Annotated in this window: 48 protein-coding genes and 1 tRNA gene (1 of these 49 cut by a window edge); 32 read left to right on the forward strand and 17 right to left on the reverse strand. The window is 52.9% G+C overall.

The window, feature by feature from the left end:
* The 3 genes from topA to N24_RS16315 form a co-directional block, all read left to right on the forward strand.
* Nucleotides 1–1,908, forward strand: partial view of a type I DNA topoisomerase gene (gene topA / locus N24_RS02255; RefSeq protein ID WP_096453959.1) — the 3' portion only. The gene continues 1,089 nt to the left of window position 1, outside the view; the window shows 1,908 of its 2,997 coding nt (coding positions 1,090–2,997); its start codon lies off the left edge, out of view; the stop codon is at nucleotides 1,906–1,908.
* Between the two features lie 700 nt (nucleotides 1,909–2,608).
* Nucleotides 2,609–6,424: a VaFE repeat-containing surface-anchored protein gene (locus tag N24_RS02260; protein WP_231910834.1), complete on the forward strand. Its 3,816-nt coding sequence runs from the start codon at nucleotides 2,609–2,611 to the stop codon at nucleotides 6,422–6,424.
* 23 nt (nucleotides 6,425–6,447) lie between these two features.
* On the forward strand, nucleotides 6,448–6,603 hold the full coding sequence (locus N24_RS16315; RefSeq protein WP_167381996.1) for a hypothetical protein: 156 nt from the start codon (nucleotides 6,448–6,450) through the stop codon (nucleotides 6,601–6,603).
* Between the two features lie 576 nt (nucleotides 6,604–7,179).
* Here N24_RS16315 and N24_RS02265 read toward each other — a convergent pair.
* Nucleotides 7,180–8,706 carry a class III adenylate cyclase gene (locus tag N24_RS02265; protein WP_167381997.1) on the reverse strand — a complete coding sequence of 509 codons (1,527 nt, stop codon included), beginning with the start codon at nucleotides 8,704–8,706 and terminating at the stop codon, nucleotides 7,180–7,182.
* A gap of 64 nt (nucleotides 8,707–8,770) precedes the next feature.
* Here N24_RS02265 and N24_RS02270 point away from each other — a divergent pair, with 64 nt between their 5' ends.
* The 12 genes from N24_RS02270 (at nucleotide 8,771) to N24_RS02335 (ending at nucleotide 19,855) form a co-directional block, all read left to right on the forward strand.
* Nucleotides 8,771–10,030 carry a DNA polymerase III subunit delta' gene (locus tag N24_RS02270; protein ID WP_096453961.1) on the forward strand — a complete coding sequence of 420 codons (1,260 nt, stop codon included), beginning with the start codon at nucleotides 8,771–8,773 and terminating at the stop codon, nucleotides 10,028–10,030.
* Between the two features lie 86 nt (nucleotides 10,031–10,116).
* Nucleotides 10,117–10,192, forward strand: a tRNA-Thr gene (locus tag N24_RS02275).
* A 253-nt stretch (nucleotides 10,193–10,445) separates the two neighbouring features.
* Complete coding sequence (locus N24_RS02285) at nucleotides 10,446–10,919, forward strand: hypothetical protein (RefSeq protein ID WP_157736386.1); 474 nt, start codon at nucleotides 10,446–10,448, stop codon at nucleotides 10,917–10,919.
* Nucleotides 10,903–11,349, forward strand: coding sequence for a hypothetical protein (locus N24_RS02290; protein WP_096453967.1), 447 nt, complete (start codon nucleotides 10,903–10,905; stop codon nucleotides 11,347–11,349). The genes N24_RS02285 and N24_RS02290 overlap by 17 nt, the downstream gene beginning before the upstream one ends.
* 60 nt (nucleotides 11,350–11,409) lie before the next feature.
* Nucleotides 11,410–11,973 (forward strand): P-loop NTPase family protein, encoded by a 564-nt coding sequence (locus N24_RS02295; protein ID WP_096453969.1) that lies wholly within the window; start codon nucleotides 11,410–11,412, stop codon nucleotides 11,971–11,973.
* A gap of 15 nt (nucleotides 11,974–11,988) precedes the next feature.
* Nucleotides 11,989–12,864, forward strand: a complete 876-nt coding sequence (locus N24_RS02300; RefSeq protein WP_096453971.1) for an RluA family pseudouridine synthase — start codon at nucleotides 11,989–11,991, stop codon at nucleotides 12,862–12,864.
* A 178-nt stretch (nucleotides 12,865–13,042) separates the two neighbouring features.
* Nucleotides 13,043–15,079: a glycoside hydrolase family 3 protein gene (locus N24_RS02305; RefSeq protein ID WP_167381998.1), complete on the forward strand. Its 2,037-nt coding sequence runs from the start codon at nucleotides 13,043–13,045 to the stop codon at nucleotides 15,077–15,079.
* A gap of 52 nt (nucleotides 15,080–15,131) precedes the next feature.
* Nucleotides 15,132–16,238, forward strand: coding sequence for an S-(hydroxymethyl)mycothiol dehydrogenase (locus tag N24_RS02315; RefSeq protein WP_096453975.1), 1,107 nt, complete (start codon nucleotides 15,132–15,134; stop codon nucleotides 16,236–16,238).
* Between the two features lie 9 nt (nucleotides 16,239–16,247).
* The gene (locus N24_RS02320; protein WP_096453977.1) at nucleotides 16,248–16,883 is read left to right on the forward strand and encodes an MBL fold metallo-hydrolase; all 636 of its coding nucleotides are present in this window, start codon (nucleotides 16,248–16,250) and stop codon (nucleotides 16,881–16,883) included.
* A 28-nt stretch (nucleotides 16,884–16,911) separates the two neighbouring features.
* On the forward strand, nucleotides 16,912–17,580 hold the full coding sequence (locus tag N24_RS02325) for an SDR family NAD(P)-dependent oxidoreductase (RefSeq protein WP_096453979.1): 669 nt from the start codon (nucleotides 16,912–16,914) through the stop codon (nucleotides 17,578–17,580).
* Between the two features lie 85 nt (nucleotides 17,581–17,665).
* Complete coding sequence (locus N24_RS02330) at nucleotides 17,666–18,898, forward strand: MFS transporter (protein WP_096459606.1); 1,233 nt, start codon at nucleotides 17,666–17,668, stop codon at nucleotides 18,896–18,898.
* A 21-nt stretch (nucleotides 18,899–18,919) separates the two neighbouring features.
* Nucleotides 18,920–19,855: a GDP-mannose 4,6-dehydratase gene (locus tag N24_RS02335; protein ID WP_096453981.1), complete on the forward strand. Its 936-nt coding sequence runs from the start codon at nucleotides 18,920–18,922 to the stop codon at nucleotides 19,853–19,855.
* Between the two features lie 473 nt (nucleotides 19,856–20,328).
* Here N24_RS02335 and N24_RS02340 read toward each other — a convergent pair whose 3' ends face one another.
* Both N24_RS02340 and N24_RS02345 read right to left on the reverse strand, forming a co-directional pair.
* Complete coding sequence (locus N24_RS02340; RefSeq protein ID WP_096453983.1) at nucleotides 20,329–20,694, reverse strand: DUF2304 domain-containing protein; 366 nt, start codon at nucleotides 20,692–20,694, stop codon at nucleotides 20,329–20,331.
* Nucleotides 20,691–21,401 (reverse strand): glycosyltransferase family 2 protein, encoded by a 711-nt coding sequence (locus tag N24_RS02345; protein ID WP_096459609.1) that lies wholly within the window; start codon nucleotides 21,399–21,401, stop codon nucleotides 20,691–20,693. Before N24_RS02345 ends, N24_RS02340 begins: the two co-directional genes overlap by 4 nt.
* 79 nt (nucleotides 21,402–21,480) lie before the next feature.
* Between N24_RS02345 and N24_RS02350 the strand changes: the two genes are divergently transcribed.
* The 7 genes from N24_RS02350 (at nucleotide 21,481) to N24_RS02380 (ending at nucleotide 28,686) form a co-directional block, all read left to right on the forward strand.
* A complete protein-coding gene (locus N24_RS02350) occupies nucleotides 21,481–22,503 on the forward strand; it encodes a ribonuclease HI (protein ID WP_096453985.1) in 1,023 nt (340 codons plus the stop codon).
* Between the two features lie 37 nt (nucleotides 22,504–22,540).
* Nucleotides 22,541–23,578 (forward strand): glycosyltransferase family 2 protein, encoded by a 1,038-nt coding sequence (locus N24_RS02355; RefSeq protein ID WP_096453987.1) that lies wholly within the window; start codon nucleotides 22,541–22,543, stop codon nucleotides 23,576–23,578.
* 158 nt (nucleotides 23,579–23,736) lie between these two features.
* Nucleotides 23,737–25,788: a bifunctional metallophosphatase/5'-nucleotidase gene (locus N24_RS02360; protein WP_096453989.1), complete on the forward strand. Its 2,052-nt coding sequence runs from the start codon at nucleotides 23,737–23,739 to the stop codon at nucleotides 25,786–25,788.
* Nucleotides 25,789–25,973: 185 nt separating this feature from the next.
* Nucleotides 25,974–26,255 carry a type II toxin-antitoxin system RelE/ParE family toxin gene (locus N24_RS02365; RefSeq protein WP_231910836.1) on the forward strand — a complete coding sequence of 94 codons (282 nt, stop codon included), beginning with the start codon at nucleotides 25,974–25,976 and terminating at the stop codon, nucleotides 26,253–26,255.
* 78 nt (nucleotides 26,256–26,333) lie between these two features.
* A complete protein-coding gene (locus tag N24_RS02370) occupies nucleotides 26,334–26,648 on the forward strand; it encodes a helix-turn-helix domain-containing protein (protein WP_408607599.1) in 315 nt (104 codons plus the stop codon).
* Nucleotides 26,649–27,496: 848 nt separating this feature from the next.
* A complete protein-coding gene (locus N24_RS02375) occupies nucleotides 27,497–27,805 on the forward strand; it encodes a hypothetical protein (protein ID WP_096453993.1) in 309 nt (102 codons plus the stop codon).
* An 8-nt stretch (nucleotides 27,806–27,813) separates the two neighbouring features.
* Nucleotides 27,814–28,686: a hypothetical protein gene (locus N24_RS02380; protein ID WP_096453995.1), complete on the forward strand. Its 873-nt coding sequence runs from the start codon at nucleotides 27,814–27,816 to the stop codon at nucleotides 28,684–28,686.
* Nucleotides 28,687–28,910: 224 nt separating this feature from the next.
* On the opposite strand, the gene N24_RS02385 is transcribed toward N24_RS02380, so the two are convergent.
* The 6 genes from N24_RS02385 to N24_RS02410 form a co-directional block, all read right to left on the reverse strand.
* Complete coding sequence (locus tag N24_RS02385; RefSeq protein ID WP_096453997.1) at nucleotides 28,911–29,135, reverse strand: hypothetical protein; 225 nt, start codon at nucleotides 29,133–29,135, stop codon at nucleotides 28,911–28,913.
* Nucleotides 29,136–29,666: 531 nt separating this feature from the next.
* Nucleotides 29,667–30,728 (reverse strand): furfural detoxificationalcohol dehydrogenase FudC, encoded by a 1,062-nt coding sequence (fudC, locus tag N24_RS02390; protein ID WP_096453999.1) that lies wholly within the window; start codon nucleotides 30,726–30,728, stop codon nucleotides 29,667–29,669.
* 69 nt (nucleotides 30,729–30,797) lie between these two features.
* Complete coding sequence (rfbA, locus tag N24_RS02395; RefSeq protein ID WP_096454001.1) at nucleotides 30,798–31,655, reverse strand: glucose-1-phosphate thymidylyltransferase RfbA; 858 nt, start codon at nucleotides 31,653–31,655, stop codon at nucleotides 30,798–30,800.
* Nucleotides 31,652–33,010, reverse strand: a complete 1,359-nt coding sequence (locus N24_RS02400) for a sugar nucleotide-binding protein (RefSeq protein ID WP_096454003.1) — start codon at nucleotides 33,008–33,010, stop codon at nucleotides 31,652–31,654. The genes rfbA and N24_RS02400 overlap by 4 nt, the downstream gene beginning before the upstream one ends.
* Nucleotides 33,011–33,013: 3 nt before the next feature.
* The gene (gene rfbB, locus N24_RS02405) at nucleotides 33,014–34,033 is read right to left on the reverse strand and encodes a dTDP-glucose 4,6-dehydratase (RefSeq protein WP_096454005.1); all 1,020 of its coding nucleotides are present in this window, start codon (nucleotides 34,031–34,033) and stop codon (nucleotides 33,014–33,016) included.
* A 37-nt stretch (nucleotides 34,034–34,070) separates the two neighbouring features.
* The gene (locus N24_RS02410; RefSeq protein ID WP_096454007.1) at nucleotides 34,071–34,652 is read right to left on the reverse strand and encodes a nitroreductase family protein; all 582 of its coding nucleotides are present in this window, start codon (nucleotides 34,650–34,652) and stop codon (nucleotides 34,071–34,073) included.
* Between the two features lie 752 nt (nucleotides 34,653–35,404).
* On the opposite strand from N24_RS02410, the gene N24_RS02415 reads away from it, so the two are divergent.
* The 4 genes from N24_RS02415 to N24_RS02430 all read left to right on the forward strand — a co-directional run bounded on the left by N24_RS02415 (nucleotide 35,405) and on the right by N24_RS02430 (nucleotide 38,230).
* Nucleotides 35,405–36,352 carry an ABC transporter substrate-binding protein gene (locus N24_RS02415; protein ID WP_096454009.1) on the forward strand — a complete coding sequence of 316 codons (948 nt, stop codon included), beginning with the start codon at nucleotides 35,405–35,407 and terminating at the stop codon, nucleotides 36,350–36,352.
* A 363-nt stretch (nucleotides 36,353–36,715) separates the two neighbouring features.
* Nucleotides 36,716–37,207, forward strand: a complete 492-nt coding sequence (locus tag N24_RS02420) for a hypothetical protein (RefSeq protein ID WP_096454011.1) — start codon at nucleotides 36,716–36,718, stop codon at nucleotides 37,205–37,207.
* 92 nt (nucleotides 37,208–37,299) lie between these two features.
* On the forward strand, nucleotides 37,300–37,794 hold the full coding sequence (locus tag N24_RS02425; RefSeq protein WP_096454013.1) for a helix-turn-helix domain-containing protein: 495 nt from the start codon (nucleotides 37,300–37,302) through the stop codon (nucleotides 37,792–37,794).
* Entirely contained in the window at nucleotides 37,772–38,230 is a 459-nt protein-coding gene (locus N24_RS02430; RefSeq protein ID WP_096454015.1) for a hypothetical protein, read from the forward strand. The genes N24_RS02425 and N24_RS02430 overlap by 23 nt, the downstream gene beginning before the upstream one ends.
* A 27-nt stretch (nucleotides 38,231–38,257) precedes the next feature.
* On the opposite strand, the gene N24_RS02435 is transcribed toward N24_RS02430, so the two are convergent.
* The 5 genes from N24_RS02435 to N24_RS02455 form a co-directional block, all read right to left on the reverse strand.
* Nucleotides 38,258–39,511, reverse strand: a complete 1,254-nt coding sequence (locus tag N24_RS02435) for a hypothetical protein (RefSeq protein WP_096459615.1) — start codon at nucleotides 39,509–39,511, stop codon at nucleotides 38,258–38,260.
* Nucleotides 39,511–40,893, reverse strand: a complete 1,383-nt coding sequence (locus N24_RS02440) for a M1 family metallopeptidase (protein WP_096454017.1) — start codon at nucleotides 40,891–40,893, stop codon at nucleotides 39,511–39,513. Before N24_RS02440 ends, N24_RS02435 begins: the two co-directional genes overlap by 1 nt.
* 5 nt (nucleotides 40,894–40,898) lie before the next feature.
* Nucleotides 40,899–42,908 (reverse strand): prolyl oligopeptidase family serine peptidase, encoded by a 2,010-nt coding sequence (locus tag N24_RS02445; RefSeq protein ID WP_096454019.1) that lies wholly within the window; start codon nucleotides 42,906–42,908, stop codon nucleotides 40,899–40,901.
* Nucleotides 42,909–43,263: 355 nt separating this feature from the next.
* Nucleotides 43,264–43,773, reverse strand: coding sequence for a hypothetical protein (locus N24_RS02450; protein WP_231910839.1), 510 nt, complete (start codon nucleotides 43,771–43,773; stop codon nucleotides 43,264–43,266).
* 154 nt (nucleotides 43,774–43,927) lie between these two features.
* Complete coding sequence (locus tag N24_RS02455) at nucleotides 43,928–44,413, reverse strand: hypothetical protein (protein ID WP_096454021.1); 486 nt, start codon at nucleotides 44,411–44,413, stop codon at nucleotides 43,928–43,930.
* Between the two features lie 541 nt (nucleotides 44,414–44,954).
* Here N24_RS02455 and N24_RS02460 point away from each other — a divergent pair.
* The 6 genes from N24_RS02460 (at nucleotide 44,955) to N24_RS02485 (ending at nucleotide 53,635) form a co-directional block, all read left to right on the forward strand.
* Entirely contained in the window at nucleotides 44,955–45,647 is a 693-nt protein-coding gene (locus tag N24_RS02460) for a FadR/GntR family transcriptional regulator (protein WP_096454023.1), read from the forward strand.
* A gap of 96 nt (nucleotides 45,648–45,743) precedes the next feature.
* Nucleotides 45,744–47,228 (forward strand): four-carbon acid sugar kinase family protein, encoded by a 1,485-nt coding sequence (locus tag N24_RS02465; protein ID WP_096454025.1) that lies wholly within the window; start codon nucleotides 45,744–45,746, stop codon nucleotides 47,226–47,228.
* A gap of 17 nt (nucleotides 47,229–47,245) precedes the next feature.
* Complete coding sequence (locus tag N24_RS02470) at nucleotides 47,246–48,142, forward strand: NAD(P)-dependent oxidoreductase (protein ID WP_096454027.1); 897 nt, start codon at nucleotides 47,246–47,248, stop codon at nucleotides 48,140–48,142.
* The gene (locus tag N24_RS02475; protein WP_096454029.1) at nucleotides 48,139–49,473 is read left to right on the forward strand and encodes a GntP family transporter; all 1,335 of its coding nucleotides are present in this window, start codon (nucleotides 48,139–48,141) and stop codon (nucleotides 49,471–49,473) included. The genes N24_RS02470 and N24_RS02475 overlap by 4 nt, the downstream gene beginning before the upstream one ends.
* 582 nt (nucleotides 49,474–50,055) lie before the next feature.
* The gene (locus N24_RS02480) at nucleotides 50,056–50,253 is read left to right on the forward strand and encodes a CsbD family protein (protein WP_096454031.1); all 198 of its coding nucleotides are present in this window, start codon (nucleotides 50,056–50,058) and stop codon (nucleotides 50,251–50,253) included.
* Between the two features lie 1,219 nt (nucleotides 50,254–51,472).
* On the forward strand, nucleotides 51,473–53,635 hold the full coding sequence (locus N24_RS02485) for a catalase (protein ID WP_096454033.1): 2,163 nt from the start codon (nucleotides 51,473–51,475) through the stop codon (nucleotides 53,633–53,635).
* 530 nt (nucleotides 53,636–54,165) lie between these two features.
* On the opposite strand, the gene N24_RS02490 is transcribed toward N24_RS02485, so the two are convergent.
* The 3 genes from N24_RS02490 to N24_RS02500 all read right to left on the reverse strand — a co-directional run bounded on the left by N24_RS02490 (nucleotide 54,166) and on the right by N24_RS02500 (nucleotide 57,554).
* Nucleotides 54,166–54,714 carry an excalibur calcium-binding domain-containing protein gene (locus N24_RS02490; RefSeq protein ID WP_167382000.1) on the reverse strand — a complete coding sequence of 183 codons (549 nt, stop codon included), beginning with the start codon at nucleotides 54,712–54,714 and terminating at the stop codon, nucleotides 54,166–54,168.
* A gap of 499 nt (nucleotides 54,715–55,213) precedes the next feature.
* Entirely contained in the window at nucleotides 55,214–56,308 is a 1,095-nt protein-coding gene (locus N24_RS02495; RefSeq protein ID WP_096454037.1) for an FUSC family protein, read from the reverse strand.
* Between the two features lie 148 nt (nucleotides 56,309–56,456).
* Complete coding sequence (locus N24_RS02500; protein ID WP_096454039.1) at nucleotides 56,457–57,554, reverse strand: alpha/beta hydrolase; 1,098 nt, start codon at nucleotides 57,552–57,554, stop codon at nucleotides 56,457–56,459.
* Nucleotides 57,555–57,671 lie beyond the last annotated feature (117 nt).

The raw sequence follows: 57,671 nt of genomic DNA on the forward strand, positions 1-57,671 counted from the left end.
TATGTTTCACCGAGCCCGCGTACCTATGACCGCAAGGTGAAGAACTCGCAGGAGGCTCACGAGGCTATTCGTCCTGCTGGTGAGACTTTTGCGACCCCGGGCCAGTTGCATGGGCAGTTGGATGCGGAAGAATTTAAACTCTATGAGTTGATTTGGCAGCGCACCGTAGCGTCGCAAATGGCTGATGCCAAGGGCACGTCGATGAAGGTCACCATTGGTGGCACGGCGAAAACTGGTGAGAAAACCGAGTTCAATGCCACTGGCCGAACCATTACCTTTCCTGGTTTCTTGCGTGCGTATGTAGAAACTACGCGCACTGCTGATGGCCGTGATGTGGCGGACAATGCTGAAAAGCGCCTGCCGTTGCTGTCCGAGGGTGATTTGCTCAAGGTTTTGGGCATTGAGGCTGATGGGCACAACACCAACCCGCCTGCGCGTTACACCGAGGCGTCTTTGGTGAAGAAGATGGAAGACCTAGGAATTGGTCGCCCGTCTACCTATGCGTCGATTATTAAAACCATTCAAGATCGCGGTTATGTATATTCGCGTGGCAATGCGTTGGTGCCATCGTGGGTTGCGTTCGCTGTGGTCGGATTGCTGGAGGCAAACTTCACCTCCTTGGTGGACTATGATTTCACCTCTTCGATGGAAGATGAGCTGGATAATATTGCAGCCGGGCGCGAAGGTCGCACGGAATGGCTCAACGGTTTTTACTTCGGCGATGCCGAAGCGGATGATTCCATGGCGGAGTCCGTCGCGCGCCAGGGTGGTCTAAAGGCGCTTGTCGACGCCAACCTCGAGCACATCGACGCCCGCTCTGTAAACTCCCTCAAGCTTTTCGACGACGCCGAAGGCCGCGCCGTCAACGTACGAGTCGGACGTTACGGCCCGTACATCGAGCGCATTGTTGGCAAAACGGAAGAAGGTGAGCCAGAGTTCCAGCGCGCCAACCTGCCTGAAGAAACCACCCCTGATGAGCTCACACTTGAGGTTGCAGAGAAACTCTTTGCCACTCCTCAAGGAGGCCGCGAACTTGGTATTAACCCGAATAACGGTCGCATGGTGGTTGCTAAGGAAGGCCGCTTTGGCCCATACGTGATCGAGCAGGTCACCGAGTCTGAACGCGCTGGTGCGGAAGCCCAAGCTGAAGAAGTTGTGGCTGCTGAACGCAAAGCCGAAGATGAGCAACGTGCTGCCGATGGCATGCGCCCTAAAAACTGGGAAACCAAAACCGCTGCCAACCAAAAAGAAAAGCGCATCAACCAGCTTGTCGAGGAAAACCTCAAACCCGCAACCGCGTCACTGTTCAGTGGCATGGAACCTGCAACAGTGACCCTGGAGGAAGCGCTCAAGCTGCTGTCCTTGCCACGCGAAGTTGGTGTTGATCCTTCCGATAATGAGGTAATCACCGCGCAAAACGGTCGCTATGGTCCCTACCTGAAGAAGGGTAGCGACTCTCGTTCGCTTTCTAGCGAAGCGCAGATCTTCACCATCACCTTGGATGAGGCCCGCCGCATCTACGCTGAGCCAAAGCGACGTGGCCGTGCCGCAGCGCAGCCACCACTCAAGCAGTTGGGTGACAACGATGTCTCCGGCAAGCCGATGACAGTTAAAGACGGCCGCTTTGGCCCCTATGTCACCGACGGCACCACCAACGCATCCCTGCGTAAGGGCGACGTTCCGGAGTCCTTGACTGATGCTCGTGCCAACGAGTTGCTTTCTGAGCGGCGCGCTAAGGAAGCAGCAGATGGTGGAGCGCCGGCCAAGAAGACGGCGAAGAAGGCCGCTAAGAAAACTGCTGCCAAGAAAACTGCGGCGAAGAAGACTGCAGCGAAGAAGACGACTAAGAAGGCTCCGCCGAAAACCACTAAAAACGTGGTGAAGGCTGGGACACGCAAAAAGTCCTAGTTTGCGGCGTTTGCGGCGTTTGTGGCTCAGCAGGTCTTAGGGGGATTGGGCCCTGCTGAGCAGGTTTGTGGTTTTGCCTGCGGTTTTTGCTTGTCGACGCCGAAGTGCATTGTGGTTTTGGCGATTTCTGACCGGGAAGATTCTCAATATTGAATGTTCTATTAAAAAGGGGGTAGTTTGTTACCCCTTAGCAATATTGAGTGACAGACTTTTTACAGCAAAAGCAGGATTTTGGCAGAAATGTGCAAACCTCTATGGGGTGTCTTTAAGTTTCTGCTGTTCTGGGTGAATATATTCAGGCGATTGTAACGAGTCTGCAATCTTTTGATTAAAATTTTCCATCTAAAAACTAAGCAATACTGAGTGTTGCATAAGTTCTACATATAGCCAATGTGTGGATAGTTATCATATTTAATAACAATGAATTTCCGCAGTTTAAGCCTCTTATTATCTGCTGCAGATTTGATGGTCATTCGCCTATAGTTAGCCCGGAGTGTGACGTGGGCTTCTTTTAAGTCGAGCTATTCCAAGTGCAAAATTTTCTGGATTTTTAATGGAAAAACACTTGGGTGAGGTTGAAAAGATAGCAGTGTCAGCTCAATGAATAGACATCCTTAAAAAGCCCGGCAACGGGAGATGCTGTTTCTGAGAAAGGGACATAATGAGCAGGCTAAATATTTTTGACAATTCTCGGAGGGGGGTGGCTCTCTGGATTCCAATTACTGTGATGCTGGCAGTGATGGGTCTGATACTGGCGCTGTTGCCGGTCACGGCAACAGCTGCGCGTGCAGATGAAGGCTCAGCTGCAGTTGAAACAGTTGTGGAAACGACTCCGGTCTCCGATGGCACAGTTTCGTTGGACGTCTCGTTGGCTGACGAACCATTCGTTTACTACGCAGATGAAGACTCAGAGGACATTACCTCCAATGATGTAGCCGATGAAGCTAACGAAACCCCAGTAGAAGACACCGAGGAAACTCCTACTGAGGGCCCTTCCGTTGATCCTTCAATTACTGAAGTAGAAGAAGGTGCTGAAGAGGCGGGCGAACCAAGCCTGCTAGATCAGGTTCTTAGCGTCTTCAACATTGGACCAATGGCGGCGCCAAATGAATTCGATGTCACCGTTGAGGGCATTGTAATTCCAGGCGGCCAAGTAGGCGACAATATCTACGTGGGTGACCGCGTAAATGTTTACGGTACCTGGGGCGCGCAACCAGGCATTGATGTTAACACCGGTGACACCTTTGTCATTGAAATTCCAGATTCCTTGCAGATTATTCCTCTGGCTTTCCCCTTAGTTGATTCTGCGGGACATACTTGGGGTACCTGTACTCCAGTTGGAAACCAGTACAACTGTGTCATTACTGATAAGCCAGCGGGTCAATTCGGCGGATCCGGTGAGTGGCAAGGCTCTGCCACTGCTATTCGTGAAGATGCCAGCTTGGGTATTCAGGCTCGTGGTGGAGATATCAACCTGAGTAAGACTGGCGAGATGAACCTGGACGGCCCAGAGACTGTTGGTCTGGGTATCCTTTGGACTGTTGGTTACTCTAATACTCAGCTATCCACCTTGACTGATGACATTGTTTTGACTGATACATACAGCCCCAACATGGCTTTTTGTGCAGATCCAGCAGTAACTAACGTGGCTTCCTTCCCTTACACTGGTGCAACTGTTACCGATCTGGGTAACAACACCATGGAAGTTCGTATCCCACGCCCAGCAAATGGATTCAACCGAGGCGACGCCGTTTCGATTCAGTTCACCCTATGTACTGCATCTGGTGGTATGGACGCAGTTGGTGAAGAGTATGTAAATACTATCGCTGATGACGTTATGCCAAATTCTTCTGGGCTTGAAGTCGATGCCATCGTTTATCAGGATATGCAAACCTCCGGTACCGCAACTGGTGTTCCTTTCGGTTCCTTCAACCTGCAAAAGATCATCGATCCAGTAGTTCCAGGCACCGATAACATCGACTTCGTTATTCAGGTCGAAGAATTTGCACCAGGAAACTTCCCAGATGGACCAGTTGAAGCTACCTACAACGTCACCGTCAACTCTGACGGCACCGTGGTATCTGGTCAGAACGCTCGACCAGCAGGCTGGACCATCCGCTTGACCGAGCTTCGTGATCAGAATCCAAGCATTCCAGATTACATCTGGGGCGATGCAACCTTCACCGGTGTTGATTCCTCTGGTATCGATGCGAACGGTAACCCATGGGGTGCCTTTGCAACCAACCTGCAAACCAACGTTGCTATTCAGCTGACCAACAAGGCAGAGAGCCCAACTCCGGAAATCGGGACCACTGCTCAGGTCACCGGTAGCCAGGACAATGTTCTGCCACTAACTGGCGGTGAGGTTGTTGATACCGTTGCATATAAGAACCTTCTGCCAAACACGGAATACGTGCTAGACGGTGAAATCGTTGACAGCACCGGAAACCTCACCGGCATTGTTGACAGCACCACGTTTACCACTCCAGCAGCGGCACCGGGGCAATCGTATGTTGACGGAACCGTTGATGTCACCTTCACCATCACTGGTGCACAGGCCGAACAATACGCTGGTCAAAACCTGGTTGTATACGAAACGCTGTACCTCGCAACTGACCTCAACACTGTGGTAGCTGAGCACAAGGACGTCAATGACGCAGGCCAGACCTTCACCGTGGACCGTACTCCAGAAATCGGTACCAAGGCTGTTGTTACTGGACACCCAGATAACATTCTTCCGCTGACCGGCGGTGAGGTTGTTGATACTGTTTCCTACACCGATCTGCGTCCAAACACTGAGTATGTTCTCAACGGTGAGATCATGCACGTTGACGCTGCAGGTGCTGTTACTGCAACCGGTATCGAGGGCACCGCTACTTTCACCACCCCTGCTGCTGCAGCAGGTGAGAGCTACGTTTCCGGTACTGCTGAAGTAGCCTTCACCATTTCTGGTGCACAGGCAGAGCAGTACGTTGGTGAGAAGCTCGTAGTGTTTGAGGATCTGTTCCTTGCCGGCACCAAGATCGCCGAGCACCGCGATGCAACTGATGAAGATCAGACTTTCTGGGTCGAGCGCACTCCAGAAATCGGCACCAAGGCTCTTGTTACCGGACACGCTGACAATATTCTTCCGCTGACCGGTGGAGAAGTTGTTGATACTGTTTCCTACACCGATCTGCGTCCAAGCACTGAGTATGTTCTCAACGGTGAGATCATGCATGTTGACGCTGCAGGTGCTGTTACTGCAACCGGTATCGAGGGCACCGCTACTTTCACCACCCCTGCTGCTGCAGCAGGTGAGAGCTACGTTTCCGGTACTGCTGAAGTAGCCTTCACCATTTCTGGTGCACAGGCAGAGCAGTACGTTGGTGAGAAGCTCGTAGTGTTTGAGGATCTGTTCCTTGCCGGCACCAAGATCGCCGAGCACCGCGATGCAGCTGATGTAGATCAGACCTTCTGGGTTGAGCGTGTACCAGAAATTGGTACCAAGGTTCTTGTCACTGGTAACCCAGACAAGGTCCTGGCACTAACCGGCGGTACCGTCGTTGATACTGTCTCCTACACTGACCTGCGTCCAAACACTGAGTACACCGTTACTGGCGAACTCATGCACGTTGACGCTGCAGGCGTTGTTACTGCAACCGGCATCACCGGAGAGACCACCTTCACTACCCCTGTTGCGGCAGCTGGTGAAAACTACGTCTCTGGCACCGTTGAAGTAACCTTCACCATCTCTGGCGCACAGGCCGAAGCATACGCAGGTGAAAAGCTTGTAGTCTTCGAAGATCTTTTCCGCCTCGGCGTGAAGGTTGCGGATCACCGCAACCCGAACGATGAGGATCAGACCTTCGAAGTACAGCCTCCAACCACCGTTGTCTTCATCAAGGAAGTTACTGGACCAAAGGGTGGCGAGATCACCGCTGATTCAGAAGCTGAATTCCAGATCCGCGCTGAGTGGGTAGACCAAATGGGAGTAACCCAGACACGTACCTTCACCATCAAGCCAGGTGTCCCATTCACCCTTGAGAACATGCCTCTGAACACCGAAATCAAGCTCACCGAAATTGGTGCACAAACCGGTGTTGGCAACATCAAGTGGGGCGACATCATCTGGTCCGGAACCGGTGTTACTGATGAGAACGGCAGCTCCGCTGGCGGAACCCTGATCATCACCGACCCAGACGCAGATAACGTGGTCAACTTGGAGAACAAGACCTCCTCAACCGGCCTGATCATTATTCCAATCCCAATTCCTGGAATTGATTTTGGTGGCTCTTCTGATCAGCCAACCCCTGATGAGGTAGTTGCGGGGCAAACCCCAACTCCTGATGCTCCAGAAGAGCAGGTAGCGGGCCTAACTCCAGAAAAGCCAGCTCCGTCCAAGCCTGCAGAGCAGGTTCAAAGTAAGGGTCTTGCAAGCACCGGTGCTAACGTAGCGTGGCTTGCAGGTGGAGCAGTTCTACTTCTCCTAATCGGCGCAGGTCTCGTTCTTCGCGGCCGTAAGAATCAGTCCTAACTAATAAGAAAGGAAGGTATGACATGATTTTTCTACCAATCCCCATCGTCGTAGAAGATCTCGATTTCATCGGATCAGCTGCTGTTGACGGACTCATTAGTTTGGCAGTGTTGCTTTACGACGCACTGAGCGGAACCGGCATCACCGATGTGTTGTCTTCAGTTTCGGCAGAAGGTTAAACACTTAAGCTTTAGCTAGTGCTGCAACCTAGGCGTTTTCTCTTGATACATATCAGGAGGGAACGCCTTTCTGTATTTTCTCGTGTAACTATGGATGGCTGAAACGGCATCTTCATTTGATCTCAGGCCTTCAATGCTGTGGTTGGGGAGTCCCCGTGAACCGTCGCATTTGACCAAATACATAGGTGGATCCGAGGGAGCTCGGTCGCCAGATGAAGTGTGCAGACCTGGATAACGTCGCATTTGACCAAAACTTTTGCTTGCACATTCCCCCTGGTTGCCAGGTGAAGTGAGGTGGAGAAACCGATAAAAGGCCCCAGAAAAGTACCGTCGCTAAAAACGGATTAAAAGTCTAGCCCCTTAATCTAACCCCTTAAACAGTCAATAGGAGACGGTGTCCGGGAAAACTGAGTATCCTCCATGTCGGGGAGCTAGACGCACTCTCCGTGAACTACGTGCATGGCATTGGGGAGAGCGATTCTAAGGGGCGGTCGAACCCATGAAAACGCTCACAACACAAAATCCCCGAGCGCATTCGAGGAGCTCGGGGATTTATGAAAGCTTAAAGGGGCAGGTTTAAGACCTATCTGCCAACGTTGGCCGAATAGGCCGCGCAATCTGCGTCATCTTGCCGCGTCCTCGCAGTTCAACGGACTTCATAAGCGTCCAGCGAGCTTGTTCTGCTTCGTTGGCTTCACGCAGTGTAGAAGCGTTGGTGACGGTGCGGCCTGGCGTGGTTTTAGCAATTTCCGTTAAGCGTGCAGCTTGGTTTACGGCGTCGCCAATCACGGTGTATTCAAACCTGGCATGTCCACCGATATGGCCAGCCACGACGTGACCGGTTGCCACACCGATTCCTGCCTTAAGTTGGAGATCTTTAAGCTCTGCGCGCAGCTCGCGGGCGGCGGCGAGGGCGTGGCCGGTGGCGTCGGAAAGCGGTAGTGGGGCGCCGAAAATTGCCAAGGCTGCGTCGCCCTGGAATTTATTAATCACACCCTTGTTGCGGTGGACCACTTCGACGACGTGCTCGAAGAACTCGTTGAGTGCTTCGACGACTTCTTCTGGGGTGTGGTTGACGGCAAAGGTAGTGGAGCCAATCACATCGACAAACAACACGGCAACCTTGCGGTCCTCGCCGCCTAGTGTGGGTCGTTCTTCCAATGCGCGTCGTGCCACTTCTGTGCCCACATAGCGGCCGAAGAGGTCACGCACGCGCTGACGTTCACGCAGGCCACGCATCATTTCATTGAAGCCGGCCTGGAGGACACCGATTTCAGAGCCATCGTAGATATCAACCTGGACATCGTTCTCGCCACGACGAACCCTGTTAATTGCCTCTTGGAGCTCTTGAATTGGATCAACAACAGAAGAAACCACGAGCCTGTTTCCTAGGTATCCAGTGACCAGGGAAGCCAACGCAAGAGCGGCGATAGCGGGCATAATCCCAGAAGCATCTGACCCGAAAATGCCTCGTGAATAGCCGAAAATCAGCAGCAAAATACCAAAAACTGGGATGCCCAACGTTAGCAGCCACGTCATGCGCAGGCGTTGGCTGACGGGAGGCTCCAGTGTGGAATCTTCAAATCGACGTGCCAGCGCAGAGGCCGCAACCGGGCGCACCAGGCGCTCAGCCTCCAGGTAGGTAAGCAGCACGACGATCGCCGCAGCCATCAACGTGGAAAAAGCTACCACCAGCGCCAAACTTGTCGACACACTCGCCGAAATTAACGTGGCAATCGCAATACCAATCAGCCACACCACCGCGCATAAAATCGCCTGGTAGATGGGGATACGCATGACCAGATTGCGCACCATATTGGGATCATGATCATCAGGGCTACGCTGCCAATCAAGCACCGGCCGGAACATCAAAAATGTCACCAACATACCGGCGACAATGGCGAACGCCAGGTACGCGAAACCCACCGCTGGCAAATACGAGATTTCCGCGTTGAAATTTGAAGCATCCGGCTGCGGAATGAGAAAGCGCACAAACAGCATAATCGCCAGCGCGCCAAACACATTCGTGCCGAGCACCGTCGCAGCATACAGTGGCCACGAGGTACCCCATAGCCATTTCAGTGCCCTCAGCAATCGACTCATGATCAATACTCTAACGTGCCAGTGGGACATCGCGAGGAAGTACTAAGGAAGTAGTGTAGAGATCGTGACTAATTCGAGTGTGTTTGACAGTCTCACGGGCTCCAAAACAGTGTCCAAGACGCTTTTCGACGCGGCCTCCAGCGCCCGCGCCCTTGTCCGCGCCCGAACCACCGAACGTGCCCGCGCCCGGGTAGAACACCAAAGCCCCGCGATGATCCACGACTCCGGCTTCGCCCAGTCATGGCTGTTTACAGGCCCTCCTGGATCGGGTCGTTCTGTAGCTGCCAAGGTTTTCGCCGCCACGCTTGTATGTTCAAACCCCGACGTAGTTGGTTGTGGTCAATGTGAAGATTGCCGCGCAGCCATGGGAGGAAGCCATCCCGATATTGAACACATCATCCCGCAGCAGCTTTCCATTGGTGTCGATGCTGCTAGAGAGGTAATTAAAGCTGCAGCAGTCAGCCCGGTTGCTGGAAACTGGCGTGTCGTAATCTTTGAAAACGCCGATCGACTCACCATGCAAGCTGCCAATGCGTTGCTGAAAACCGTGGAGGAACCGACAGAAAGCACCGTGATGATTCTGTGCGCACCCACCACAGATCCCCGTGACATCGCGATCACTCTCCGCTCCCGCTGCAGACACCTCTACATTCCCACGCCCTCCATTGCAGAGGTTGCACGAATCTTGGTTTCCGAAGGCAACGTCAGCCAAGCAGACGCAGAACTGGCGGCCGCTGCGTCCGGGGGACACATTGGTAGAGCTAGGTATTTAGCGCACAACAATGCCGCACAACGCAGGCGGGCAACCATCCTCAACTTGGCTGAATTAATCTTCCACGGCGACATCGCATTCCGTTCAGTAAACACCTTGGTGAAGATGGTGGAAACTGAAGCTAAAGACAGCCACAAAGAAAAAGAAGAAACTGAACTTGAAGCACTAAGAATTTCCCTCGGCATGGGAGCCAAAGGAAAAGGTGTTCAAAAGGCAGTACGAGGAGGCTCCGGAGACTTCAAAGCTCTTGAAGATCAACAAAAACTTCGCCGCACCAGATTCCTTCGCGACAGCCTCGATCTAGCACTTGTTGATCTCTCCGGCATTTACCGCGACGCACTTATCATTTCATCCCAAGCCCAAGTAGGCCTCACCCATCCAGACATGGAAGGTCTCTCCCAAGAGCTCGCAACGAAAGTAAGCCAAGAAGGACTCCTGGCATGCCTCGACGCGATTTCCAAATGCCGCGAATCTTTCGGCTTCAACGTGCGCCCCATCGTGGCAATGGATGCCCTGGTAGGACGCCTACGCAAAGCCTACAAAGTGTCCTAAACACCCCAAATTATTGAACTCAAGAACACATCGGGTAAAGTAGCCAATCGGTAAATAGTGAAGTTAAATTTCTACAGTATTTCCGTGCCGCTTTAGCTCAGTCGGTAGAGCGTCTCACTCGTAATGAGAAGGTCGCGAGTTCGATTCTCGCAAGCGGCTCCACTGAATAAATATCCCCCAACCTTGCAATATAAGGTTGGGGGAATGTTTTTTTGTTTTAGGTCGCATCCCCCAAGATGAGTGTTTTGACTACATTCTGACCATATTTTTGGGTTATTAACTTCATAATGAAGCTGATTCAATATCTCAGCTACCGATTTAAGGCAAAGTCTACAGCGAATTACGGTGTGTACTCATTTATGATCACTGTAGATTTTGTCCTGAACTTGTACGAAACCGGTGATAACATAGTCAAATGCAGAAAGCTGGCAAAGTTGGCAGGTCACGGGGAGCTGTCGATAAAACTATTCACCCTCCAAAGTTCGAATATAGCCCGCCTTCCAATGCTGAAAAGGTCATGGATGGGCCTTTAGTATTAACTCCTGAAGGTACTTGTCACCTCTATGTGACTGCTTGGAGTTATCGAGGGAAAATTGTTACTTTCGCGTTGACCCAAACTGCTGATTATGTAGAAGATCCCCGAAATGGAGAAGATCACGTTGCTCGCTATGATTGTTGTCATAGCGAAGTGCATAAGCATCAGTATTATAAGAGTGGAAAACACTTTCAAAACGACAGCAAAGAAGAACGCACGATCATAGCTCCGATAGATGATCAAGCTACGTCTTGGGATGTTGTTGACACTGCGTATGACGAGTGTTTTGATCAAATGACCAATGATTGGATAACGAACTACAGGAGGTGGGAAACGGATGGACGCTATCAATAAAGAACGGCTGAAGTCAGGGAAGCTGGCAATGAGATACTTGGCGGACGCAAAGGTTCGTGACGAGCTTAGAAAATCCGACTTCCCGCTAGAGTCTCCCACCGTTGTTTCTGAATGGGAGACTCCTGTACAAGAAGTCCTGGCAATGATTAAACGTGCGCGTGCAGCATGTAAAATCCCACAAGCACAGGTCCTAGTCGTGATACGACGAGATGAGAGCATCCATGCGCTTATTGCCTCTGACTCAAGTGTTGAGTTAATGGGGGATTTCATCAGCTCGGATGATGTACATGGGCAAAGTCTTATCGGCCATGTGTATCAAGCGCTTTTACCTCGTAAAAAGTGGCGAATTGATAGTGGAATGGAGTCTGAAGGTGTTAGGGGAGAGTCAGCGGTTTTAAGCTTTGGCAACATAAACTTTGAGCTGGTTTGACCTTTATAGTGTGGCCGAACAGAAATCCGTATTTCCACCACTAACAAAAGGCCTCACACTATGAAAACTGCTTCTGATCCGATCGACTGGAATCCGCAGCGCATCGCTGTTTCTGGCGTGAGTGGTGTGGGAAAAACGACGTTGTGCAAGCAAATCGCTGCACTTTCAGGATTCCCGCGAGTGGAGTTGGACAGCCTTTATCATGGGGAGAATTGGGTTCCGCGGGAAAGTTTTGTTGAAGAGGTTAAGGATTTCATCAAGGGGCCGAAGTGGGTGATGGAATTGCAGTATCGCAAGGTTCGCCCGTTGATTGTGGAGCGAGCCGATACGGTGCTGTGGTTGGATTATTCAACACCGAGGCAGATGTTTCGGCTGATTAAGCGCACGGTGCCAAGAAGTGTGTTGAAAACAAAGCTGTGGAACAACAACGTGGAACCACCGTTGTGGACGATTTTTAAGGAACCGGATCATATTTTGCGGTGGGGTTGGCGGACGAGAAACTCGTTAAAGCAGGTCACGCCAACCTTTGAGGGACGGTTTGCGCCGTTGACAGTAGTGCGTCTGAGTAACCCGAAAGAGACAAAGCGCTGGTTGAAGGCTTATGGGGAAAGTGTGAAACTCTGATATGGTGCCATATCCATGGCAGAAAGTTTTATAGAGGTCTCGGCGGGACATGCGGATCGGCGGATAGATAAGTTTTTGCGGGCACAGCTTAAGGGTGTGCCCGCTTCGGTGATTTTCCGGCAGATGCGCAAAGGCGATATTCGGGTGAATGGTCGGAAAGTTGATCCGAATTATCGGTTGCAAGAAGGGGATCGGATTCGGTTGTGGCAGATGGATCTGCCGGCGGATTTGCCGCCTCCGGTCGTCGAAAAGCGTATTTTTAAAGCTGTCGTAGACAGCGTGCTTTTTGAGGACGCCGAGTTGCTGGTGGTCAATAAGCCTGCGGGAATTCCTGTGCACGGTGGGTCGGGGCACGGCGCTGGGGTGATTGAGGCGTTGCGGGTGAAGTATCCGCAGGAACGTGATTTGGAATTGGTGCACCGTTTGGATCGGGATACGTCCGGATTGTTGTTGGTGTCTAAATCGACGTCGGTGTTGCGGGAGTTGCAGGAAATTTTGCGGGATCGCGAAGAGGAGATTTATCGGGGGTATTTGCTCAAGGTTGAGGGGGCTTGGCCTGACGGTTTGCGGCAAATTGATGTTCCGTTGAAGCGCACGGAAACAACTGTTGTGCCTCATCCGGACGGATTGCGTGCGCGGACGTATTTTGAGGTTGTGAAGCGTTTGTCTGGGGCGACGTTGGTGAAGGCGCAGTTGGCGACGGGTCGCAAACATCAGATTCGGGTGCATGCGCAGTATGCAGGACATCCGATTGTGGGTGATCGGAAATATGGTGGGCGTATGAAGCAGGCTTCGATGATGCATTTGCATGCGGCGGAACTAGCGGTGCCGCGAGGGGCTGGGAGGCTGCAAAAATTTGTCGCTCCGGTTCCAGATACGTGGGGGATTTAGCTAGGTTTGGAGAGCTGAAAGAGCTATTTGTGCACCCTAATTTCCGGCACGCGCATGGCCCTATTGCTTGATGCTGAAACTATTTAGCCCCAAAAGTTGGGAAATGGTGGCGTAGTGCATGTTTTTGGGCGGGAAAATTGACTACGATGGTAAGAAAAGAAGGAAAGGGATTACCATTATGTCTCAAGCGCAACCTGAAATTGGCACCCGCCTGAATCGAATTATTGAACAAGACGGACTGCAGTTCCGCGATCTCAACGGTGACGGACAGCTTGCACCGTATAAAGATTGGCGCCTATCTGCCGCAGAACGTGCCGCTGACCTCGTAGAACGCATGACTGTTGAGGAAAAAGCAGGCCTCATGGTCATTGGTTCACACTATCCTGGCTATTCGCCGATGCTGCCTGAACGCGAAGGCAAAGACGCTGAAAAGTGCGAGCCTTTGCTCAACCCTGAAGATGTGTGGCGTGAAGAAAACCCCATCACAGGTGTGCCGTTTACGGAGCCTGTGCTGGTGACATCATCGACTGAAAATGCCATCAACCTGCGTAATCAGCGCTACTTGGTGGTGCGTGATAACTTGCCGGCGCGCGAACTCGCGACCTGGACAAACGCAGTGCAGGAAGTGGCTGAAAGTTCGCGCCTGGGTATTCCAGCGGTATTCGCGTCCAACCCTCGCAACCACGTTGCCCTTGTTGCGCAATTTGGTGTCAATGAGTCCGCAGGTGTGTTTTCTGAGTGGCCAGGCGAGTTGGGCCTTGCTGCGTTGCGCGATCCAGAATTGATGGAAACTTTCGGCACTGAGGCTGCCAAGGAGTGGCGCGCAGGTGGCGTGCACAAGCTTTATGGCTACATGGCTGACCTGGCGTCGGAGCCTCGCTGGTCACGTTTCAATGGCACTTTTGGTGAAGATCCAGAGCTGATTTCCGATTACATCGGTGCAGTTGTACGCGGTTTGCAGGGCCCTGAGCTGTCCAAGAATTCCGTGGCGACCACCATCAAACACTTCCCGGGTGGCGGCGTGCGCCTTGACGGCCATGATCCGCACTTCCACTGGGGCCAGACCAACGAGTACCCCACCGAAGGCGCGCTGGGTAAATATCACCTGCCACCTTTCCAAGCGGCTATCGACGCCGGCTGCGCCTCGATCATGCCTTACTATGCTCGGCCAATGAACAACTCGGCTAACCAGCTTGAGCAGCAGCTTTGGCAAAACCCGACCACTCAGTTCGAAGAGGTCGCCTTCGCCTACAACCGCACCTTCATCCAGGATTTGCTTCGCGACGCCATGGGCCACCGCGGGTACGTCAACTCCGACTCCGGAGTCATCGACGCCATGATGTGGGGCGTGGAGGACCTCACCGAAGCAGAACGCTTCGCCGCCGCTGTCCGTGCAGGTACCGACATCTTCTCCGATATGGCTAACCCACGCCGCCTACTTGAGGCAGTCCGCGAAGGCCACCTTGAAGAATCTGAGCTGAATCAGCCGGTCCAGCGTTTGCTGGAAGAAATCTTCCAGCTGGGTCTTTTTGAAAACCCTTATGTTTCAGAAGATGAGGCAGAAAAGATCATCGGTGCCCCAGAGGTAGCTGCCCTGGGTAATAAGGCACAGCTTGATTCAGTTACCTTGCTGCGCAACAACCCCGATGTGTTGCCACTAGCTGCAGATAAGCCAGTCATGATCTACGCGCTTGTTACTGGCCGCACCAAGATTGATCAGGTTCAAGAGCAGCTAGAAGAAGCAATCCGCGCAGAGCTTCCAGGTGCCACCTTGGTGTCCTCCGAGACGGAAGCAGATCTTGCTATCGTGTGGGCACGCCCAGAAATCGCGCTGTTTGAAGATGACCTTGAAGGAGTTTCCCTCTCCGTTGATCCACGTGCCAATGGTGTTGATGTGGATCGCGTTCAGGAAGTAGAAGCTGCAGTTCCAACCATCTTGGCCATCAACTTCACCAACCCATGGGTGCTGTCTGAAATTGAACCGGGTGCTGCCGCAGTGGTGGGCACCTTTGAGATCAAACCAGAGTTCCTCCTCAAGGCTTTGACCGGCCAGGACGGTGGACCAAAGGGCAAGCTGCCACTCACTGTGCCAGCATCTACCGAAGCTATTGCGGAATCTCCTCGCGATGTTCCAGGTAAGTTCCTCGATGATTCCTATGCCTATGTGGACTCCACAGGGGTGACCTATAACTACGGACACGGACTTAGTTTCTAGTTTGTAGGTAGTCTCGTGGGCACAACTGAAATCTTATTGAAAAGGAGTGTCCATGAGCACTATCGTGCCTGGAATTGTCGCCCTGTCCAAGGGGGCACCGGTAGAAAAAGTAAACGTTGTTGTCCCTGATCCAGGTGCTAATGATGTCATCGTCAAAATCCAAGCTTGCGGTGTCTGCCACACTGACTTGGCTTATCGCGACGGTGACATTTCAGATGAATTCCCTTACCTTCTCGGACACGAAGCAGCAGGCATTGTCGAGGTCGTAGGCGAGTCTGTTACCCACGTTGAGGTCGGCGATTTCGTAGTTCTTAACTGGCGTGCAGTGTGCGGTGAGTGCCGCGCATGTAAGAAGGGCGAGCCAAAGTACTGCTTTAACACCCACAACGCATCCAAGAAGATGACCCTGGAAGATGGCACTGAACTCTCCCCAGCATTGGGCATTGGTGCATTCTTGGAAAAGACCCTGGTCCACGAAGGCCAGTGCACCAAAGTTAACCCAGACGAGGATCCAGCAGCAGCGGGACTTCTAGGTTGCGGCATCATGGCAGGTCTTGGCGCAGCGGTCAACACCGGTGATATTAAGCGCGGTGAATCCGTCGCAGTTTTCGGCCTGGGTGGAGTAGGAATGGCAGCAATCGCAGGTGCAAAACTTGCGGGTGCTTCCAAGATTATTGCCGTTGATATTGATGCACGGAAGCTGGAATGGGCAAAGGACTTCGGAGCCACTCACACCATTGATTCCTCTGGGCTTGGCGGCGAAGGCGATGCTTCCGAGGTTGTTGCTAAAATCCGCGAGCTCACTGACGGTTTCGGCACCGACGTCACCATCGATGCAGTGGGTATCATGCCAACCTGGCAGCAGGCGTTTTACTCCCGTGATCACGCAGGTCGCATGGTGATGGTCGGCGTGCCAAACTTGACCTCACGCGTGGATGTTCCTGCGATTGATTTCTATGGACGCGGTGGATCCGTACGCCCTGCATGGTACGGCGACTGCCTGCCAGAGCGTGATTTCCCAACCTATGTGGATCTGCACCTGCAGGGTCGTTTCCCGCTGGATAAGTTCGTGTCTGAGCGTATTGGTCTTGATGATGTTGAACAAGCATTTGCCACCATGAAGGCCGGCGATGTGCTTCGTTCTGTAGTGGAGATTTAAGGAGTATCAATGGCGCATGATGGATTGCGTGTAGAAAACATCGTCACCTCAGGTATTTTTGCCCTCGACGGTGGCGAATGGGAAGTAGATAACAACATCTGGCTGGTTGGTAACGATGAAGAAGTATTTATCATCGATGCAGCTCACACCGCCGCACCAATCATCGATGCTGTTGGTGGACGCACCGTGAAGGGAATCTTGTGCACCCACGCGCACAATGACCACATCACTGTCGCGCCAGAGCTATCCAAGGAATTTGATGCACCAATCTTCGTGCACCCAGGTGATCAAATGCTGTGGGAGGAAACTCACGGCGACCTGGCCCACGAGGACCTAGCTAATCACCAGAAATTCCAGATCGCTGGAACTGAGCTGATCGTGCTGAACACCCCTGGACACTCACCTGGATCAAGCTGTTTCTACATTCCAGAAGCAAATGAACTCTTCTCTGGCGACACCTTGTTCCAGGGTGGGCCAGGAGCGACTGGTCGTAAGTACAGCTCCTTTGACACCATCATTGAGTCTTTAAAGACATCAATTTTGGATCTCCCTGCTGAGACGACAGTGCGCACCGGACATGGCGACCACACCAGCGTGGGTGCTGAGGCTCCACACCTGGAGGAATGGATTAAACGCGGGCACTAAAGGTGGCGAGAAATGTAGTATTTCGGCCATGGATCTAAAACTCAAAGGCCAGGTAATACTCGTTCTCGGTGGGGCAGGTTTCATCGGCTCCGAAGTTGTAAAACTCTTAAAGGAAGAGGGGGCAACCGCGGTAGCGGCGTCGAGAAGCACGCCCTTATCTATTGACGCTTCGGATGAAGCGTCAATCCGCGCCGGCATCGACCAGGTGATCGCCGAACACGGTCGCCTGGACGGGCTGGTTGTGACATCCGCGCCGGCTGCGCAGACATTGAGTTCTGACGTTGCTGATGATGCCGATGCAGTGCTGGAGGCAATTAATGGCAAGGCCATCACGTTCCTTCGGGCCGCTGGCATTGCGCTGGAGAAAATGCGTGAGCAGGGATACGGGCGCATCGTTGCGATTTCCGGAATGAACTCTTACGTAACTCTGAGCACGGTGGCGTCTGGGCGAAACGCTGTGATGAATGTTGCCGTGAAGAACCTAGCCGATCGTCATGCGGGAACCGGAATCACGGTAAATGCGATTAGCCCGGGTAATGTGCTTGAGACCGACGCAGAGGCTAATCGGGAAAACGGTGACACCACCGTGGCGGAAGTAGCAGAGGCTATTGCGTTTTTGCTCTCCCCGCGAACGGCGTCGATTTCAGGTGAAATCATCTCGGTGGGACATAAGGCGAAGGGCGTTATCCTCCCTTAAAACGTGGGGCGCTCCTTGAACAGGCACCCCCGTGTGAGGGCATAACGGCCGTACTATTCAAGATTGGTCGGGCCATTTGCTTCGCATTGGGGTGTACCCGTTTAACATGTCTGACATGGTTGCGAACAAACGGGCACAGCGCAAAGTCTGGCTGGCGGTGGCACTATCCGTCTTCACTGTCGCATGGGGTGGCAATGAATTCACCCCGTTGCTGGTGTTCTACCGCGGTGAAGCATTCTTTAGCAATCTCTTTATCGATCTCCTCCTGGTGTTTTATGCCATCGGAGTAGCAGTTGGCTTGCTTGCCGCAGGCCCCCTATCTGACCGTTATGGCCGTCGCGCAGTCATGCTTCCAGCACCGTTGATTGCCATGTTGGGATCTGCGCTGATCGCCTCAGGTGAGGAAACAGCCACGCTAATTGGTATTGGTCGAGTACTTTCGGGCATCTCAGTGGGCATGGTGATGACAGCCGGTGGCTCGTGGATTAAAGAGCTTTCGTCATCACGATTTGAATCAGGTGTTAAAGCTAGTGCTGGTGCAAAACGAGCATCGATGTCTTTAACAGGAGGTTTTGCCCTTGGCCCAGCGCTAGCCGGTGTGATGGCACAATGGCTGCCACTACCTGGACAATTGGCGTATGTTTTGCACATTATTCTCACCCTTGTGGTGTTGCCTCTGCTGTTCACAGCACCAGAAACACGTCAATCCGCGCACCTGAAAACTAAGGGATCGTTCTGGGCAGATCTGCTCGTGCCATCTGCATTAGACAAGCGATTTTTGCTCGTTGTTGCCCCCATTGGGCCGTGGGTTTTCGGTGCTGCATTCACCGCCTATGCAGTGCTGCCTTCTCAACTCCGTGACATGGTGGGGGCTCCAATTGCTTACTCGGCGTTAATTGCCCTGGTTACATTGGGATCCGGATTTGGCATCCAACAATTCGGACCCCAAATTATGGGCACATCTAAAACCCGCGGACCGATCCTAGCCATGATTGTCACAGTCATTGGCATGGTTGGATCAGTCATCGTGGTGATGAACCCACACCCATGGTGGGCACTGCTTGTCTGCGTGCTCCTTGGTCTTTCCTATGGCCTATGCATGTTCATGGGACTAGCTGAAACACAAAATATTGCACCCCCAGTGGACATGGCAGGACTCACCGGAATTTTCTACTGCCTCACGTATGTCGGAATGGTATTCCCAGCCCTGATGACCTGGCTTAACCAATGGCTGAGCTACCCCGTGATGTTGGGATTCGGTGCGGTCATGGCCACAGTGTGCCTAGTGATCGTGAGTATAAGTGCACGCAGAGTCTAAGAAACAACTAAAGTTGCACCCATGCGTACAGTAGTTACCGGCGGTGCCGGCTTCATCGGATCCCATCTCGTTGACCTTCTAATCAAGGAAGGCCACGAAGTAGTTGTCATTGATAACCTCTCCCGAGGTCGCCTTGAGAATCTGACTGATGCAGAAACCACCGGAAAACTCACCTTCGTTGAAGCAGACCTATTAGATATTGATTTCAACGACTTCCTAGGCCAGCACAAACCAGAAGTTATCTTCCACCTGGCAGCACAAATTGACGTCCGCTACTCAGTTGTTGATCCACTCCACGATGCCGAAACAAATATTTTATCCACCATCCGCATCGCCGACGCAGCCCGCCAACACGGAGTCCGCAAAGTTGTGTTCACTTCCTCCGGTGGATCCATCTACGGTGAACCTTCAGAATTCCCAGTATCTGAAACCGTTCCAGTAGACCCACATTCCCCATATGCGGCATCCAAGGTGTCTGGAGAAATTTACCTCAACACCTTCCGCCACCTCTACGGACTCGACTGCTCACACATCGCACCAGCTAACGTGTATGGACCTCGCCAAGATCCACACGGCGAAGCTGGAGTAGTGGCAATTTTTGCGCAGCGCCTACTCAACGGACAGGACACCAAAGTCTTCGGAGACGGCGGAAACACCCGAGACTACGTCTATGTTGGCGATGTTGTCCGCGCCTTCTACCTTGCCTCTGGAGAAATCGGTGGGGGAGAGCGTTTCAATATTGGAACCTCAGTGGAAACCTCAGATCGCCAGCTGCACACTTTGGTAGCTGAGGCTGCGGGTTCCAAAGATGATCCAGAATATGCACCAGCTCGTCTTGGTGATGTCCCACGCAGTGCGTTGAGTTTTGCCAAGGCAAAGGAAGTGCTTGGTTGGGAGCCGGAAGTAGATATTAAGCAGGGCGTTGCTAATACGGTGGAGTACTTCCGGACGCACTAAGGCTTTCTGTGCTTGCTTGAGGCGTGATGACTCTGAGAGGGTGGGATCTGCAAGCGTGCCAATTCACCATTTTTTAGCTCGTGGGTTTGGAAACTGGTGGATTGGTACGCTTTCGGGGGCTCAAACGCGTTAGGATTCACCATTTTTTAGGTAATGAGGGTGGGAAATGGTGAATCGGCACGAGGCTATAGCTGGATGCAAAAATTTGTTCGATTCGTGTGGTATGACCACATGTTTGTGGTGGATTTTTGCACCAGGCCCCCGGATTAGTGCAAAAATTCGTTCGATTTTGAGGTCTAGCCTCACGGATGTGGTGGGAATTTGATCAGGAAACTGACAGGAATCACATCAGCCTCATTAGCCTCAAAAGTAACCCTTCCTAGAAGCCTCTCTAAGCGCCTAAACAATCCCAATCCATACAAACACTCATTCGACATACTTCGACCCGTTAAATCGCCTTACAGTCAAAGGCCTTAGTCAGCGGACTCCTCCGGCAGCACAGCATTTTGCAACGCCACCGCACGGGCTAGCTTGGAATAGCGCAGTTCTTGTTCACGGAAACGCACATAACTGGACAGCGTGGTGAACATAAACGCCACAACCAGGGCATACAGCATGAGGTCGGTGCCGCGGTCCACGCCCACAAAGTTGGCTAGTTGGGTGAGGTCATCGGGGCGGATCACTGCCCATACTGCGGCGAAAATGAATACTACGAAGCCGATTTTCACCCATGCTTTGGCGCGGGCTTTGCGGCGGTTTTTTAGAAAGTACAGTGCAAGAGCAGCGGTGGCTAACAGAAGCAGTACTTGGATGATGATTTGGGTGGTGGTCTGTGTCATGGAAGTCTCCTTGCAAGGAAGCCGTCGGCTAGGATGTTGACACCGTTGAGTAGGGATTGTCCTTTGCTCATGGAGTATTCGGTGTAGAGGATATCTACGGGCTCTTCGGAAATGCGCCAGCCGAGTTCGGCGATTTGATCGACGATTTCCGAAGCATGCGACATGCCGTTCATACGGATGTTGATTTCTTGCGCCACTTTTTGGTTGAACACCCGAAGTCCGTTGTGAGCGTCGGTAAGTCCTAGTTTGCGGGTTTGTGGTGAAAGCATCACCACGGTGCGTAGCACGATGCGTTTAATCAGCGGCACCTGGTCATCGGCTTGGCGGGGGCGACCAAAACGAGTGCCCACAATAATGTCCACATCCTCGGCGCGGAGACGTTCGATCATCTTGACTACGTCTTTGACCTGGTGTTGGCCGTCGGCGTCGAAAGTGACAAAGTACTTTGCGCCGGGTTGTGCGCGGGCGTATTCAATGCCGGTTTGGATCGCAGCGCCTTGTCCCAGGTTGACGGGGTGGTTTACTAAGTGGGCGCCGGCGGCATGGATTTCTTCCGCGGAGTTGTCCGGGGAGCCATCGTTGACCGCAACAATATTGGGAAATGTCTTGCGCGCGTTTTCAAGTACTTCCCTGATGACAGTTCCTTCGTTATAACAAGGAACGACCAACCAGGTGTCGCTGAAGTCGCTGTTTTTTGATGCATCCATGATAGAAATAGAGCCTAGTGCATCTTCGTCGATTTTCCCGTTAGGTGCCACCGAGCGTAGTGATGATAACTTGATTGACATGAAATCCATTGATCTTGAGCAGCTTGCGGGCACGCAATCGCGCACGTATCAATCGCGAAAGATCACCGAAGAGATGGTTGCCCGGCCGGTCCATGTAGCGATCGCGTTGTGGGAGGTGCCGTGGGAATCGGCGAATTCTGGCAAAATTGAAGGTTGGGTCATTGCGGTGGATTCGTCGCGCGGGCGGTTTGTGCGCAGCGGCCAGACCAAAAATGGTGATGCCATCAAGAAGACGATTTCTATGTTGAAATCAGCGTTGAGAGGGGTGCGCGGGAAGGCGTGGATTGTGACGGGGCGTCGACAAGCAGCTTTGCGTGCGGCATTGGTGCGCGAAAACTACCTGGTCACCGGAAGTTTCGCCGAGCAGAATAGGGCTGGCGCGAAGGCGTCAGCGATCTCGCGCCGCGCCGAGCAGTCCGCGCTCTACAAGGCGAAAAAGATCGGCGAATTCGCCGAACGCGCCCCGCGCGTGAAAGAACGGCAAGAGGCACATTGGTGGCCACGGTTATCACGCACGGAAGGGCACGCAGGCGTTTTACGCTTAGCGACGGACGCCTCCACCGATGGGGTCTTCCGCGGAGCCATGTGCTTCGTAGCCTCAAACGGCGACTACCTTTTAGAAACCTCCGACACCACCGCAAGCTCCGACGAACTAGAACTCGAAAGCATCACTCACGCACTAATCTACCTGAAAACAATCGGCGCAACCCACGCGAAAATCGAATCCGACAGCAAAGCAGCCCTCGAAGCCATCGACTTCATCTTAAACACCCGACCGCGCCGGGGCAGGTGGCGCGGCATCACCGCACGCGCCCGCAACCGGTTCAAAGACGCCTGGGATTCGCTTATCGACGAATGCGTCGTGGAACTATCCCGCGTATTAGGGCACGCCGGCGACCCGTTGAATCAAGCCGCCGACCAAATCGCATACATGGGCATGCGCGCCGTTATATTCGAGCAAAAATCCGCACACCCCACATTGCTCAAAGGAATTGAAAAGGCTTTACGCAAGGCCGAGTAAGGTAGGCGGGAGCCGCCAAAAGTATGAGGAAGAATAAATGAGCAACAAACGCATCGGTGTAGTGATCGTTTCCTACGGACACGAACAAGACGTTGCCAACCTGGTTGACACATTTGCCGACCAGCTAAAAACTGGCGACCGCGTAGTCGTGGTGGACAACCGCAAACCCTGGGTGCTCAAAGAAGCCGTGGGGGAGCGCCTGGAAAAGCACGGTGTGGAGATCATCGACCACGACAACGGTGGTTTCGCAGCGGGCTGCAACGTCGGCGCTGCACGCATCGTGGATGATGTTGACCTGCTGTTTTTCCTCAACCCCGACACAGTAATCGACGATCCAACGCTGTTTAACACCCTGCGCAGCGTCGATGAACAATGGGCCGCCTTCATGCCCTACCTGCTGCTTCCCGACGGCACCATCAACTCCGCAGGCAACGCCCTGCACATCTCCGGGCTGTCGTGGGTAACGGGAATGGATGAAAAGCCAGCCGAGGGTTCATCCGAAGTTACCGATATTTCCATCGCATCTGGCGCCTGCCTGGCCGTGCGTGTCGACTGGTGGAAACGCCTCGGCGGCATGGAAGAGATGTACTTCATGTACCACGAAGACACCGACTTCTCCGCAAGATTGTTATTGGCAGGTGGTCGAATTGGGCTGGTGCACTCCGCATACGTCACCCACCACTACGACTATGCCAAAGGTGACTACAAGTGGATCTACATTGAACGCAACCGTCACGTGCTCCTGCTCAGCGTGCTGCCACTGCCACTGTTGCTTGCACTGACTCCGCAGATTCTTGGTGTGAACTTAGGGCTCTGGGCGATTGCTGCGCGGGAGAATAGGCTGGGGCTGAAAGTGAAATCCCTCCGTTTGCTGATCCGCGATCTACCAGCAATTTTCAAACTCCGCAGCCGTACCCAAAAACTTGCCGAACTCACCCCTTCGCAGTACCTGGCAAAAATGGAATGGCGACTAGACAACCCATATCTGGGAAGCATTGGTAAGAACAAAGTCGTGGCTACTGTGTACAAGACTTATTACAAACTGTGTTTGAGTGTGCTGAAGCTGGTTGCTTAACACCCCTTCGAGAGGGTGATGATTTAAGTTCAGGTGCGATCCGGGTGAACAATACATAAATATCACCTTTCTCTAATGGAAAGTCCCAGCTCAAAGAATTCTCCATCCGCTTTAATTGCTTCGTTGATTAAAACCAGGCTCTTTCCCAGGAGAATTTAATGAAAAGGCTTTCCCGCGCGGCGCTCGCAGTGGTCGCCACCACCGCAGTGAGCTTTAGTGCACTCGCAGTACCAGCTTCCGCAGTTGAGGCAAATAATGTTGAGCTCAATATTCTCGGTGTCACCGACTTCCACGGCCACATCCAGCAGAATCTTGGCGACGGTGAAATGGGCGCTAGTGGCGTTGCCTGCTACGTCGACGCTGAACGTAAGGCCAACCCAAACACCAGCTTCATCACCGTTGGTGACAACATTGGTGGATCCCCATTCGTGTCCTCCATCCTGAAGGACGAGCCAACCCTTCAAGCTCTCAACGCCATCGGTGTTGACGCATCCGCACTGGGCAATCACGAATTCGACCAGGGCTACTCAGACCTGGTGAACCGCGTTTCCCTCGACGGCTCCGGCAGCGCAAAGTTCCCATACCTCGGCGCAAACGTTGAAGGTGGCACCCCAGCTCCAGCAAAGTCTGAAATCATCGAGATGGACGGCGTCAAGATCGCCTACGTCGGTGCAGTAACCGAAGAGACCGCAACCTTGGTCTCCCCAGCAGGCATCGAAGGCATCACCTTCACCGGCGACATCGACGCCATCAACGCAGAAGCAGACCGCGTGATCAATGAAGGCGAAGCAGACATCGTTATCGCACTTCTTCACGCTGAAGCTGCTCCAACCGATCCGTTCTCCAACAACGTCGACGTTGTATTCTCCGGCCACACCCACTTCGATTACGTTGCAGAAGGCGAAGCACGCAGCGACAAGCAGCCACTAGTTGTCATCCAGGGCCACGAATACGGCAAGGTCATCTCCGATGTTGAGATCTCCTACGACCTCGAAGCTCGCAAGATTAACAACATTGAAGCACGCAACGTTCCTGCAGCTGAAGTAGTGGAAAACTGCACAACCCCTAATGCAGAAGTTGATGGAATTGTCGCAGCTGCCGTTGGAGCTGCTGAGGTTGAAGGCGCAAAGGTTGTCACCACAATCGAAAACGGCTTCTACCGTGGAGCAAACGCTGGTCAGGCCACTGGCTCAAACCGTGGCGTTGAATCTTCACTGAGTAACCTCATTGCCGAAGCTGGCCTGTGGGCAGTCAATGACGCAACCAGTCTTAATGCTGACATCGGAATCATGAACGCTGGTGGCGTCCGTGCGGACCTAGAGGCAGGCGAAGTTACCTTTGCCGATGCATACGCAACCCAAAATTTCTCTAACACCTACGGAGCACGCGATCTGACGGGCGCGCAGTTCAAGAAGGCACTGGAGCAGCAGTGGAAGGAAACCGGCGACCGCCCACGTCTAGCTCTGGGACTGTCCAACAACGTCCAGTACTCCTACGACCCTGAGCGTGCGTACGGTGACCGCATCACCCACATCACCATCAATGGAGAACCAATTGATCTGGATGCGACCTACCGAATCACTGGTTCATCTTTCCTAATTGCAGGTGGCGACTCTTTTACCGCTTTTGCTGAAGGTGGCCCAATCGCTGAATCCGGCATGGTGGATATCGACTTATTCAACCGCTACATCGCAGCCCACCCGGATGTCGAAGTTCGCGCAAACCAGAGCTCATTAGGGATTACCCTTTCCGGTCCTGGAGTTGCTGAAGATGGAACCCTGGTAGCTGGCGAAGAGTTGACCGTTGATCTTTCTTCACTGTCCTACACTGGACCTGAAGAAAAGCCATCGACCGTTGAAGTGGCTGTTGGCTCTGAAAAGCAGACTGCGGAAGTCGATAACACCATCATCGATCAGCTTGATCTAACCGGTACAGCGTCTGTCACCTTGACTGTTCCTGCAGGAGCTACCTCCATCAAACTCGCTACGGACAATGGCACGACCTTTGAATTGCCGGTATCCGTTAACGGTGAAGGTAACAATGACGATGACAACGAGCCGCAACCCTCCGGATCCTCTGACGCGGGTTCCCTCGTAGCAGTACTCGGTGTGCTTGGTGCACTTGGCGGCCTGTTGGCGTTCTTCTTGAACAGCGCACAAGGCGCACCGTTTCTGACTCAGCTTCAAGCAATGCTTGCTCAGTTCATGTAAAAACTTGTAGCAAGTAAATCGGGTCCTTCCCAAGGAATTGGTTCTTGGGAAGGACCCGATTTTCGTGTGTTGATCAGGAGCTTCTGTGAGGTTGGTGAAGTCGAGAGTCAGGGGATTAGCGCGCCTTATAAGTTTGAAAACCTTAAAGCCTCGACAGGTTATATCGGAATCAACATAATGAGGGTGTGGTTGCACCCGAAGAAATTCCTCTTCTATTCGCTTCCGATGGTGTTCTACGTGAGCTGCGAAGTCTGCCAAAAGAAGCTCAGCAAGATACCGGATACCAGCTTCAACGAGTTCAATGGGGACATGGTCCCACTAATTGGAAACCCATGTCCGATGTAGGTCCTGGATGTCGTGAAATACGGCTGACTACCTCCGATGGGATTGCTCGAAGCATCTATGTTTACGTTGGAAAAAATCCTAAATATGTGGTTTGCTTGTGCGCTTTTGTGAAGAAAACTTAAAAGACGCCGAAGCGAATCATCGATATTGCTAAAAGCGATTGAACTCAATCCAGGAAGAAATAAGCAAGGAGCAGCAAGATAAGCATTAATGATCGTGCGGGAAATGTATGGGATTTTCTTTCGGACACTCCTGGTGAAGCTGAAAATCTTCGACTTCGCTCACAACTATTGTCCCGTATTAATGAACGACTCGATGAATTCGGCTGGTCCCAGAAAGTTTCAGGTGAAAATCTTGATCTAACCCAGCCCCGGGTATCTGATCTGATGAATGGAAAAATCTCCAAGTTTTCCCTAGATGCGCTCGTGAACATTGGGATCAAAGTGGGTGTTCACATGAGGGTGGATGATTCAGAATCTAACGTTGTACCTACTCATAAGGTGGGCTCGCGCTGAGCACATGCGCCCTTACCCATACGAAGCTAACAGGTTAAAACTATTAGAGAACAGTCCCTTTGTTACTTTTTATTAAACGGATGGTCGAGCCGACAAGCATCTGACAAAGGACAGTTGTTTTCTTAACCTTTCAAGCCATCCCCGCCTGGGCGGGGGAAATATTTGGAAACCGCAGGGAATTCAGTTATCGAGACCGAACCTACATTAATCAGTTTCGAGGTTCTGAAATCCCTGGCAGCGCTAGGATGTTTTCCAAATCGATTTATTCATCAATTCCAGAGGCACCTTGATAGACACTTATTGGTAATAATCTGGGGTAGAGTAGTAGACCTAAGTCACCGGCCCCCTCTGAACCCGACCTAACAGTCAAGTAAGGGGTCGGTTTTCTAATTCTCGTGGACTCCTTTAAATCCGCTGGTATCCCAGCTGACTGGAATCTCCGCCCAACCGGCACTTGCCCATGGGAGTGGTGACCGGGGAGGGGCGTCGAAAAGCGATTTACTTCTGTTCGAGGATGCGTCCTTCTTGGGACGTGCGTTGGAAACGAAGCGAAACCCCCGCGACACCACATCACGGGGGCTTCAAGTTAACCAACAGGTCAACCACCAGGGAATAGGACACCAATCCTACAACCCACTCAGAAACGTTAGCACAGAAGAAAATAAGAGGTTGGAAAAGCTATATACAGCTATATACTCAGAGTAAAGCGCTAAATCAGTAGAGAAAATCTTTACCATAGATTACGTTGCACGAGTACTTCCCGGTCTTAAAGATCTTAGGGATTCTACAATTTACTTCTATACTTAGTTGCACTGAAATTGTAATTCACGTGAAAATGAAAGGGCATCATGAAGGAATCAAACTCTTCCCGCTTTGAAGCTCGGTGCTTCTTTTATGTTTCCCCTGCAACACACCGTGATTCTTTCATCGAAAGCATCCGGGAGTGGCTACTTATTAACGAGGCCCCCAATGCAATGTCAGTGTCGCCGATGCCTGCAGGCCAAGACCAGGTGATTTTGAACATTGGTGTTGAGGCGAAAAATTACTCGGATGCAGAATCAATGATTGATAGGTTTATAGACTCACTTATCGCTGGCACTGGGTATAACTCTGGCGGTTCTGTTCACCGCGGAAGTGAACTGTTAGCTTCTGCGTAGCTCAACCAATGAATAAGGGGCCGAAAACTCTCGAAGAAAAAGCTGAGCCGATCAAGCAGGGCTCAATCAAACTATTGGATTTCTGGCCTCATATTCTATTGGGATCAATTCCGATCATCAGTCTGTTTGTGACGATCTTTCCAGATGCAAACTTTAAGTTTTTCAATTGGGACATTTCTATTCCATACGCGCTCACAGGATTAACGTTTGTCTTCGCCATTTGCGGAGGTGTCGGAATGTACTTTCGGACCCAGAGCCTGCACGCTGCACAACAGAGGTGCAAAGAACTTGAAAAGGATCTTCATCAAGCACGGAGTCTCGCTAAAAGTTATCAATCAGATGTTCAATCAGCATTAAAGTTTGCGCTCCAGCAACTAGCTTTTGATATTGGCTTGTCACGAGACGTTGGAAGCTCAAGATCGTTACATTTTGAGTTAAGAATTACTCTTTATTGCCATCACCCCAAGCGCAATACGTTTATTCCAATAGCACGAATTGCAGGTGATCCGACTTTAGAAAAATTTGGAAGATCTGAGTATCCAGATTCTCAAGGTGCGATAAGCCGAGGTTGGAAAACTGGCGGTGTTGTACTCACTTCACTGCCAGAAGACAGGGCAATATGGGAGCTAGAGCTGGTCGAAAATTATGGGTTCTTGCCAGATGAAGCATCTAGTATCGTAATGCAGTCACTCAGCATGCTTGCAACAAGGCTAAATGCGGAATCTGGTCCAATTGGGGTGATTGTTGTTGAAAGCACCAAAAAACGTGGGGTATCTGCTAGGACAATGGATGCACTGCAGGACTCAACGTGGTATGCACCAATCGCCTCTCTAATGGTGTCTGTTCAAGAATCTCTCGTGCCACATATATCTGAAAATTAACGTAAAAGACAGTGTCAAGACTCGGGCGGCGAACATCTCCGCTGGTGGAAAAAACAATAGTATGCGCGGCAGTGGTTAGGTTGAAGGCCAAAAATAGTCTGCAACAGCCTGCTCCGTAATGGAAAAAGCGAGCACGAAGTCATAAAGGTACAAAAACTTCCTATGCTAGGACCATCCCTGACCCGCGTGTGTGAGGAAAACTGATCACCTAGGTGGGGTGGCGGTCAGTCCTCCAAGTTTTCCACGTGCTCCAAAAGGTAGTCCGGCCAATCCAATGGTGATGAAGATAGTGCCTCAACTGTGCCGTCAAGGTGAAGCAATGCGGGGGCACTACCAGTCATGTCATTATTTGGCCACCCAACCCAGACACCGTTATCTAACAATGTGGCCTGTTTAAATGACCACCCAGTGTCTTTACTGAGCCTGCTCAAGACTTCTTTTTCGTCCATATTTTTACCCTACCCCCAACACGTAAAGTAGCTGGTAGGCTCCATATCGCCAAGGAGAACCATTCTTAGGCTTCCATCTTTTAGCAGGTCGGTGTAAATAGTGGTCTCAGACAGCTTTCCTAGCTGAGTTTGAAACTGATAGAAATAAATCTTGTTGCCGAACTATCCCCGCGTGTGCGGGGAAAACGCCCGCAACTTTGCGGTCGGCGCCGTCCCAGAGGGACCATCCCCACGTGTGCGGGGAGAATGACTGGCACAGACGAATCTACGACCCCAACGACGGACCATCCCCGCGTGTGCGGGGAGAATACTAATTAACCAGCTGAAATGTTGGATCCGAGTGCTATTTTACATCACTTCACTCAACTCATTTGAGGATCCAGCTCAAGGAACCGTAGACGCGATGAAAGGAAACAAAGCCCCCAACATCATCCGGCAATAACTTGATGTAACAAGGCGGCACTACTCAACCTCAAACGAAGAAAACCTAGCGCCACTTCAACTAAAACAGAAACTCAGAAAGCCAGTTCCCTAAACAGCCTCAGCCCCAGCAAACGAAGCAGTATCGATAACAACACGGAACTGCACGTCGCCGGCAACAACGCGGTCGTATGCCGCATCTACCTCATCAACACCAACGGTTTCAATCATCGCACCGAGGCCGTGCTTCGCGCAGAAGTCGAGCATTTCCTGAGTTTCAGGGATGCCACCAATGTTGGATCCGGTCAGGACTTTTCCGCCGCCGATTAGTGCACCAAAGCTTAAATCTTGCTTCTCTGGTGGCAGCCCAACAACGGCCATGACACCTTGTGGTTTGAGGAGTCCCAGGTATTTATCCACTGGGATCGATGCGCTAATGGTGTTGAGGATGAAGTCGAATTCTCCGGCGTGTTCTTTGAAGAAATCTTCGTCGGAAGTCGCTAGCGTGCGAGCAGCGCCGAGCTCCTTGGCAAGTTCAGCCTTGCGCAGTGAACGGGACAGCACGGTGACCTCAGCGCCCTTGGCTGCAGCGATCTGGACACCCATGTGGCCAAGTCCGCCGAGGCCCATGACTGCTACTTTGTCGCCTTCTTTGACGTTCCAGCGGGCGATCGGGGAGTAGGTGGTGATGCCTGCACACAGCAGCGGCGCCGCGACATCGAAGTCGAGTTCTTCTGGGATGCTGCACAGGAATCGTTCGTTGACTACTACCTTTTCGGCGTAGCCACCTTGGGTGATGGTGCCGTCGACGTCGGTGGAGTTGTAGGTTCCGACGTTTCCGCGCAGGCAGTTGTTTTCAAACCCTGCGACGCACTGTTCGCATTCGCCACAGGAGTTAACTAGGCAGCCGACGCCAACGCGGTCGCCGACTTTCCATTTGGTGACATCGGATCCAACGGCAGACACGACACCTGCGATTTCGTGACCGACGGTGAGCGGGAAGTGGGCTTCGCCCCATTCGTTGCGGATGGTGTGGATATCGCTGTGGCAGATGCCGGCAGCTTTGATATCGATTACTACGTCGTCAGCGCGTGGGTCGCGTCGTTCAATGGTTTTGACCTCGAAAGGTGCTTCTGGACCGGACTTTTGTAGTGCTTTGACTGAAATACTCACTCACGCGATTCTACCGAAAAAGCACGCTTTTCGACGCCCCCTCCGCCAGCCCGGCCCAACCCGGGCAGGCTACAAGGCCCGCAGTAGGTAGTTGCCGTATCCGGATTTCTTTAATTCCTCGCCGAGTGCTGCTAATTCAGAACTGGTGATAAATCCTTCGCGGTAGGCTGCTACTTCTGGGGATCCGATGATATTGCCGGTTCGTTTTTGCAGCACCTCTACATAAGAGGAAGCTTCGGACATGGAATCGATCGTGCCGGTATCGAGCCAGACGTCACCGCGGTCGAGGCGTTGGACGGTCAGTGCGCCTTGTTGTAGGTAGGCGTCGTTGATGCTGGTGATTTCTAGTTCGCCGCGCTCAGAAGGTTCGATGTTTTTCGCGATTTCTACTACGCGGTTGTCGTAGAAGTAGAGGCCTACTACGGCGAAGTTGGATTTTGGTGCGGTGGGCTTTTCTTCAATAGATACCGCCTTATTAGCAGCATCAAATTCCACCACGCCATAACGCTCAGGATCGGACACCTCATAAGCAAAGACGATGCCACCGTCGGGGTTGGCGCATTGTTTGAGAGCGCGGCCAAGCTGGGCGCCGTCGAAGATGTTGTCGCCAAGCACGAGTGCTACGTCGTCGTCGCCGATGAATTCTTCGCCGATGATAAACGCCTGGGCTAGTCCGTCGGGTGAGGGCTGGACGGCGTAGCTTAAGGAAATTCCCCAGGAGGAGCCGTCGCCAAGCAAGCGTTTAAAAGAGTCACTGTCCTCAGGAGTGGTGATAATCAAAACATCATTGATGCCGGCTTGGATGAGCGTGGTCAAGGGGTAGTAGACCATGGGTTTGTCATAGATCGGCATCAGTTGCTTGGAGATGCCTTTGGTGATTGGGTAGAGCCGGGTACCGGAGCCACCTGCGAGGATTATGCCTTTCACTTTGAGAGCTCCTTGAGGTAGTCGTTGAGGCGGGTCTGCCAGGTTGGTGCGCTAAATCCAGTGGCTTCGATTTTGTTAAGTTCGAGCACGGAATTTAGTGGGCGTGGTGCGGCGTTTTTATCCGCGAAGTACTCCGCGGTGCTCACCCCGGTGACGCGGGAGGGGTCGGTAAATACCGCGCGGGCGATATCGGCCCAGCTCGCAGGCTGCCCTGAGTTGGTGAGGTTGTAGGTGCCGTACTCTGCGCCAGATTTCAACAGGTGCGCGATGCCTGCTGCGATGTCTTGAGTAAACGACAGTCTGCCGATTTGATCATCAACTACCGATGGTGCGATGCCACGTTCATCGAGGGATTTCATGGTGCGCACAAAATTGTTGCCATCGCCGATGACCCAGCTAGTGCGCACAATATAATGGCGTGGCGCAGTGGCGGCTGCGATATCTCCTGCTGCTTTTGTTTGGCCGTACACACCAAGCGGGGATAGTGGTGCAGTTTCATCGTAGGATTCGGCAGTGCCGTCAAAGACATAATCTGAAGACACGTGCACCAGCGTGAGGTTATTTTCGCGTGCGATGGCAGCTAGGTTTCCCACGGCGGTGGCGTTGATGGACCATGCGGTGGCGCGGTCTTCTTCTGACTGGTCAACGGCGGTGTAGGCGGCGGCGTTGATGATGGTGGAGTATTGCTTCCACGCGCGCGCATCGGTGAGGTCTGCGGTGATATCGAGTTCTGCGCGGGTGACAAATTCTGCGTCGGGGAACTGCGCGCGTAGCGCGGTTCCCAGTTGACCGCCTGCACCTACCACGAGGACCTTGCGGGCTGGGAGGGGGGTGGCGTCGATAAGCGTGGGATGTTTTTTGTCTTTGTCCGAAATTTCAGTGATCGGCAGTGGCCAGTCGATCATGTTGAGGTTGACGTTGGCGTACTCGGCGTCGGGCGACCAATGATCATTGACGAGGTAGGTGTACAGCGTGCCGTCCTCGAGCGCCTGGAATCCGTTTGCCACGCCGCGCGGGACATAAACACCGACGTCAGGGGTAATTTTTTGCTTTACGACGTTTCCGTATGTCTCAGACCCTTCCCGCAAGTCTACCCATGCGCCGAAGACCGCGCCGACCGCGACGGAGACGAATTTGTCCCAGGGTTCGGCGTGCATGCCGCGGGTGGTTCCGGCGGTGGCGTTGAAGCTCATGTTGTTTTGGACGGGGCCGAAATCAGGCAGACCGATGGTGGTCATTTTGGTGCGTTGCCAGTTTTCTTTGAACCAGCCGCGGTTGTCGCCGTGGACGGGGAAATCGAAAATCAGCAGGCCGTCGATGTCGGTTTCGCGCATGGTGAGTTCTTTGTTAAACATCGTTTACTGTCCCTGCTTCGCGTAGGTTGCTTCGACGGTGTCTTTCGCGCTACGCCACCAGGCTTCGTTTTCGCGGTACCAATTGATGGTTTGCTCCAGGCCTTGGCGCATGCCGGAATTAACGTCGGTGTATTTGGGTTCCCAGCCCAGTTCTGTGCGTAGTTTGGTGGAATCCATGGCGTAGCGCATGTCGTGGCCGGGGCGGTCAGCGACGTGTTCGTAGGCGTCTTTACCAAGGCCCATGAGTTCACAGATGAGTTCGATGACCTGTTTGTTGTTGACGTGGTCATTGTCGGCGCCGATGATGTAGGTTTCGCCGATTTTGCCCTTTTTTAAGATGAGGTGGACGGCGTCGTTGTGGTCATCGACGTGGATCCAGTCGCGGACCTGTTCGCCGGTGCCATAGAGTTTTGGTGTCAGTCCTGCCAGGATGTTGGTGATTTGGCGGGGGATGAACTTCTCGATGTGCTGGTAGGGGCCGTAATTGTTGGAGCAATTAGACATGGTTGCCTGGATTCCGAAGGAACGAATCCAGGCGTGGACGAGGTGATCAGAGCCTGCTTTGGTTGCTGAATATGGCGAGGATGGTTTGTAGGCGGTGGTTTCGGTGAAGCGGTTTGGATCATCGAGTTCTAGGTCGCCGAATACTTCATCGGTGGAGATGTGGTGGAAGCGTTTGTTGTGTTTGCGTACTGCTTCTAGCAGGGTATATGTGCCGATGAGGTTGGTGTGTACAAACGGGGAGGGGTCGTTGAGGGAGTTGTCGTTGTGGGATTCTGCGGCGAAGTGGACGGTGATGTCGTGGTCTTTGACCAGGGTGTCTACTAGTTCGGCATCGCAGATATCGCCTTGTACGAGGGTTACTTTGCTGTCGGGGAGGCCTTTGAGGTTGTCGGCGTTTCCGGCGTAGGTGAGTTTGTCCAGCACGGTGATGTGGGTGTATTCAGGGTGCTGCTCTACGGTTTGGCGGACGAAATTGGCGCCGATGAATCCAGCACCTCCGGTCACAAGCAAAGAAGTCATGCCGTCTACCTTAGTTCGTCCGGGCGAGCTGGCAGAGTTAGTAGCTGTTGTCGATGCGCCTATTCTGCAAACGACCAGGGTGCTCCGGCTGTTCATTAGGGAAACCAGCTGCAATAACCAGGGCAATTGCACGATCCTCACGACCACCGATACCGATTGCTTCCTTCACCTTTTCCTCATCCCAACCAGTGGTCGGGCTGGTGCTCAAACCCTCCGCCTGGGCGGCCAGAATTAGAAAAGCCGCAGCGAGGCTGGCATCCCTTAATGTTGCTTCGCGTGCCTGCTGAATGCTGCGGCCATTGATGAATCCCGCGACACGTTCAGCCCTTTCCGCACCAAGAATCTCTTCCAAATCCTCAGGTTCATTTTCCACGCGGGCAACCGCAATGAAAGTTACGGGCGCGGTGAGGAATTGTTTCTGATGGGAGGCCTCGTAAAGCTTCTGCTTCTGTGCCGGATCAGTAATTACAACAATTTCACGCTGCTGCGCATTGAACGCACTGGGTGCCTCGAGGGCAAGGTTAACGATTTTGTCGATCAGCTCAGGTGTAGGGGCTTCATCGGTGTATTTGCGGGTGGCGCGGCGGTTGGTAATCGCCTCGACGACTGAAAGTGACATTTTTATCCTTTTTATGTGTTGGAAACAGAGTCATGGTAGGTCGCCTTATTTGTCAGTGCAAGGGTTTTATTAGCTTTTGGAGATAGTTTCAGGCTGGTTGAAATAGTTGACATCTGTGCAGGTTGGGGGCTTTTGTTTCCGACTTGGGGTTATGTGAAGTGGGGTGCTGTGTGGCGTTTTAAGCGGTCGACTGTCTGCGGTGACCTATTGTCCTAGTTTTGGCGATTTGGGCGCTTAGAAGCGGTTTTAGAGGGGGTCGAATTTGTGACGATTGGGGCTATTTTGATTTCTGCTGGGTTGCTGTGGGCTTGCTGATCAACTTCTCGTTCCGACGGGGCCTCGCTCCCTCAAACGGGGACGAGTTTTCGCATAATACCTCGTGATTAGCGCAAATTTTCGATTAAAAATGGCCTTTTCCCTCTGGCTGGGGACGGATTTTCGCAACTTCAGGCAGTCACGTGTCGAGCGGGACATGGATGACTCAATGGGTAAGGGGATTGTGGTGCCTGTCGGATGGCGATGGTTAGGATTCACCATTTTTAGGATGCCACCTCGAAAAAATGGTGAATCGGCACGCTTTTAACCCCTCGAAAGTGTGCCAATTCAACATATTCTGCGCCCAACCTTCAAAAAATGGTGAATCCTAACAGGCTCAGGGGGATTACAAGGCGTGACTCATACCGGGGGTATGTCATGGGGCGTTATTAAGGGTAACCTTGCCTTAATTATTTGGATTGCAGTAATTTAAGGGAATGCATTTTTGTCTCCTGCCTCTGGCCAGACCTGCCAAAGTTGTGGTCCCACTCCTCGGCGCCGCACTCCTTCTAAGCTCCTGCTCTTCAACATCTTCCGATGAATCAATCCAACCTGAAGTTGCCAGCACTGGATATTCAGTGGAGCACGCAATGGGCACCGCCGAAATCCCTGAAACCCCAACGCGTGTGGTCGTCATTGATTCCCCACACCTCGACGCACTTTTGGCGTTGGGGATTACCCCGGTGGGAGCCACGGAATCGGGATCTGAAAATGGTTTCCCTGCCTACTTGGCTGACGAGCTAAAAGACACTGAATCTGTTGGGCTGACATCTGAGCCAAATTTGGAAAAGATCGCAGCTCTAGATCCAGATTTGATCATCGGTGCCAAAGTCCGGCACGAGGCTATTTATGATCAACTTTCAGACATCGCGCCAACCGTGATGTCCGAAGGTTCCGGCACAAACTGGAATGAACAGGCTGAAATTACTGCGGCGGCCGTAAACAAATCTGATGAGATGGACAAACTAATCGCAGATTTGGACACCCGCGCGAAGGATCTCGGGGAAGAGATCGGGGCGGAAGGACAGACTGCATCGATGGTTCGATTCCGTCCCGATAATTTCAGGCTCTATGGTCCTGAGACATTCTCCGGATCAGTCCTGGAGCAAGTTGGCTTTGAACTGGGGGAACGTGATTGGAATGAGTACTCGATGATGGAGCTCTCGCCGGAAAACTTTGGGCAGATCGATGGTGACCTTATTTTCTACACCATCCCAGGATCTCCTGAAGCAACTACTTATCCGCAGGTGTCAGAGCTATGGGTAGATTCGCCAGCAGTTCAGCAAGGTAAAACTTACGAGTTTGAGGATGAAACCTGGATGGTCGGCATTGGTGTTTTAGGTGCCAATGAAATCTTGGATGATCTGGAAGAGACTTTGAGCTAGCTTCTTTTCGGAACTGATGTGCCCCTTGTTGTTGCCCCTCTACGTATTAGGGGAGTGCCGATGACAAGGGGTTTCATTTTGGCGCTGCTGAATTGCGTGTGAAATTTTTGAGGCTAGTGATCGGTTTCAAAGCCACAAATACTTCGTGTTTCATTTGGTTAAGGACTAGTCAGGCTCCGTGTGCACGCCAACTCTGGAAACCCCATTAAAAGCCGACCTGACTCACAATGATGGCCGCAAAGCTATTTGAAAGTGATCTGATTTACCTGTAGCAAACTTGACTGGGGTGGGTTAAATTGGCATTTGAGCTTGCATCAATGGGGATATGTGGGGTGGGTAGTGGGACTTGGGGATTCACATGAGATGGCTAATTGGAAAAAGTCTGTTGCCCATCTTGATGGGGATCAGTGTGAGATTCGGTGGGGATGGATGACTGTTCTGGAAGAACAGCGTTTCCTGGAACTCGAGGAAGCTGATGAAGATGCGTTTATTGAGTTTTCTGTGTTAATTGAATCGGCTTGTTTAGGAATTTTAAATCCGGATCAAACTCGAATTAATTTTCCGTTGAATAAGAACTACAGCAGAAAATGGAGTTTCGACGAAGTTCCCTGGATTGGGGAATGGAAGGTGGATTCATTTAAACGCCGTGGTGGGTGCTATCGGATTTACTTTACGGATGTATTGGACGGCCATGATGGAGTATTTTTTCCAATGATCGGATTGCTTTTCCGCGAGTATCCGCAAAAGAACTTGAAGTTTGAAGCCCAATCAGCAGATATTGATCGTGCGATTACCTTGGCCATGAAACATCAGCGTGAGCATCACTGTGTCCTGCGAACTATGTGGTTGCGGTGACTTATCAGGGTAAAATTTTTTGCTTTCAACTCAAGTGTAAAGGCTATAGGATGAAGAATAAATATGCGTCACATGCATAAGGGAGTTGGAGTATGGTTAAAAAAAGTTCACTTCGATTGGGGATAGATCTCGGGAAATCTCACGTCATGTGGATTTCTCAGCTGGTGTGTTTGCGGAAACAAAAGGGGCTTTCTCAAGCAGATGTAGCTAAGAAAATCGATGTTGATCAATCGACGATTAGCAGGTTGGAAAATCAAAATAGTGGTGAGAGAAATGTCCAAACAAGACTCTTAGAAAAATATGCGCGAGCAATTGGTGCATATGTAGGACATGTAGTGATAGATGCAGAAGCTGGTGATTCTTATCAGCGGTTGCAACAGGAATTGGAGGAACACACCCGCGCTCTGATTACGCAATCAACAAAGCGGAGTGATGCCAAGACCGTCTACCAGGTCACAGATATTATGAGTCACAACAGTGCGGTCTATTCGAATTCTCTTGTCGCTACCCGAGATACCAGAATACGGTGGATTGAAACTAGCAATACAGAAAAGCAGGGAAACAATGGGTTTACACTCTCCAGATGAGCTTCAAAAAGAAGCTAAAGAGTTTGTCTGTCAGTGGGACAAGGTTAGTTTTAAAAGGTTTGTAAAAGATGACGAAGCACTGAAGAAAAACTCTCAGGTCGAGATAGATGCTGTCTATTCCGTATCTGAAACCGTATTTCTTTTTAAGCTTGATGTGAACATCACAAGACCTACGTCTTTAGAGGAGTTCACTCTGCTGGTGGGCTATGAATATGAAAAAGAGATTTCTCCAAGTCATCAGGAGAGTATTGACCTGGTCGTGGAAAAACTCGGGCCGATAGCTTTTGAGATCTTGAACCAAGAGGTTGTTCGTCTGGGCGCTTACAGTATGGAGTCACCTGCACGAATTAGTATCCGCGATCAGGCTAACTTTTGGGAATATTTCTGTAATCAACCAGAAGAAGAAATTTCAATGAGGTCTCGTGCTTTGAATTAGTTAGGGGACCGCCCCAAACACCCCAAACTACCCCGCAGCCAAAACCCGTTTCTTCCGATCTCCACCAACAAACGCACCCATGTGCACCAGCAACCCGCAGAGTGGTCCAACAATAAGCGCTAGTCCTGCGGCAACGCCTAGATCAAATGGTCCGAGTAGGAATCCGACGGCAACGATTGTGGCAATCACCCATCCGGCGAGGTAGATTCCGTGGCGTTCAAAGGCGATCGCTGCGCAGCCGGACACCATCAAGGAAGCGGTGGTGGTGGCGCCTAAAGTGAGCATGGCGAGTAGCCAGCCGGGGACTGCGAAGAGTTCCTTTTGGAGTACAACGTCGAGGATCCAAGGACCCACCAACCAGGCAAGGCCAGCACCAACGATGCCGACAGCCCATACAATCGCCAAAGGTCCCGCCAGGGTTTTCAATGGGCCTGAGGCGCCTTTGACAAAACGAACGATGATCGCCGATTGGAATTGTTGCAGCGGAACCAGCAGGGGAGCGCGGGTCAGAATGACGGCGTAGGAAACAGCGGCCATCGAAACCCCTCCTGCAACCGCGGAAGGGCTCGTGAATTTCAGCAAGGTGGGAAATCCCGTAATCAGTACTGCCGTGGCACCGGATGCGGCCATCGCTAGCAAAGCCTGCCGGATGAAAATGCCCCGTGAAACATCCGCAACCGATCCTAAAACAGAACGCACCGATCCAAAGCACAGCACGATGACCAGCCAGGATATTGATCCCACAACCGTGATGATCAAGAACGCCAACAATTGGTATCCCAGCAACCAAGCGGCAACAGCTAAAACCATGCGCACGCCTGTGTCCAGGGAAATCAGCAGAGCGTATTCTTTCCATAACTGACAACCGGACAGAATGCCGGAGATTGTCGCTTGGATCGCGTAGCTGGCAAGGCCTACAGCAAGAAGTCCCACGCCAACACCTTGCAAACTACTCAACAGCTGGCCGATCCACAGCGGCGCCGAAGCGCCAAGCACCACTAAAACAATCGCCGCAACCACGAAGCTAAACAAAAACGGCCGAAAACCAACAGAAACCCCAGCAACCCCAGAAGCCCCAGCACGAGCCTGCCCAGCCGTCACCGCCCTCGTCGTCTCCTGCGTCAACCCAGTCAGCACTCCAGTGCCAGCGAAGAAGAGTCCCCAGTAGGCGGTGAATTCTTCGGAAAGTTGGCTGGAATCACCAAGTGCCCAGGCGGCGATGATGATGACGACGAAGCCGGAGAGCCCGGCGATGATGGTTGCCAGCGTCAGATAGCGCACTAGACCAGACCACCAGAAGGAAACTCCGGCAATTCCAAATCGCGCAGCCATGAGTGCCATACCGCATCCAAGGCAGCATGATCGGTGGAAACAGCGTAGAGGTGTCTCTTCAAGTCGCGGGGTTCTACGAGTCCATGTCGGCCTTCGGCCACATAGGCACGTACTGCTTTGAAGAATGCATTATCGCCAAGCAGCACTCGCAATGCATGTACAGTCAGCGCACCTCGTTTGTAGACACGATCATCGAACATATCGCGCGCGCCGGGATCCCCAAGCAAAATATCCTGAGGCAACGCCTCCAAAGCTCGATAAAACTCCCACGCACTCTCTGCAGCAGGCTTAACCCCAGCCGCCTCAAACCACAACCATTCCGCGTAGCAGGCGAAACCTTCGTTGAGCCAGATGTCGTTCCATTGGGCAAGGCCTAGGGAGTTGCCGAACCATTGGTGGGAGAGTTCGTGGGCGATGAGTCGTTCCCAGTCGCCTTTGCCGGTGGCGTGGTTGGCGCCGAAGCTGGAGAGCCCGTGGGCTTCGAGTGGGATTTCGAGTTCGTCTTCGGTGATCACTACGCGGTAATTGCGGAATGGGTAGGGGCCGAAGAGTTTTTCGTAGGCATCCAACATGTCGACTTGTTTGGAAAAATCTTGCAAAATCCGCCCTCGCAAATCTGCCTGACCAACAGGCACATACGCATCTACCGCGACTCCAGATGCTGAAACACCCAAAGGCACGCGATCGTAATCTCCGACGTGCACGGCCGCGAGGTAGGTGGCCATGGGTTCACGGGATTGGTAGTGCCAGGTGGTCATGCTGCCACTGACGTTTTTGGAGATGAAATCACCGGTGATGATGGCGGCGTATCCGTTGTCGGTGTGGAAGTGGACGTCGAAAAGCGCCTTCTCGTCGGGCGTGTCGTCGCAGGGGAACCAGCTTGGGGCGCCGCAGGGCTGGGCGGCGACGAGGGCGCCGTTGTCGAGCTCTTCCCAGCCGATCATGCCCCATTCGCTGCGCAGTGGGCGCGGGTTGCCGCGGTAGCGGATGGTGAGCGAAAATTCCTGGTCAACCGGGATTTGGTTGCGGAAGGTGATGCGCAGTTTGCGGCCGGCATGGCGGAAACGCGCGACTTGGATGTGGGTGCCGGCAGTGCCTGCGGCGGTGACTTTTTCCACCCGCAAGCTGCCGCCGAGGTCCAAGGTCAGCGCGTCGAGCGCACGGTAATTATCCATGTGCAGCGTCGCGGTACCCATGAGCAGGTTCGGCGCCACGCGGTAGGTGAGGTCTAATTCATAGCGCCTGATGTGGAAGCCCAGGTTGAAGTCGATTCCAGTGTAGGAATCGCGGGTGCCTGGGACCGGGGTGGAGCGCAGCCGTCGCATAATCATAGGTATCAAATGTTACTCTGCTGGTCCAAAGTCTTCTCGATCCAGGTGTAGATCAGCGATTCCACGAACGCCGTCTGCTTATTATCAGCCGCGCCCGCGTGCCCACCCTCGGTGTTTTCGTAATAATCCACGGCCTGCCCAGCATCGCGCAAAGCTTGCGCAAAAAGACGCGCGTGCGCGGGGTGGACGCGGTCGTCTCGGGTTGAGGTTGTCACCAATGCAGGTGGATAAAATTGCTTATCGACGCCCACCACCTTCTGCACCGGCGAATACTTTTCAATAACCTCCCGTTCCTCTGGAACATCTGGATTGCCATACTCCGCCATCCAGGAAGCGCCCGCTGACCAGGTGTGATAGCGCAACATATCAGCCAACGGCACCTGCACCACCGCTGCGCCAAAAGCCTCCGGGTACTGAGTCAACGCACCGCTAGTGAGCAACCCTCCGTTGGATCCACCGCGAATCGCAATCTGTTTCGGCGTAGCGTAGCCCCGTTCCACCAGGTCTTCCAGCACCGCGCGGTGATCCTCCCACACCTTCATGCGATTAAGTTTGGTTGCCTGCGAATGCCACTTCGGACCGAATTCGCCACCACCACGCAAGTTGGCCTCCACAAAGAAGTAGCCCTTTTCCAACCAGGCAATACCGCGGGTTGGGGAGTGGCTAGGGGTAAGCGAAACCTCAAATCCACCGTAGGCGTGGACCAACGTTTTCCGTGGCTTGTCTCTTGAGAATTCGCCGGTAATGAAATACGGAATCTTCGTCCCATCCGCCGAGGTCGCCCAATGCTGGCGAGTCTCCTGCCCAGCATTTTCAAACTGCAACGGTGCATGCTTTACTTCCTCAAGCTCACCAGGAAGCACCGCCCGCATCAACGTCGGTGCCTGCGTGAAACTTGCCGTGTGCACCCACACCTCATCACCATCCAACGGCGACGTAGCAACCACATGCGCAGTCGCATGCTCCGGCAACTCCATTCGAGTTGGCTCTGCCACCGGATCACTCAACGGCACCGTGACGATTTCCGTGGACACATTATTTAATAAGGTAAGCACCAAAAAATTCTTCGTGCTAGCAAGCCCCTGCAAAGATGTGGACTCAGAAGGCTCAAACACTGCCTTAAAATCCCGGGAACCTCCCAGGAACGCATCCAATTCCAGCACACCCAAACCACCCGCCGGAATACCTGCATAATCAGTGCGCGGATTAATAAAAATCCACTGATTCTTCACGATCACATCGCAATCAGTCGGCACATCCAACAGCACCAACCCATCTGCCGTCTCCAAATACGTCTGCGAGTTATAAAAATCCACAGACCGCGAGGCAAAAATCCGCTCAAACCCAGGCGTAGAATCGCGCCACGCATGAGTCGCAACATCCTGGGTTGAACCCTCAAAGAAAAGTTCCGCCTGCTCAATCGGGGTGCCACGCTTCCACTTCACCGCGCGCGCCGGGTAGCCCGAGTCCGTCAGCGAGCCTTCGCCGGTATCGGTGCCCACCAACAACGTGTCCGCATCGATCCACGTCACGCTCGATTTCGCCTCAGGCAATTCAAACGGCTGTGCTTCCACAAAAGTGCGCGTAACCAGGTCAAACTCCCTAATCACCGTGGCATCCGCACCACCGCGCGAGAGCTTAACCAGCGCTAAATCCCGCTCCGGCGAACGCACAACCGCGCCCTTCCACACCCAGTTTTCGCCCTCAGCTTCTGCCAACGCATCCACATCAATCAACACGTCCCACTCAGGCTTTTCACTTTGATACGACTCCAACGTGGTCGTGCGCCACACCCCACGCGGATGCTGCGCGTCCCGCCAAAAGTTATACAACTTCTCCCCGCGCCTGCTCACGTACGCAATGCGGTCATCGGTGTCTAACGCGGCCAGCAGCCTAGCTTCGAGGGCGTCCTTAACAGGGCTTTTTAGCTTTTCGACGCTTTCCCCCGACCACTTTTCCGCCCACGCGAGCGCTTCCGGGGTGTCAATATCTTCGAGGAACGTGTAATCAGTCATGAAGATCAGACTAGTGATCTTTTACCGTGCGCGTTTTTGCTTGTTCGAGTGAGTTTTCACCACAAACCACTCGGAGCGGGGCGGGCAACTGCTAAAAACAAACAGGCGTGCCAAGATTTCTGATTTTCCCGATTTTTTGTCACGCCAGTCCGGTTTGAAGAAGCTTAAACCAAACACACGTGCCAAAGATTCGGGATTTTCAATATTCTTGTCACGCCTGTTTGGTCGGGTCTAAAAATTGGCCTTGAACTGGAAAAGTCAAACCTCCCCAGAAGCGCTTCTAAGCGGTTTTCAGGGGCACGACCATACAAATATATGTTTGGAAAAGTCAGTCGCTTAGACGGCCTGCTAGCGACTAGCCGAGATATACGGTGACCATGTAGTACTGCCCATCACTCTTTTCCACCAACACTCCCACTTCGCCAGACTCAGTCGGGTTCTCTGGATCCAGGCCAGCTGTCATCTGCTGCGTGATCTGGATTTCTCGATCAATTTCTTCTGAAGGAATCACTGCGAGTACCACGTAGGTGGAATCAAAGTAGTCGGTAAAGAATCGATCTTCAAGGAGTGGGAGTTCATTGTTTAATGCACGATGGTAGTAATCTGCTGCTACTTCTTCAGCTTCTGAACTTTTAACAAGACCTGTGGTGGTGTGAAACTTTTCTAGTTCGTTTTTAAAACTTACAGCTTTGGGATCTTTGGTTTCCGTTGCACTGTCTGTGCCACCGAAATTGCCTCCGATGTTACCGAAAGAGCTGGAACCTGAAACAAAACTAGATTGAGCATTGCTGATGCCAGATCCAAGAGTGAGAAGACTTGCAAAGGCTAGGGCTGCAACTGTGGTGGCGCGCTTAAATGTGTGCATAGCATAAGTTATACATTAGTTTTGCCTAGGAATATGGATAAGTGTTCATGAGGTTGCTCACGTGCATTCAGATTCCACTTTCGTTTTTTGGGGGGCGGGCAATAGAAAATCCCAACATTGAAACCATGTTGGGATTTATTGGGGTGAAGCGTTGTCATATTGGATATTGCTGCGCAATGACGCTGATGTACTCCGCGCCCGAGGTGCCAACTTCCAATGCGAACTGTGTTGGGATCTTGTCTGGGTAGATTTCAGCTTCGAGGAGCCATTCGTCCAGCTTGAACAGGAAGTAATCGATCTCAGCGTCAGTCCATACTTCAATGGTGTAGTTGATGCCTGTTTCTGCGTCGTACCAGTAATAGTCTCCGTATTTGAGGGGGAATTCTCCATCAAGTGCTCGCGTGAGGACATCTTGTGCGTATGGCTTGAGTGATGGGTTGGCGGTGTGCCCGAGTGCTTCGCCGTAGGCTGCGTATCCGCGATGGAATCTTTCAGCTTTTGATAGCTCTACCTTGGAAGATCCAATTTCAGAAGAGCCGGACACGAAACTTGATTGAGCATTGGCGACGGTGATGGTGGTTGGGATGAAAAGGGATGCTGCAAGTGTTGCAGCTGCGAATTTCCGAGTGATGTTTTGCATACCTAAATGTTATCTGTGCCACATCTAATAAATTGCTGTTACTGTAAAACGGCTATGTGCTTACCCTAATTTGGAGGTGTTGTGCAAAAATCTTAGGCCTTTAAATTTTCTGATAGTGCGAACGTGTCGGATTAATGCGGGGACAAAAGCCTCGTCCCGGTGAAAGATCCAGTATGCGAAGATTCTGCGTACTGGATCAAGGGGGTTGCGAAAACTGCAGCTGCGATCTTGCGTGTGATGTTTTGCATACCTAAACATTACGGGATTCCTGCGGTGATGTGATGTACATTACAGAGCTTATATAAGTACTACCCTATAGCATGGGTGCTATATTCTTGTCGTTCAGGGCTGGGGGCTGCTTTAAAAAATGAAAAGTAATGTCCAAACATGCTTCTTAATAAATCGCCTCATTAAGATGTACTGTGAAAGAAGCTGTATTATTTTTTAAGTTTTCGCTGGTAGTGACCTTCCTCGCACGCGCGGGGATGGTTCTAATCCGTGTTATCTTGCACGGCGATTTAGTCCATCAAGGAGTTTTGAAATGCGCAAAGATCTGGTTACTCGGGGTATCGATCGCATGCTTGATGGAATTGCGGATGGTGATTTCGTAGTGGGGCAAGCGCTTCCGGCTGAAGCTGATTTGGCGGCGTATTTGGAAGTGTCTCGGCCAACGATGCGTGAGGTGATTCGCATTTTGGCCGACCGCGGAATTGTTGAGGTGAAGCACGGTCGGGGGACATATCTGGTTCCGCAGTCGCAGTGGCGGAGTGTGGAGACTTTGATCGGCATGGTTTCGCGGAATATGGGGGAGCGGGAGGTGGGGGATCATCTGGTGGAGATTCGTCGGATGATTGAGGTGGGGTCGTGTGGGCATGCGGCGGCGCGGGCAACCGAGGGGGATGTTGTGGAGATGCGTCGTCAGGTGGAGCGGTATGAAGCTGCGTCGGAGGCTGGGCTTGCTGCTGAATGTAGGGATGCGGATATGGCGTTTCATCAGCAGATTTTTTTAAGCACAAAGAATCCCTTTTTGACTGCGATTATTCAGCCGTTAAATGCGGCGTTGTCGGCGTCGAGGGAACTTACTAGTTCGATTCCCGAGGTGAGGGAGCGTGCGGCGTGGCATCATCGTCAGATTTTGGCGGCGATTGAGGCGGGTGACCAGGAGGGTGCAAAGAATGCGATGCGGGCGCATATGGATCAAACAAGCGGGGATATCGATAAGTTCCTGGACTAATTTAGTGAATTAAGTCACATATGTTTTGAATGGTGTTCCATCATGCCTATTGTGTAGTCCTAAGACCTCAGAGGTCTAAGGACTCTAGGAGATGGAATGTCTGAACCGATATCTGAACAAGTCATTAAGAAATCCCTGCGGGAGCTCATCCAAGCTTTTGAGCAGCAGCACCAAACCACGGTGCCGGAAACCGTTGATGTCACAGCGCAGCAAGTTCGGGATGCCGCAAACGGCACCAAAACCGAACCGATCTTCATCGTTTTAGATGACGATCCAACCGGAACCCAGTCGGTAGCCAACCTTCCTGTGCTCACCCGCTGGGAAAAGGAAGATTTGCAATGGGCTTTTGAACAAAAAGCGCCTGGCATTTATGTGATGACTAATTCACGGTCACTGTCAGCGGAAGATGCTAGACAGATCAACAAGGAAGTCGCCGAGGCTGCACTGCAAGTCGCCGCTGAGCAGGGCATTAAGGTTTCTTTTGTATCGCGCAGCGATTCCACGCTGCGTGGGCACTTTCCGCTGGAGCCTGAGGTGCTGGCGGAGAGCGTCGAAAAGCAAAATGGCCAGGTTGATGGCGTGATTGTGGTGCCTGCGTTTGGCGATGCCGGGCGGATTACGGTGGGCGGTGTGCATTATGCGGGCAGCGCGCGCGATGGGTTCATTCCGGTCGGGGAGTCGGAGTTTGCTCAGGATGCCACGTTTGGTTATCAGCACAGTGACCTGGCGGAATGGATTGAAGAAAAAACCGACGGGGCGACCAGCGCGGAGCAGGTGATCCGGATTCCACTCGATGTACTGCGTGCAGATCTTGCGCAGGTGACAACCAAGCTGTTGGAGGCAAAAAACCGCCAGCCGATTATCGCAGATATTGTCACTGAGCAGGATTTACGTCAGCTTTCTTTGGCTATCATCGCGGCTGAAGCGCAGGGTGCCCACTTTATTTATCGCGTTGGACCTCCTTTTATGCGCGCGAGGATTGGCCAGGATGTGCCCGCGCCGTTGGATGAGCAGGCGGTAGCTCAGGCGCGTACTGCCAGCACAGATGTTCAGGGCGGGTTGATTGTGGTTGGGTCGCATGTGCCGACAACCACGCGCCAGCTTCAGGCATTGCTGGCAGAAGACAGTGCACAGGTCGTGGAGCTGGATGTGCGTACCGTGCTTTCTGACAATCGCGACGCTTACCTCGAGGCCACGTCTGCAAAGGTCATTGAGCAACTTAGCCAGGGCAATGTTGTGTTGCATACCTCCCGCGAGCTGGTCACCGGCGCAACCGCGGATGAATCCCTGGCGATCGCGCGTGATGTGTCCGGAGCTCTCATCGCGGTGGTCAACGCGACGGCGCATGCGGTAAAGCCGAAGTTTGTCATCGCAAAGGGGGGAATCACTTCATCCGACGTGGCTAGCCGCGGCCTGGAAATGACCCGCGCCACGGTGATCGGCCCCATGCAGCCCGGCATCATTTCTCTCTGGCAATTAGGTGACGGCCCCGCAGCAGGCGTCCCCTACATCGTTTTCGCCGGAAATGTCGGCGATGACCAATCACTCGTCCACGTTGCCCACGTACTTTCACACGCTTAAAAGGAGTTTTCACTTTCATGTCTAATTTCACCATCACCATCGTTGGCCTCGGCGCAATGGGACTTCCCATGGCCACCAACCTGGCCACAGACTTCACCGTCCGCGGCGTTGATATCTCTGAGGAACGCCTCGCGCTCGGCAAAGGCGCCGGGATTGATGTCTACACCAACGTCCAAGAAGCCGCCACCGGCGCCGACGCTGTTCTCCTCGCAGTACGCAACCAGGCGCAGCTCGAACAAGCACTCTTCGGCGACACCGGAATCGCCTCCGTCCTCACCCCAGGCGCAGCCATCATCGTCACATCCACCGTGGGCATCGAAGCCATCGACGTAGTTGCCCCACGACTTAAAGAGCAAAAGATTTTGCTTGTCGACGCCCCCGTCTCCGGCGGCCCCGTCCGCGCCGGGGAAGGCGACCTGCTGGTCACCGTCGGCGCGGACGATGAAGCATACGACAAGGTACTGCCTGTTTTGGAAGCGATGTCCTCCACCTTGGTTCGCGTGGGAGATGCAGCTGGCAAGGGGCAGGCAATGAAAACTGTTAACCAATTGCTGTGCGGTATTCACATCGCAGCTGCTGGCGAAGCCCTAGCGCTTGCGAACCGTTTGGGACTTGATGAAAAGGTGGCATTGGACGCACTCATGGGTGGCGCGGCCTCTTCATTCATGCTGGGTGATCGTGGTGCCCGCATGCTTGAGGCTTACGGCGAAGAGCCAGTAGAAGTGAAAAGTCGCCTAGATATCTTTGTAAAAGACATGGGCATTGTCACCGATGCAGCACGCAAAGCAGGACTTGGTGTCCCGCTAGCCGCTGCAGCGGAGCAAGAATACCTCGCGGGACTTGTCCGAGGCATGGGCGCTGAAGACGATTCCTCCATCATTCGTGTTGTTGCACCTGAAAGGATCGAAGGATGACCGGTATTGCACTCCTCGGGCTAGGCCTTGCTGCCATTGCAGTTCTGCTGGTGTTAGTTATCTGGGCTAGAGTCCCAGCATTCCTAGCCCTCCTGATTGTTTCCATTGCCACGGCAGTGTTATCAGGAATCCCACTTGCTGAATCAGTAGGCGTGGTGACCAAGGGTATTGGTAACACGCTGGGGTCTGTCATTGTGGTGGTTGGTCTCGGTGCGATGCTGGGACGAATGATCGAAGTATCCGGAGGTGCTGATGCACTAGCCCGGTACTTCACCAACATGCTCAAACCCACCCGCGTTATCGCAGCGATTGTTTCTGCAGCCTTCATTCTGGGCATCCCGGTATTCTTCGACGTCGGATTCATCATCCTGGCACCGATCATCTTCGGTTTCGCCCGCGCAGCAGGTATCCACCCACTCAAAATTGGTATGCCAGTTGCCGGTGCACTGCTCACAGTCCACGTGGCACTTCCACCACACCCAGGACCCGTGGCGGCAGCTGAAATTGTGGGTGCAGATATTGGAACGATGCTTGCCATTGGTCTCCCAATCTCCGCATTAACCACTGTGATCGGCTACTTTGCAGCAAAGCTATTCAAACTTGGGGAATATGAACTTGGCGATTCACCAGCCATGGAACAGCCAGAAGCCGTAACCAACCCGCCATCAGCATGGACAGTGATTGGATTAATCCTGCTGCCTATCTTGCAGATCCTGATCGGAACCGGTGGCGCGTTAATTACTGAAGAAGGCAGCACAGCGCACTCTATTATTTCCTTCGTTGGTGCAGCACCAGTTGCTTTGATTGTCGCAGTGGTTGTGGCCTGGTTTGTTTTAGGGCGCCAGCAAAAATGGTCGCTTACGCATGGATCATCAGTTATTGACTCCGCACTCCCGGCCGTAGCGATCATCATCTTTGTTACCGGCGCAGGCGGCGGCTTTGCCAACGTACTGGTGGAGTCCGGCATCGGACAAGTTCTTTCCGACATGCTTGTTGCAACCAATATGCCACTCATTTTGATGGCTTATGTGATGGCACTTGCACTACGAGCAGCCCAAGGATCCGCAACGGTATCCATGCTGACCACCGGCGGTTTGCTTGCGACCTCAATTGCAGAAGCAGGACTTGGCGGAGCCGAGACAGCATTGATAGCACTGGCCATTGGATTCGGAGCATTGGGACTGTCCCACGTTAATGACTCGGGCTTCTGGATTGTCACGAAATACCAAGGGTTATCAGTGAAACAGGGCTTGAAAACTTGGACGGTTTTGTCCACTGTGTTCTCACTAGCAGGGTTTGTGATCTCTGCGGGAGTTTATGCGGTTTTATAGTTCTAGATTTTGTATTGGCAAGTGGGAGTAAAAGCGCTGGGGTGGAAGCACTTCAGCGCTTTTACTATTTGTAACACATGTGAAAGTCCCCTGTGTAAGACCTGGTTCTCCGTATTTCTACTACCGCATCGCCGGATTTGACCTGGTGGCTCTTAGCGCCACGGGGTAGTGGCTTAAAACAATGAAAATGCTATCTCGTTGGCGCATGTGCCTGTTGAAAACTTGATAGGCATGGGTGTAATTTCCTGGAACTGATCACCGTGGGTCAGACTGACGAGAACGATTTAGAAAAGTTGATCATTCTTTTGATGAAACGTACTGGTGGCATAGCCCGGGGATTAAGAGACGACCTATTTCTGCTGCAAAAACTTCAGGGTTATTGCGTTAGTGAAGGCCGTGATTCTTATTCTCAGCTCGCGCCGGGAAGGCAGAGGAGATGCTGTTAGCGTGCCTTTCTTACCTGCCGCCCTTGGATTCATCTGTGCGGTCTTTAAGAAACATTATGCTGAGAAGATAGAAATTAGCGTTAGAGGTTCGCTAGGATCGGCCTTGTAAGCTCATTCTCTTTGAAAGGTGTTTTTCATGGGTATAGACGACAAGCTTAAAAACAAGGCTGAAGATTTCGGAGGTAAGGCGAAAGAAGCAGCAGGAAAAGCCAGCGGAGATGACACTTTGGAAGCTGAGGGCAAGGCCGACCAGGTTAAGTCCAGTGCTAAGGACGCTGCCGAGAAGGCCAAAGACAAGGTGGCTGAGGGATTTAATAAAATCACCGGAAACTAATAGCTTCTACTGTGAGGAACAGGCGCAGGCCAGTTACCTTATAGGTGTTTTACCCGCGCCTAAAGGTTGTGTTGTGGATAAGGGAAATGCAAAGGCCCTGATCCGGCACTTGTAGGGTTCTGGTGGCGTATTTTTCTATCCATCACTACTTTTTCACTAAATGCCCCATCGAAAAACTCGGCAGTGTAGCGCTGCCGAGTTTTTTCATTTGTGCTCGTTAGTTTTTGAGCCAGTTTGATTGAGTTGTTCTTTCACGCTGCTCATCCATGTTGTTGGAGGTATGCGGACAAAGTATTCCCCGGCGACAGCCCCTTATTACTAATTTGCCCATACATCCCCGGCCACTCCTATCAAGTTGGGTGATCTTGTTGCCGGGACACCACGTCTGACACACCCCGGAAGGAACGACAAGCGGGATAGTTTCTGCTGTGAACTCTGAAGTGTCCCAGGTTTTGTTCCGTCTGAGTAGATGGGAAAATCTGGTACGTGCCAAAGAAGTTTGACCAGGAAGCCAAGGACCGTGTGGTCCGCCTGGCAGAGGGTCGTTTTCGAAGCGGGCTGCTCCGAGCATGGCGTCTAGTTCATCTTTGATGCTATCCGTATCGTTGCGAGCGTTAATGTCGTTTGACTCACCTCACCCCACGACCCCTAGCCTTAGATTAGGGGTCGTTGCATTTTTCGGGTATGGATCGGTAGGGCGGACCCGATTATTATCCTGGTTCGACGCCTTTATGTGGAAGTGCTTTTCCAGCCGGTTCGGGGAGCGACCATAAGCACATCCCTGATCCCCTCTGCGCTGACGCGGAATCGATTTGCTTGGCTTTTGGTCTTTCGCCAAGCGGGTTGAAATTTTACCAACAGCTCATGGCGGGAGGTTCCTTGCTTTTCTTTAAGAAACTTTTTCTGCTCTTTCCAGTCACGACAGTCATCCTTTGCGCGTGGAAAGGGTGTGATGAAAGTGGATGCTACCTCCTGTAGGAGGCGTCTGCACGACCAGGAGAACCCCTTTGCGTTGCACAATCGGCTTCACCCCGCACCGTCAGAGGCGGAGTCGGCACTTGGACATGTGGGCGTCGTCACGCTTACGGACCCGGGAAACCACCAAAACACCCATCGGGATTCGACAGTCCCCAGGTGAGAGCGTGGGGGCTGACTCGTCAGGCTGGTTTTCTCTATCCTCGCGTATGTACCCAATAACCGATTTGTAGGAGGAGAGAAGATGGCCCCGAAGTCCAACCCCGCAGCCTCCCCGCAGGGCGATAAGGCCCCCGGCACCCCAGGCAATGCCACCCCAGACAAGAACGAGCCCACTATTCCGACCACGCCTCCCGAACGTAAAGCGGACCAGCAGCCGCCGTCGGCTGTTTCCCCGACTGGCTGCCCGTTCCACATCGGCGCCGGCGAGTCCGATCCCCGCGCCCAGCAGGGTGAGTACCTGACCACAGCTCAGGGGGCACGCTTGAGCGAGACCAGCCACTCGCTGCGCGCCGGCACCCGTGGCCCCTTGCTCATGCAGGACCACCATTTCCGCGAAAAGATCACCCACTTCGACCACGAGCGCATCCCTGAGCGCGTGGTCCACGCGCGCGGCGCAGGCGCACACGGCGTGTTCAAAGCCAATGGTGCAGCCTCTAAGATTTCCAAGGCGGGTGTGTTTACCAAGGATAAGGAAACCCCCGTATTCGTGCGCTTTTCCACTGTGCTGGGTTCGCGTGGCTCCGCTGACAGCGTGCGCGACACTCGCGGCTGGGGCGTGAAGTTCTACACCGATGAGGGCACCTGGGACCTGGTGGGCAACAACATCCCGGTTTTCTTCATCCAGGATGGCATCAAGTTCCCGGACGTCGTTCACGCTGCCAAACCGCACCCGGACCGGGAGATCCCCCAGGCGCAAAGTGCGCATGACACGTTCTGGGACTTCGCGGGCCTTCATACGGAGGCCACTCACCACACCTTCTGGAACATGTCGGACCGTGGAATCCCCCGTTCCTTCCGCACCATGGAAGGCTTCGGCATCCACACCTTCCGCATGATCAACGACGCCGGTGAGACCACCCTGGTCAAGTTCCACTTCAAGCCACGTCTCGGCGTCCACTCCCAAGTGTGGGAGGAAGCGCAGATCACCGGTGGCGTGGATCCGGACTTCCACCGTCGCGATCTCGCCGACGCCATCGAGGCCGGCTCCTACCCTGAGTGGGACCTGGGTGTTCAGGTCTTCCCGGACACCAAGGAGCAGATGTTCGAGGGCATTGATCTACTCGACCCGACGAAGATCGTCCCGGAGGAGCTCGCCCCGGTGGAGATCATCGGCACCCTGACCTTGAACAGGAACCCAGGCAACTACTTTGAGGAGACCGAACAGGTCGCCTTCCACCCGGGCCACCTGGTTCCCGGTATTGACGTGACCAACGACCCGTTGCTACAGGCACGCCTGTTTTCCTACCTGGACACCCAGATCAGCAGGCTGGGCGGGCCGAATTTCTCCCAGCTGCCGATCAACCGCCCGCACGCGCCCGTCAACGACAACCTCCGCGACGGCATGTACCAGCAGGGCGCGCATACGGGCGTCGCACCCTACAAGCCGAACAGCCTGGACGGGGGAAACCCAACCGAGGCGAGCGTGAACGAGGGTGCACTTATCGATGTCCCGCAACCCGTTGAGGGCCACATCACCCGTGAGAACCCGGCCACCTTCGAGGACCACTTCTCGCAGCCGCGCATGTTCTACTTGTCCCTGTCGGACGTGGAGAAGCAGCACCTGACCGACGCATTCTCATTCGAGCTGGGCAAGTGCTACGAGGAGAACGTCAAGCTCCGATACCTTGACGTTCTGGCCCACGTGGACCAAGGCCTGGCAGAAGCCGTCGCGGACAACCTAGGTCTGCCCTACCCGGAGCCTCAAGACGTCGCCGATGTGCAACCGTCGCCTGCTCTGTCCCAGGTGGGCGGCACCTGGCCCGTCGACGGCCGTCAGGTCGCGGTTCTAATCAACTCCGGAGCAGACCTCCGTGGTGTGGGTACGCTTCTGGATACCCTCTTCGACGACGGCGTGACCCCGCTGATCGTCTCGGATAAGGGCGGCACCGTTACTACAGACGGCGCAGAGGTCTCCGTGTCGCGCACCTACCTCACCGCGCGCTCCATCGAGTTTGATGCTGTCGTGGTGGTCAACCCTCCTGCGATCCCGGAGGTGGACACAATGTTGGGTGAATTTGAGCGTCACAAGAAGGCAATCATCCTCGCCGGGCCGGATGCCGACGTCGCACTGGGTGCTGCTCGCGTCGCAGTCGACCAGCCCGGTATCGTCGCCGTCGACTCTCCTTCCCAGGCTGCGGGCCCGGTGACGGAGCTTCTTGCCTCTCACCGCGTCTGGGAGCGGTAGGAGGCAAATGTTGATATCGTGGCACCCGGAAAATCGCCGGATCTGCCGGGTGCCACGATGAGACTCACTTACTGATTGCGTTGTGCAACAGTCGCACAGTCCTGTCGAATCGGTGCGGGAATGTTTTTGCACCGTGCTGCCCGCATTTTCTTTCTTCTGGCGGGTTAAACGTGGGTGCAAGAGACGAGAAGGTGGGGTCGGGTCTACAATCCCGAGTTTCCACAGTATATGAGATGTTTGCGCTCTACTTGCTGCTTTGAAGTGTTTGGCTCTCAGAATGTCGAGGGAATAAAAGGCGCCACAAAATGTTAGTTTGTGACGCCTTTTAGGCCTAGTAAAAGACCAATTGGAATTTGATCAGTCGTGATTAACCCACAATTAGGGCAAGAGTCACGTAGTAGGACTCAGAGTCTTTTCCAACTGCAACACCGAATGGGATAGAAGTACGGGAGAGATCTCCGAAGTCTCAGGAGGCTCAATAACTTCCGTAGTCTCCACAGCTCCCAATCTTCCAGAACTTAAAACCCAAACTACCGAGGGCGTGATTCGCAGCCGATGCCGTCGCGGTCGCGGTCGAGGTGTGTGCCGTAGCCTGGATCGCTTTGGCGGATGGACCTTCCCAGGACGTTCCATACTTCGGTGCAGTTTTTGTAGGTGCGGTTGGTCTGTACTGGGGCTGGAGCAGGCGCAGGAGCGACAACCTGGGGTGCGACGGCCTGAGGAGCGACGGCCTGAGGTGCAGGGGCAGGGGCGGGAGCAGGCGCCTGAGGTGCCAATGCTGGGGGATTTGGAATGATTCCTGGGAGGGGATTTGGGATCATGCGCTGTTGTACTGCCCAGTGCACACCACCTGCGATAAGTCCGCCGACTGCGGCGATAGCTGCGATACCGAAGATGATGTCCCGGTTGGAGAGGTCAGAATCTTCGGAATCCTCTGAACTTCCTGAGCTTGTGCCACTGCTTAGTTCAGATGACACGGAGGTGTCAGTGTCTGTGTCCACGGTTTGCGCCTGCACTGGCGAGATGGTGGAAAAGGCGATCGCGGTGGTCGCGAGCATGGTGATGATGGTTTTACGCATGCCAATCATCTTGGCACTAGCTGTCGAAATTATTACTATTTTCTGTCAGTGCTCCCCTTTTTTGGGTGTATAGGAGGTGCTATTTTCCAGGTATCTAGCGCGCAGGCACCCCGTTAAGCTACATGCCCGGTGCAAGCTTTTTGCTTATCGACGCCCCCTCGGCCACAATCCACCCAGCCCCAATGCAACTTCAATGAGATACCACCCGCGTTATATTTACCCCGCGGGGAATCGAAGTTGGGTTGGGTTGGATGTAAACGCTTTACACACATGCCACGGTCTGTTCGTTATCTATGCAAGATGGAATTGATTTGAAAATCTTAGGATGAAGTTGAATCGGAGTGTTTACGCCTGGCGGGGATAGTGTCAGACCCCAGCAACTGTGACGTGGCTGATCGGTTACTAAACACTCTTGCTCTGAGGCTTCTGGGCTAAAAGAGAGTTGTGTAATGCCACTTTCACACATAGCCCGTGAGTGCTGTAGATGATTACGGGGAATTTAACTATTATGCTCTTTATCTTCCGCTTTTCTAGTGGTCACAGCATCATCGACAAGCGAAGAAAGGTGAAACAAACTGGTGAGGAGAGAACCATAGATAGGCCACTTCTTTGAAGTTAATTGTTGATCCTCACTCATTTCACTTGAAAGTTTAGAAAGTCGGTCGCGGATAGGATCAATTTCCTGATTCGGATCTGCGAGCAGAGCTCCGGCATCGCGCATAAGCGATACCCACTGTTGTTGGAATACTGGATCCCAATCGGAATCTATATTCGGGGTATCACGAAGAGTCCGGGCAAGGTGGCGTAAATGAGCGATCCCTTCATCAATGCGGGTGAGGTTTGATTCATAGCTGGTTTCCGTAGGCTGCGGGCGGCCCCCTCGGATGCGGATTTTACGAGGATTAATCCGGCGGCTTTCTCGAGCGAACCGCACGGAGTGCCACGCTTTTTCTAAGTCATTGTTAATAGAATTAATTTCTTCCAGCCACTCATCTGCATTGTCGATATTCCACTTTTCTGCAAGCTCATCGGCCATTTTTTGCAAAACCTCACCCATCCTCCGATCTAAGCTTCCTACCACCATGTTTGCCTCCTGGTCGCGTAAGGGAGGAAAGATGATGAGGTTGATGGCTATGGCAACAGCCACGCCGAGCAGGATCTCTAAAATACGGTCGTATAAAAGGGGTTGTTGATCATCAAACCCGGAGGCAAGAAGAAAAATGGATGTAGTAGCAATCCCTATTCCTTCCGCGCGGAGCTTTGGTACTCGTGCACCTATTAATCCTATGACCATTGCAAGGCCAAAAGTCCACACATTGACGTCTAAGTAAGTGCCTATGACAAAGGAAAGTCCAACTCCGATGACAGAAGCAATTGCAGTTTGAATTCCACTGATAAAGGTGTGGTAGACGGTGAATTGCATCGTCATTAATGCTACCCAGGGAGCTAAAAAGGGCAGTTGGGAGTGGAGGAGGTTAACCGAAATCCACCACGTGACTGTCGCAGCAAGTGCTGATTTAAAAACCTGCAGTGCATCTGATTGGACTGCGGGTGAGCGAATTTTTTCTACTAATGAGGTGGTTATTTCAGCCACGAGTCTCTCTTCGACGGGGATGGTTTTACAGAAGCCTATCCGAGTTCCCGTCGAAAAGGGCGAGCCTAGTATGGCGAGGCAATAAAGATGGCAAAACCGGCTGCCTTTTAGACTTAAAAGGCAGCCGGTTTTAATGTTAAATCTGTTTCTAGGCCTCTAGCTCAAATGCGCGGGCGAAGGTGGTCCAAGATCCGCGGAGGTCATCTTGCCACCAGCCCCATGAATGGGTGCCAGTTGGGCGGAGGTTCCAGTCGGCTGGGATTCCTGCGGAATCAAGCTTTGCTTTGAGGTCGTGGGTGCACTTGTTGGTTGCAGCTTCGATGATGCCGCCGGTTACTACGGTTTCTGCCATTGCAACGGACTGTACCTGCTGGTTGAGTCCTTCAAAGCGTGGGCTATCTACAGATTCCCATTCGCCAGCTAGGCCAGAAGCGTTGGAGACGTAAAGTTCAGTTCCGCGTAGTTTGTCGGAGTTGATCAGTGCGTCGTTGTAGATGTTGTATTCGCCACCGCGTGCTCCCCACATCTGTTCTGGGGTTGCGTTGCCGCGGTCGAGGGTGAGTTTGAGGTATTCCCATGGGAGCAGGCTGGAGGTTGCTGCGCATCCGGAGAAGGATGCTGCTGCATCGTAGAAGCCTGGGTAGTGCTGAGGGAAGAGTAGGGAAGTGGTTGCCGACATGGACATGCCGGCGATTGCGCGCTGGCCGTCAGTGTTGAGCTTTTCTTCCAATGGTCCTGGAAGTTCCTTGACTAGGAAGGTTTCCCACATTTGCTTACCACCGAGGTTGGCGTTTTCTTCTACCCAGTCGGTGTAGTACGAGAACTTGCCTTCCATTGGGATAACCACGTTGACGTTCTTCTCCAGGTAGAAATCCAGAACGTCAGTCTGCATAACCCAGTTAGCTGCGCCTTCGCCACCGTCGCCACCGTTAAGAAGGTAAATCACAGGACGAGGACCTGCGGACTCATCGGCAGTGATAACTACCAGTGGCACATTGCGGTCCATGGAAGGGGAGTATGCCCACATTTCTTTGACGCGCTCGTCTGCTGCGTTGACGTATGCGCGCCAGCGAGGAACGGACTGCTCATTCTCAGGAACGCCATCGGTGATGGTGGATTGTGCAGTGTCGCCTGCAACGTCTGCCGGGGTTAGCTCAGCAGCGCCTGCAATAGATGGCGTGGCAATTGTGGACATCGCGATTCCCAGCGCAATGGCTGGTGCAGCGATACGGCGAAGAAGCTTCATACGTCTTTCCCTCGTGAACTTGTGGTTGGTAGCCCTGACCCTCGCCATTACATGACCAGTTAGGGGCTGCAGGGCGTAAACCCACTTATCGATAATATAAACCAAAGCTGGGCTAGC

It is taken from the genome of Corynebacterium suranareeae (genome assembly GCF_002355155.1).
Taxonomy (GTDB): domain Bacteria; phylum Actinomycetota; class Actinomycetes; order Mycobacteriales; family Mycobacteriaceae; genus Corynebacterium; species Corynebacterium suranareeae.

Bases quoted from the DNA above. Each gene is read 5' to 3' on its own strand.
- N24_RS02290 (WP_096453967.1), top strand. From the start codon at position 10,903: ATGGACGCTATCAATAAAGAACGGCTGAAGTCAGGGAAGCTGGCAATG.
- N24_RS02500 (WP_096454039.1), bottom strand. From the start codon at position 57,554: ATGAAGCTTCTTCGCCGTATCGCTGCACCAGCCATTGCGCTGGGAATC.
- N24_RS02475 (WP_096454029.1), top strand. From the start codon at position 48,139: ATGACCGGTATTGCACTCCTCGGGCTAGGCCTTGCTGCCATTGCAGTT.
- N24_RS02470 (WP_096454027.1), top strand. From the start codon at position 47,246: ATGTCTAATTTCACCATCACCATCGTTGGCCTCGGCGCAATGGGACTT.
- N24_RS02460 (WP_096454023.1), top strand. From the start codon at position 44,955: ATGCGCAAAGATCTGGTTACTCGGGGTATCGATCGCATGCTTGATGGA.
- N24_RS02285 (WP_157736386.1), top strand. From the start codon at position 10,446: ATGCAGAAAGCTGGCAAAGTTGGCAGGTCACGGGGAGCTGTCGATAAA.
- N24_RS02325 (WP_096453979.1), top strand. From the start codon at position 16,912: ATGGATCTAAAACTCAAAGGCCAGGTAATACTCGTTCTCGGTGGGGCA.
- N24_RS02320 (WP_096453977.1), top strand. From the start codon at position 16,248: ATGGCGCATGATGGATTGCGTGTAGAAAACATCGTCACCTCAGGTATT.
- N24_RS02450 (WP_231910839.1), bottom strand. From the start codon at position 43,773: ATGCACACATTTAAGCGCGCCACCACAGTTGCAGCCCTAGCCTTTGCA.
- N24_RS02340 (WP_096453983.1), bottom strand. From the start codon at position 20,694: ATGACACAGACCACCACCCAAATCATCATCCAAGTACTGCTTCTGTTA.
- N24_RS02375 (WP_096453993.1), top strand. From the start codon at position 27,497: ATGAAGGAATCAAACTCTTCCCGCTTTGAAGCTCGGTGCTTCTTTTAT.
- N24_RS02380 (WP_096453995.1), top strand. From the start codon at position 27,814: ATGAATAAGGGGCCGAAAACTCTCGAAGAAAAAGCTGAGCCGATCAAG.
- N24_RS02410 (WP_096454007.1), bottom strand. From the start codon at position 34,652: ATGTCACTTTCAGTCGTCGAGGCGATTACCAACCGCCGCGCCACCCGC.
- N24_RS02490 (WP_167382000.1), bottom strand. From the start codon at position 54,714: ATGCGTAAAACCATCATCACCATGCTCGCGACCACCGCGATCGCCTTT.
- N24_RS02445 (WP_096454019.1), bottom strand. From the start codon at position 42,908: ATGACTGATTACACGTTCCTCGAAGATATTGACACCCCGGAAGCGCTC.
- N24_RS02400 (WP_096454003.1), bottom strand. From the start codon at position 33,010: ATGTTTAACAAAGAACTCACCATGCGCGAAACCGACATCGACGGCCTG.
- N24_RS02335 (WP_096453981.1), top strand. From the start codon at position 18,920: ATGCGTACAGTAGTTACCGGCGGTGCCGGCTTCATCGGATCCCATCTC.
- N24_RS02420 (WP_096454011.1), top strand. From the start codon at position 36,716: ATGGCTAATTGGAAAAAGTCTGTTGCCCATCTTGATGGGGATCAGTGT.
- N24_RS02415 (WP_096454009.1), top strand. From the start codon at position 35,405: ATGCATTTTTGTCTCCTGCCTCTGGCCAGACCTGCCAAAGTTGTGGTC.
- N24_RS02305 (WP_167381998.1), top strand. From the start codon at position 13,043: ATGTCTCAAGCGCAACCTGAAATTGGCACCCGCCTGAATCGAATTATT.
- N24_RS02295 (WP_096453969.1), top strand. From the start codon at position 11,410: ATGAAAACTGCTTCTGATCCGATCGACTGGAATCCGCAGCGCATCGCT.
- N24_RS02385 (WP_096453997.1), bottom strand. From the start codon at position 29,135: ATGGACGAAAAAGAAGTCTTGAGCAGGCTCAGTAAAGACACTGGGTGG.
- N24_RS02315 (WP_096453975.1), top strand. From the start codon at position 15,132: ATGAGCACTATCGTGCCTGGAATTGTCGCCCTGTCCAAGGGGGCACCG.
- N24_RS02485 (WP_096454033.1), top strand. From the start codon at position 51,473: ATGGCCCCGAAGTCCAACCCCGCAGCCTCCCCGCAGGGCGATAAGGCC.
- N24_RS02455 (WP_096454021.1), bottom strand. From the start codon at position 44,413: ATGCAAAACATCACTCGGAAATTCGCAGCTGCAACACTTGCAGCATCC.
- N24_RS02345 (WP_096459609.1), bottom strand. From the start codon at position 21,401: ATGGATGCATCAAAAAACAGCGACTTCAGCGACACCTGGTTGGTCGTT.
- N24_RS02355 (WP_096453987.1), top strand. From the start codon at position 22,541: ATGAGCAACAAACGCATCGGTGTAGTGATCGTTTCCTACGGACACGAA.
- N24_RS02430 (WP_096454015.1), top strand. From the start codon at position 37,772: ATGGGTTTACACTCTCCAGATGAGCTTCAAAAAGAAGCTAAAGAGTTT.
- N24_RS02480 (WP_096454031.1), top strand. From the start codon at position 50,056: ATGGGTATAGACGACAAGCTTAAAAACAAGGCTGAAGATTTCGGAGGT.
- N24_RS02265 (WP_167381997.1), bottom strand. From the start codon at position 8,706: ATGAGTCGATTGCTGAGGGCACTGAAATGGCTATGGGGTACCTCGTGG.
- N24_RS02465 (WP_096454025.1), top strand. From the start codon at position 45,744: ATGTCTGAACCGATATCTGAACAAGTCATTAAGAAATCCCTGCGGGAG.
- N24_RS02440 (WP_096454017.1), bottom strand. From the start codon at position 40,893: ATGATTATGCGACGGCTGCGCTCCACCCCGGTCCCAGGCACCCGCGAT.
- N24_RS02425 (WP_096454013.1), top strand. From the start codon at position 37,300: ATGGTTAAAAAAAGTTCACTTCGATTGGGGATAGATCTCGGGAAATCT.
- N24_RS02360 (WP_096453989.1), top strand. From the start codon at position 23,737: ATGAAAAGGCTTTCCCGCGCGGCGCTCGCAGTGGTCGCCACCACCGCA.
- N24_RS02350 (WP_096453985.1), top strand. From the start codon at position 21,481: ATGAAATCCATTGATCTTGAGCAGCTTGCGGGCACGCAATCGCGCACG.
- N24_RS02300 (WP_096453971.1), top strand. From the start codon at position 11,989: ATGGCAGAAAGTTTTATAGAGGTCTCGGCGGGACATGCGGATCGGCGG.
- rfbB (WP_096454005.1), bottom strand. From the start codon at position 34,033: ATGACTTCTTTGCTTGTGACCGGAGGTGCTGGATTCATCGGCGCCAAT.
- N24_RS16315 (WP_167381996.1), top strand. From the start codon at position 6,448: ATGATTTTTCTACCAATCCCCATCGTCGTAGAAGATCTCGATTTCATC.